Source organism: Pirellula sp. SH-Sr6A, assembly GCF_001610875.1.
Lineage (GTDB): Bacteria > Planctomycetota > Planctomycetia > Pirellulales > Pirellulaceae > JBKCUI01.
In genome coordinates this window covers 2,871,847-2,929,517 of sequence record NZ_CP011272.1, presented here as the reverse complement: position 1 = coordinate 2,929,517, position 57,671 = coordinate 2,871,847, and the positions used below count along the sequence as shown (strand labels likewise).

Here is a 57,671-nt window from a genome sequence, read left to right as displayed (position 1 = left end):
GGATTGATCGCCAACATGTCTCCCACCGCTACAGTGAAGCCGAGGGAATCGCTCTCGACGAATCGGACTCCCAAGTACTTTTCATAGAGCGAGAAGATTTGGCGGACCAAGTCCTTTTGAGGCTCGGTGATCGCGTTGAGTTGGACGCTGCTGTTCGCAGTTCCCAGAGCCGATGCGAAGTTGTAAGGGATTACCGCGATGCCATTTTGATCGATACGTGTGACGTGCTGCTGATAGCGGTTGTCACGATTGCCGGCTTCGTTGTTGGCACCAGGGAAGTCGAGAGGGAACGGGTTCGTGTTTCGGATTTCCGAATCCACAATCACCGCCTTCGATCCACCACCCGCTGCCCAGCCTCCTCCGAGATCGGTCGCCGAGTCAAAGCGGCTGCCTGGATCGGTCGCTGGGTTCACCTGCACAACTCCACCGGCCGCTGGTACTTCGTTGTTGCCAATGCGCAATCGCAACGCGGTGATCGGCAGGACCGCTCCTGTCGTCGGATGGACCAACGCATCCAGATTGCGTTCGAACGTCAACGTGGATCGATTCAGGATCGCATCGTAGTTCACCGCGACTGGCAAGTAGACAAAATCGTCGGCGCCCGAAACCGTGTTGTTGGTGTAAACGAGCTGGTAGTATTCGGGCTTGACCGCCTCGGTTGGATTGAGATCGTCGTTGTTGAAGTAGACATGGACCACATTTCGCAACTGCGACAGGGATCCGTTGGAATTACGGACAACGGGCTGCGGAACAACCGACTGCACCGTAGGTCCAAGATCCAGGTCAAACCGTACGCTGCGGCTCACCCCTCCGTTAAACGGAAGACCGTTGGTGCTTCGCAATGCGAATGGCCCGCTTCCGAGAATATCGATCAAATAGAAGTCATCGGGGAGCGATTCTGCGAAGCGGATAACGATTTCTCGATCGGTTTCACCGAATCCGATGAAGGAAGGCTGAATGGCCACATCGTCGCCACCTACCAACGTCAACGGGGAGTAGGTCGTGGAATTGCCGCCGATGCGGGTGCTTGGAGAGCCGCTAACCAGACGAGCGCGAACCAACTGACTTGCATCGCTCGAACTGTTGATCGCATTGATCAACTCCGAAACGGTCGTCGAGAATCGGAAGTTGCTGTTGACCTCGACTCGCACGACGTTTCCGGAAACGGTGACGACCGGTGCTGCCTCACCACCGAAATCTCGAGAGACGACTTGAACCTGCGTTCCGCCACCGCTCGAGCTGGGGAGAACGGACAAAAATTCCACTTGGAGCGTATTCGAGCCCGAGTTCAAGTTGCTCGATACACGGGCTGCATCCGCTCCGTCCAGCGTCAGAACTTGGCCTGCTGGAACGAAGTCAGAAATGATTTCAAATTCGGAACCCCGCAATCGCTTGACCAGAACCTTGCTGGCGACGGTCGCATCTTCCGTCATCGCGCGGATCAAATCGGAAGCGGTGGTCTTGAAGCCGGGTTGCGTGTTGACCTGAATATTGATGCGGTTGCCCGTTACGCTCAACACAGGCCAGCTCGCAGGCTTGCCCCCAATCCCACTGCTGCGCTGCGTTTGCGTGAAGACCAACTCCAGCCCATTCCCTTGCTGCCCAGGAAGAGATGCGCTGAAGTCGAGGACCACGCGACCATTGGTCCCCAAGTCGGTGCTCAAATAGGCTGACGAGAGAATCCCGTCCGTCCCCGCACGCTTGACCTGAATTCCGGAAAGGGTCGCCGGATCGATCCCCGACGAATCGTCGAATCGCAGGACGATCTCACGAGGGCTCGACGACAGAACCGTCGCCCCCGTATTTCCCGATGTCAACGAAATCAACTCACCCTCGTTCGGCTGCACACCGATCAATTGAGGGCCTACCGCCATCAACTGGCGGCTTTCGAGAGATTCCAACAACGACCTGCGAACCAAATGCTGCTTGCGCTTCTTGGATCTGTCTTTTCGTGGATGATTGCTGGAGAAAGAACCACTTCCGGTACCGACGGTGGTCATTGACGAACCTCTTGAGGAGCCAAAAACAGGGCAATAACGAGTAGGAGCTCTAGGATGAGCCGCATTTTCGAGTCTAATTCGACCCAAGCGCATTGCAACGAATCACTACGACTTGATAACGAGTTCCTGAAATGCAAGTCGTTTTAATTCCTTTACTTGCTACCTCTGAGGCTGCATAATCGTTAGAGGTGTTGCAATCAATGCGACCCTTGGAGGGTAAGATTCCTCCAAAAGTTCCAAATCACCTAAATCAATCATTTCGCCCGCTCAGTTCACCTCACGGAATCAGGATGTTTCAGTCACTACAAGAAGGTCTCCAATCCGCCTTTCAAACTCTCCGTGGAAAAGGAAAACTGACCGAATCGAACATGCGCGAAGGGCTCGCCATGGTCGAAAAGTCGATGATTGAAGCCGACGTGAACGTCGATGTCGTTCACGAGTTCATGGACCGCGTTACCAACGCCGCCATCGGACGCCGCGTTATCCACTCCCTCCGCCCGCACGAAGAACTCGTCAAAATTGTTTACGAACAATTAGTGGAGCTTCTGGGGCCCGTCGACAACGCGATCCCCCTCAAGCGGGGTGCCGCCAATAGCATCATGATGTGCGGGCTCCAAGGAGCCGGGAAAACCACGACATGCGGTAAATTAGCTCAGCTGATCAAAGAGAAGGGGTTCAAGCCCTTCCTGGTGGCCGCGGACTTGCAACGCCCAGCCGCCATCGAACAACTCCACGTCTTGGGCCGCCAGCTAAACGTCGGAACCTTCAGCAAAGCCGGGGCCACCGATCCGGTGGAAGTCTGCCAGGCGGGGATCGCCGCAGCCCGCGAGGCGGGGGCGGACATCATCATCCTCGACACGGCGGGCCGGCTCGCCATCGACGCGGAATTGATGGACCAGCTCAAACGGATCGACAAAGCGGTCCAGCCCCAGCAAGTCTACTTGGTCGTCGACGGTATGACCGGACAGGACGCGGTGAACAGCGCGAAGGCCTTCAACGAAGCGCTTTCGCTCGACGGCGTCATCATGACGAAACTAGATGGTGATGCCCGCGGCGGTGCCTTGCTCAGCGTCAAAGCCGTCACCGAAGTCCCGATCAAATTCATCGGCACCGGTGAACACCTCGATGCCCTCGAGCCCTTCCGACCCGAGGGGATGGCGAGCCGAATCCTCGAGATGGGGGATATTCTCGAAGTCGCCCGCGAAGCGCACCGATTGATCGACGAAAAGGAACGCAAAGCGCTCGAGGAACGGATGTCCAAAGGGGTCTTCACCCTCGGCGATTTCCGCGACATGATGCAGAAACTGCGAAAACCTGGGCTGATGACCAAAATGCTCACCCTGATGCCGGGAATGGGTGAAATCTCGAAGATGATGGCGAACACCGACAGCGAACGAGAAATGCGTCGCTTGACCGGTATCGTCGACGCCATGACGCCCGAAGAACGAAAAAATCCCAAAGTGATCGACTCGTCCCGACGCAATCGAATCGCAAAAGGGTGCGGAGTCCAACCGAACCAAATTAGCGATCTGATCAAACAGTTCGAGATGATCGGACCGATGCTGCAGATGGCTACGTCCGGAAACGTCGGCGACAAAATGAAAATGCTCAATCAAATGCGGGGCATGATGTCGCAGAATCCGTTCAATCCCATGGAAGGAATGAAACTCAAAGGGAGTACCGGCAAACGCTTAACCCCCAAAGAGCGGGATAAACTTCAAAAAGAGCGAGAACGACTGCTCCGAAAGAAAAAGAAAAGCTAGCCGCCCCATCTCCCTTGCTTCTCAAAGAGACGATTTGCTACTGTTCCACCTCCACGTTTTAAGGAGGGCTACTACAGTCCAAGTCCCAGGGAGGGCTGTCGCAGGACAGTATCGCAATGTTTCGTCTCGTTCGCCTGTTCTCGATCACCGCCGCTATCGCGTGGACTTCGACTGCCTGCAACGTCGCCTTCGGACAATCCGCGAGCGAGCAATCCTATGTGATGCTCTTCAACGGCAGTATCTTTCACGGGGTCGTTCGGCCCGTCGGGGAACGCCTCGAGATTCGACTGGGAACCGGTAGCTCGATCCAAATCGAGAGCAAACAAGTCGCATTCGTGGCTCCCTCCAAACGTGCCTTGTACGACCTGCAAGTCGCGTCCACTCGGCAATGGGGAACCGGTGAGCACTGGCACTTGACCGAATGGTGCATCCAACAAGAAATGATCGACGAAGCGATCTTCCATTTCAAACAACTCTCGCAGATCGCAGAACCGACCAACAAGCTCCGGCAATTGGAGCACAAGCTGAAAGAGGCTATCCTCTCTTCGGAGCAAGTTCAGTCGATGCTCGCAAATCAACAGAAGCAACTAGGTGCTGCGCGGGGACGAATCCAAGACGGGTCCAAGACAGAACCAGAACGCTCCGATGCGCCGAACCGAAACCCAGCCGATCCTACGCATTCGGAAGTTGTGCTCGCTTCTGCCACATTGCTCCCCTCGGCCCCCCAAGCATCCGGTGCCAAGGCGATGGATCCCGATCTGGCGATCGGAATTCCAAGCTATGTGAAGAAAGCCTTTCAGTCCAACATTTCCCCGCTGTTGGTGCGGCGGTGTGGGCAAGCAGGTTGCCATGGATTGCCGGGTAAGTCCGTCTTCCACATCCGACAGGCTGCGGGCGAACAAGCATCCGAAATTGCCGCTGAAAACCTGGAAAACGTGCTTCGCTATGTCGATATCCAATCCCCCACCGATAGTGACTTGATTCGATATGCACTCAAAGAGCATGGGGAGCAAAAGCATCCGAGTTTCAACCCATTGAAGCGAGAAGATGAACGGATCCACGTGGAGAGGATCACGCAGTGGATCAAGTCGCTGGAGCTATCGAAAGCTTCGTCGGGGCCCGAAGTGCAGTTGGCATCGGCAGTGGAAAGCTCACCCGTTCGAGCTCTTCCATCGACAAACCCAAGTGCCAGCGCACTGGGGGGAGCAGCTGTCGTTCCTGCAGGATCCGAGTTGAGCCGCATGGAAAAAATCGCGCAGTGGCGCGAAATGAATGAGCAGCAAGACCGCGACGCGAAATTGTCGGGACCCGCTAAAACCGCCGAAGGCCCCGTCGGACTTACCTCAGGGGAAATCAACGATCTCGAGAAGGCGATCGAACAACTGGAACGAAAGCACACGCTGAAATCTCAAAAGGATCCATTCGATCCCAATCTCTTCAACTCCAAGTACTCGACGAAAAAACCATAGCAACCGTCGATGAGTTCTTGAAAGTCTCGTGTTCTCTTTGACGCGAGCGTCTCGGACCTATATGGTGAGTGGCAGATCGACCGGAGTCGCGTAAAGCGATCCGGGCCCTAACCACCTCTCCATTCTTCAAAGGTCTACGTATACGATGATCGGTATTGCTCATCCAATCGTCGCGAAGGGACTGCTCGCCGTCGGCTCGATTCTCTTCGTGGCTTTGTCTCTACCACTCCATGCCGCAGAGCGCCCCAACATAATTTGGATTATGGCGGATGACCTCGGCTATGGTGAACTGGGGTGTTACGGGCAGAAAGTCATCCAGACTCCTCACATCGATCGCATGGCCCAAGAAGGTCTGCTGTTTACCCATTTCTACGCAGGCGCGACGGTCTGCGCACCCTCCCGCAGCGTCTTAATGACTGGCCAACACCACGGTCGAACGCGTGTTCGGGGGAACGCTGGAAAAACAAACCCGATCGCTCAGTCCCTTCGCCCCGACGACATCACGGTCGCAAAAGTGCTTCAACAAGCAGGCTACAGAACAGCGCTTGCTGGCAAATGGGGGCTCGGCGATATCGGCGATGCCGATGCCGGGTTACCTCGCCGCCAAGGCTTCGACCATTTCTTCGGCTACCTCAATCAAGTCCATGCGCACAACCACTATCCCGAATTCCTCTGGCGCAATGAAGAACGTGTCTCACTCCCGAACGAATGCGTTCGAGTGGGTGACCAAGGTGGAGGGTACGCGACCAAAGCGGTTGCTTTCGCCGATGAACGAATCCTCGAGGAAGGGTTGGAGTTTGTGAAGGAGAATGCGAATCGTCCCTTCTTTCTCTACTGGAGTTTGGTGATTCCTCACGCCAATAACGAACGTAATCGGGAACTGAAAGACGGTACCGAGGTTCCGGACTTCGGTGCCTACGCGGACAATGATTGGAAGAAACAGGATAAGGGGCAAGCGGCGATGGTGTCCCTCATGGATGAATACGTCGGACGCATGCTCCAAAGCTTGCGAGAGTTGCAAATCGATGAAAAGACATTGGTCATCTTTACGAGCGACAACGGACCTCATAACGAGGCCAATCACGATTTGACTCGGTTCCAACCCTCCGGACCTTTCACCGGGATCAAACGAAGTCTCACCGATGGAGGGATCCGAGTTCCCTGCATCGCTTGGTGGCCGAAGACGATCGCAGCTGGAACCACGAGCAACCACGTTGCTTACTTCGGCGACTGGATGGCGACCGCCGCCGAACTAGCTCAAACCGAACTCCCCAGCGGCCGGGACTCGATTAGCTTCGTCCCCACGTTGAAGGGAACGGGCAAACAGATAAAACACGAGTTTCTCTATTGGGAGTTTCACGAAGGTGGGTTCCGTCAAGCAGCTCTCTATCAGGGGCGATGGAAAGGAATTCGCGCGAACGGCCCGAACGATCCCATCCGCTTATTCGATACCCATACCGATATTCGTGAACAAAAGAATGTTGCGGACGAACATCCGGAAATTGCGAAGAAGATCGGAGACTTCTTGAGTACGGCGAGAACCGAATCGCCTGATTGGCAGCCTCAGTGGAAAGGGAATCGACCATGATTTCCGTGATACATTGGCGAAACAAACTGACGCTCCTCCTCTTGTCGCTGGCCGCCATGATGGGGAAAGGACTCTCAGCGTCCGATTCCGACGCCCTCTCCGTCACCACGCCGAACATTCTCTTCGTGATCGCGGACGATTGGGGGGCCCATGCGAGCTCCTACGGTACACCTTGGGTTACCACTCCCGCGTTCGACCGCGTGGTCAACGAAGGGCTCCTCTTTCGCCATGCTTACACCCCCAACGCGAAGTGCGCTCCGTCGCGATCGATCCTTCTCACCGGACGCCATTCATGGCAACTGGAAGAAGCCGGGAACCATCTCTCCTTCTTCCCCGCCAAATTCAAAACTTGGCCCGAAGTCTTGCGGGACAACGGCTGGCAAGTTGGCTTGACCGGAAAAGGCTGGGGGCCTGGGGTGGCAAAAAATGCGAAGGGGGAAGACCGGCAAATGATTGGCAAGCCGTTTCAACGCAAGACAGTTCGCCCTATCGCAAAGGGGGTCGCTCCCAATGATTACGCAGCCAACTTTGCAGATTTCTTAGACCAAACGATCGCCGACAAACCATGGTGTTTTTGGGTCGGCTTTCAAGAACCCCATCGCCCTTATGAGCTGGGAGTCGGAGAAGCAAAAGCGCAAAAGAAACTCCAGGATATCGACCGTGTCCCCTCCTATTGGCCCGATGACTCGATAACACGACGCGATATGCTCGATTACGCCATGGAAGTCGAATACCTCGACTCCCACCTCATGCGAATCTTAGACGAATTGGATCGACGGCAACTCGCAGAAAATACCCTCGTCATTGTCACATCCGACCATGGCATGCCCTTTCCTCGTTGCAAGGGCTACGCCTACCACGATTCTAATCACGTCCCCTTAGCCATCCGCTGGCCTCAAGGGATTGGCACGTCCCATCGCGAGATTCATGACTTTGTCGACTTCACCGATGTTGCTCCCACTTTGCTCGATTTGGCTGGTGTGAATTCCAACACCGCAGGCATGGCTCCCATGTCAGGTCGATCCTGGCGCAATATTTTGGAAAGCGAGGGGAGTGGGCAAGTCGACCCCGAGCGAACTTATGCACTGGTCGGCCGCGAACGAAACGATGTGGGACGACCCGGAGACGTCGGTTACCCGATTCGCGGAATCGTCACGGAGAATTACCTCTACTTGCGAAATTTCGAACCTGCACGCTGGCCCGCTGGGAACCCGGAAACCGGTTACCTCGATACCGATGGTAGTCCCACCAAAACAGCTATTCTCCAGAGAGGTCGAGCGAATCGCACCGATCCTTTTTGGCAGTTCTGCTTCGGATTGCGTCCAGCCGAAGAACTCTTTGACCTCCAACAAGACCCCGATTGCGTTCGCAACTTGGCTGCGATTCCCGACGCGCAATCGACTTTGATCGCAATGCGAGAACAGATGGAACAGAAACTGAGTGAGCAAGGGGATCCTCGCATGCGAGGGCAAGGTGACATTTTTGATCGTTACCCCGTCACCAGTGGCGCCGGTTTCTACGAGCAATGGAGTCGGGGCGAAAAGGTTTCTGCAGGTTGGGTCGAGCCGTCCGATTTTGAGCCAACGCGCGAGCGGTGAAAGCGAAGGTATGGTGGGATTTTTCGGTGGATGGCTGCAAGATTCGGAGCAAGGACAAGATGACGTTCATGACAGCGAGTACACAGCGAATGGTTTTCTTTCGCATGGGGATTGCACTGGCCATTGCTTTGATGGGTGTAGGTGCATCGTTTTGTAATGAAGTGCAGCGAAGGCCGAACGTCCTTTTTATATTGACCGATGACCAACGTTGGGATGCATTGGGGCTGGCCGGGCACCCTCATCTAAAGACGCCGAATATCGATCGGCTTGGAAAGGAAGGGATTTACTTTCGCAATGCCTTCTGCACGACGTCTCTCTGTTCACCGAGCCGCGCGAGTATCCTGAGCGGTCAGTACGCGCACAAGCATGGGGTGAAGGACAACTTCACGGATTACCCTGCTAATTTGCAGAGCTTTCCGAAACGGTTGCAGCAATCTGGTTATGCGACGGCTTACATCGGTAAATGGCATATGGGCGAGGAGGATGACTCGCCCCGCCCTGGGTTTGATTGGTTCGTCACCCACAAAGGGCAGGGCAAGTACTTCGACACCGAGTTCAATTTGAACGGTTTGAAGCGAGAGGTCCTCCCAGGCTATTACACCCATGTTGTCACCGACCTGGCGGAGCAATGGCTAGGAAAGCAGGACGGCAGTAAGCCGTGGTGCATGATGATCGGTCACAAAGCTCCACACAGCTTCTACTTCCCTGAAAAGAAGTACGACGGCGCGTTCGCCAACGTCTCCGTTCCCTATCCCGACACCGCTTTTCAATTGTCGAACAAACCGACTTGGATTCGCGAGCGACTTTATACTTGGCACGGCATTTATGGCCCCCTCTTCGACTGGCGGAAGAAGTTTCCTGATGATAGTCCTGCCGCGGTGAAAGACTTTGAAGCCATGACGCGCGCTTACTGGGGCACGCTCCTGTCGGTCGATGACAGCGTCGGGCAACTGCTGCAGACGCTTCAAAAGCGAGGCGATCTGGAAAATACCATTGTCGTGTATATGAGTGACAACGGGATCTTGAACGGTGAGCACGGGATGGTCGACAAGCGAACGCCGCATGAGCCGAGCATTCGCATCGTGCAGCTGGCCAAACTCCCCAAGCGATTCCTTCCAGGCGGACCCAAAACCATCGATCAGCAAGTTCTGACAATCGATTTGGCTCCCAGCCTGCTCGAACTGTGCGAGGCACCGCCCCTGGAGGATATCGATGGCCGTTCATGGGTCCCGTTGCTAAAGCAAGATGATGCACCCTGGAGGAAGTCTTGGCTCTACTACTACAACTACGAAAAGCAGTTCCCCTACACACCGAACGTTCGCGCCGTGCGCACCGACCGATGGAAGTATGCCCGTTACCCTCACGGTGATGGATCCCCCGACAGGCACCTCGCAGAGCTTTACGACTTGAAATCGGATCCAGAAGAAAAGCTAAATCTCGTCGAGTTGCCAGAATATGCCTCCGTTGTTCGAGAAATGAAGTCCGAATTGGCACATGTAATGCAGGACGTTGGTTTGGGCGATGGGATGGATCCCATGCCGATCGATGAAGGAGTGAAGCAGGAGCTTCCTGATCAAAAGATTCGCTAACCTAGGATGAATGGAATGAAGGGATTGTACCCGTCGCTTTTCGCGATAACGGCCTTGGTTGCTGCAGTGATGCGACCATCAGTAGCCGATGCTCAAACCAATCCGTTGAGCGTCCAAGCGATCGCTGGCCAGCCATACGGTGTTGCCCAAGTCGTGATTCCTGCTGGCCAAGTTTCTGAAACGGCTTCGGTGCGTTTGATTGTCACGAACGAAGAATCGCGGGTCTTTTTTCCTGCGATCGATATTGTTACCACGGAGCCACCGCCGGCTCCAACGCCACCACCTCGCATCGCTTCGGAACGCCCTCGACTCGGCGCTTTGGTGCAAAGGATTCGCAATGCGGTGAATTTAGCGAAGGAGCAGATCGATCCACCCGAAGTCGTTCGAGTGCAGTTCCTTTTCACGGGGGAGAGTCCCTTTACGATCCAAATCGCTGGTGATCTCAACACAACGGTGGACGTCCGGCCAATCGCTCCAGGGCAAACCGCGCCCGAGGAAAATGGCAGAGCCCCCCTCACATTGGAGTTGCTCCGCCAATCATGGTGGGATGGTTATGTCGCCCAAGCCAAAACCCAGATCGAGCGAAGCGATTATCCTTCCATTGTGGAGAATTACCTGATTCATATGCTGGGCCGTCGCTTTGGGTACCCCATACCCAACCTTTCTAGAAAGCCGTTCAAGCCCGACGAACCGCAGCAGGATCCGATGCCAACCATCGCCTTGGTCGCAGGGGTCGAATCTCTTCGCTCGGAGTTGCATCGCGAAACCTTGAACCAGTCTTCAGGTTTAGAGCAACCTATGCGTCCAATTCCGGCCCCGCCTCGTTGGACGGAGATCGCATCCCCGGCCGTTCCAGACGATCTTGCTGTCGAACCGATCGCATATCGCATCCCGCCGGAGTGTTTCTACATCCGATTTGGTAGCTTCGCTAACTTTATTTGGTTCAAGCAGTTTGGAGAATCGCGCGGTGGCGACTTGGCGCAACTCGCCGTTCTTCGAGGCTTGAACTATCAAACCAATGATCGCATGGAGAGGATGCTCAATGCGAAGACCACGATGGTGGGCAAGCTCTTTGGAGACTCGATCATTTCGGATATGGCCATTATCGGTCAAGACTTGTATCTGCAAGAAGGACCCACCATGGGGATCCTCTTCGAAGCGAAGAACATGGCCTTGCTAAGGTCTTCGATGGAGGGTGATCGAAAGACGGCCTTGCAGCAATATCGGTCGCGTGGAATCAAGCTTGAAGATGTCGAGTTGGAAGGCAAAAAAATCTCACTGCTAAGCACGCCGGACAATCAAGTCCGATCGTTTATGGTTGAGCGGGATAACTACCTTCTCCTCACAACGAGCCAATCCATTGCGAAGCGGTTTCTCGAAGTTGCAGACGGTGGGCCATCGTTGGCGCACTCCGACGCCTTTCGATTTGCCCGGTTCACGATGCCGCTGAGCAATGAGTACAGTGTGTTCGCCTACCTGTCCTCCGAGTTCTTCCGCAATTTGGTGTCCCCCCAATACCAAATCGAGCTTCGTCGGCGACTCAAAGCGATTGCTTCGATTGAAATCGCGGAGATGGCATCGCGTGTCGCCAACGCGGAAGCGAATGCGTTGGGATCGGAAAAAGGGGGATCGATCGATTCTTTGATGCGACGCGGATATCTGCCTGACACCTTCCAATCCCGGATCGATGGCTCGCAAACACTTTCGTTCAACGGTCAGTGGCACGACTCCTTACGAGGGGCTCGTGGGAGTTTCCTTCCTATCGCAGATGTTCCCCTGCTGGAATGCTCCCAGGAGGAATTCGATGACTATCAGGAACAATCGCACTTCTACGCTACCCGTTGGCAACAGACCGATCCTTTGATGTTCGGAATTCGCCGCTTCGTAGATCAAGACGTTCCCTCGGTGGAGAACTTGGTCGTTGAGGGATATATCGCACCGCTCGGGCGAGACAAGTATGGATGGATTTCACGCCTCTTGGGGGAACCGGTCCAAACGGAGATCGAACTCCCCCGCGATGACATGATCCATGTGCAAGTCCACTTGTCGGGTGAAACACCTCTCGGGCGTCCGTCTCCCAATCACGTACTTTTTGCCGGGGTCAAGGATCTTGACCCACCTATTCCAGGAGAAACGAAAGGCCTGCTAGCAACACTGCGTGTGCTCAAGTCGATTCCGGGTTACTTGGGGACTTGGCCAAGCCCTGGTTATCTCGATCGCCTTCCGTTTGGATTGGGAGGGGGGGGACCCGATGCGTACGGGTTTTCACGAAGCTTGTTTGGGTTGTGGCGTTGGCAAGGAGGAGGGTTCAGTATTGTTTCGTTCGACCGGAGCATTCTCGAACATTGCTTGAACTGGATTCGCCCAGTGCCAGCCGCCGATTTTGCGCAAGGTCGTGTGTTTATTGGGGACCTTAAAAACAGCCGCGTTTCTTCCTTCTTCAACATCCTCTCCTTCCGGCGTGCGGCCCAAACTTCGCGGGGCAATCTCATGCTCTTGGATGCGATGCAGGAGCAGCTTCATATCCCCACCGAGGAAGCGCTCCAAGCTGCCGAGCAGCTTCTCGATGCGAGGTTGCAATGCCCGCTGGGGGGAACGTACGAGCCCGTGAAAAGTGCATCGCAAGAGAGATCGAACTACTGGATTAGCACCGCTTGGGAAGCGAGCGTGGAAAAACCACGCATCGATTCCGGTCGTTCCGATCCCGACTACATCGGATTCGATCCAGAGCACGCGATTCCGGCGCCGACCTATCGCGTTCCTTGGTTGGATTGGTTTCGAGGCGCCCATGCCCATTTGACCCAATTGCCGGAACGGCTCGTTTTGATCAGTCGAATCTCCATGGAACGCCTCCCGGCGACACCGGCCAACTCCGCATCCTCGGAGGAAAGCGAAAAGTTACCCGCGATGAATCTCGATTTGTTCAATCTCCCGTTTCAGTTCTTCAAAGGAGATAAACCGAATGGCAAACCGACGAACAAAGGCGCGCCCGAAGCAATTCCGCCCGTGAAAGCAGAACGAAAGGACTTCTAAACGAGCGCGCCACCCCGGCGTGGTAATTAGGCCTGAGCATTGAGATCGCGCTCACTTCATGTACCATGACGTGGCGAGCGCCGCTTGGTAAACCAGTTTTCTTACGCATCTCAACGCTGGAAGAGGTCGGAATGGCACGATGGCTTTTGTACCTAGCATGGATCTGCCTCCTTGCCCTACCCGCCTGGTCGCAAGAGGCCTCCCCCACTTCCTCCTCGTCTACGTCTCCCTCTTCATCAACCCAGACGAAAGCGACATCTCCTACCCCTGTCGCGGTCAAGTCGGTGTCGGAGATCATTGCAAACTGGAAGCCAGAAAACCAACTCTACACCCGTGGCAACATTGGAGTGGATTCTAAGCGTCTCAACGATTTGGCGAAGTGGCTTCAGCAAAACGCGCCGCATTGGCTAGTCGTCCTCATCGATGACGCGAGCGGCGAAATCTACCGTACTCCCAACCGACCTTTTTCTGGTATCGATGCGGTCGAAGTTCAATTGGGAACCCGACTGAATAACGAAACCGACTTCGGGAAACTGGAGCATCCCCGTACCCGAGAACCCGACGGCGCGGTCCTGGTGTTCATGCTCAAACAGCGAAGAGTTTCGTACTTTGCCTCCGACGCACAAGACTCGAGGAACCTGGGAGAAAGCCACTGGCAAGGGGAATTGGATCAACCGGCACTCCTCGCTATGAAGTCGGGAGGACGTGTTATCGATGCCGTCCAAAACACGATCAAGAATATCAATCAACGCCTAGAGCAGACGATCCAATCCGATGCAGACCGCGAAGCTGCCATCGCATTGGCCAAGCAGCGGGAGCTAAGTTCCTTTCAAGTTGCGTTGGCAGCAACGAAATCCCAAATCGAAGAGGTCGAATCGCATCGCGACCGTTTTAAAAAATCATACCCTGCTGCAACCGGTCCACTCGTATCCCCACCCACCCAGGGGTGGCGACAGCGCATCGAAGCCTTCGAGATGGATGTTGACACAGAAAACGTGAGAACGATCCAGTCTTCCTTCGCTCGAACGAAATCAGAAATGGATCATTACTTGCACAGCTACGCGGAGGTTGAAGGTCTCGATGCCAATTTGGCGAGATACGCCGCTTCGATTCAAAGGCTTACAGCGGCCAACGAGCAAAAGATTGCACCGAACATTGTCGCGATTGAAAAGGCGATCGCGGATGCAAAGAATTCCGCTGGTCAGGGGGAAATGGATGTCGAGCGGCACCTGAGCGAACTGAACACTTTGCTGGAGAAAGCAACCACCGAACTTGATGTCGTCCAGCGAGCCGCTGCGCAAAGGCAGGCAGTTTGGGAATGGACTCGGCGTATCGCCATCGGGATGTTGATCGCCTTGGGTGCAGGGGTCGCACTCTTCTTGCGGTTCCTCTACCAGCGCCGTATACCCATCATGAACAAAGCGATTCGCGAACTGGCCATTCGCGAGGATGCGGTGCAGAAGGAAACGGATCGGACAGGTATCCTCTTTACTCGCACCAACGATTTGCTCGGCTCGAAAGATCGAGTGGAAAAGCGAGGCTATGAAGGAAAGACGAAAGAGCTAGCCCTGCAAATTCTGACGACCATCGACAATCTCTTTATTCTTTCTAAGGAGATGCGGCGAGTCCTCGATTTGGCAAAAAGTACCATCCATCCCACCTCTTGGCGGGATCGATGGAAGAATCGCTTTAGCTCCGAGCTTTACTCCGAGGGAATTTCATACCTAAACGGAAAGACCCTTTCTTTTCAAGAAGCTCATGGTCTCCCACGGATCCTACGACAGCAGACGCGGGAGGAGCATGCTGCCAACGCGAAAGGTGAAGTCGAGATTACCTACGAAACCGCGTTCGCCTTATTCGAGCAGCAAGGCATCGAGGCGACCGCGATGCTCGATCGTTTGGAACTCGCACTAACGAGCGCCCAAGACCAGCTTACGCAATCCCAGAATCAACTTGACGCGACGCTAGAACTGGATCGATCCCTCTCCGAGAACAGCGACGGCCGCGTGCTGTGGGAACTTCCTTCCTTTCTAAACGTTGCCGCACCCAAACTGGCCAACGAACTTCGGCAAATCGAGAGCAAGGCAATGTTCGACGCGGTCAGCGTCGTGGAAGATTGGCTTCCTCCGATTCGCCAAAAAGTTGACTCCGTCCACGCTATTTTCAATCGTGTTAAACAAGGCTGCGAGGTACAGTTCCCCGCCGCAACCGCCGAAGGAAAATCACTCGCGGACCTCGGATACCGCACGGATTGGATTTCACGTGAATTCCAAACGATCGTCCGGGAGTGGGATCAACGTCTAACATCGATCGTTGCTAAACCCTCGAACGTAGCGATCACGTCATCCAATAGTCCGACTACCGCAATCGAAGCCGACCTAGATGGTGCATTCCAGGCTCTGACCCAACGAGTCATCGACTTGAGCACCACAGCAAAGCTCGTCAATACACTGGAGAAGGATCGCGTCCCTATTCTGCAAGAAAAAGTTCACGCAGCACGCGGTTCCATTGCGTTAAAGCTAGGGCTTCCGTTGGAACAAATACACTTTGGGAAACAGTCCACCACCGACAGCAAATTTCAACGCGTGGAAGCTGAACTCCTTACCGCCAAGCAACTCATCGCCAAAGGGGATCAAGCGGCGGCCAACAGTTGCGTCGAGCAAGCGACCGAGCAGTTGTCGAAGATCGAAGGTGCAACACAATCGGCCTTGGAGATCGTCGAGCGATTTCCGGAGCAGTTCGCGACGTTCCGCAAAGAGGTCGCGACCAGTCTAGAGCGATGGACAGAAACCAGAACTCAATTGGAAAAGTGGCAATCGATTTACGACCCAAGCGTTCTTCAAAGCCAACCTTCCAAACCATCGGATGCACCCAAGCAGCGTTCGCGATCGTTGGATGAAGTCCTCGGTGGAGCCCACCAAAGGCTTGAATTTGCCTCCGACATCATCGAGCAGGCTCAAGCCAAATTCAAGTCCGGTCAGGTCGTTCAAGCAGCTGAACATCTCTTGGAATCCCAAGGTGCAATGGCGGAAGCCAAGTGGGGGATCGAATTCGTTGTCGAATTTGGAAAACGACTGGAACAACAGGAAACGCGAAATGAAAAGCACCGTGAAGAGCTAACGCAATGGGTGAAGGTGCTCGAAACGAATCTTGAGGATCCTAAGGCGAGCCATGCTACCATTCAATCGATCCGAACATTGATCCAGTCGGCTCAGGCATCGCTTCTGGAAGACGTGTCGACCGCACGAAAGAATCCGATTGCGATTTCACGACGCTGGCAAGAACTAGAGGAAAGGCTAAATCAACTGCAATCGAAGCTGGTCTCGGATCGCCAGGCGCATGCCGAAGCAGTCCGCGCCGTACGCGGAGCGAAAGAGCAGTGGAATGCCGCTTGGGCGCTGGTTCAGAAATCACAAACCGATGGCATTCCCGATAGCACGGCGACAGTGGAAGCCAATGACCGAATCGGGAAACTGAAAAACGCGGTCAACGCGTTGGAAGGTACGCTCGAGAAGCCACACGGCGACTGGAAGGATATCGACGAGCAAGCCTACCGACTTCACGCTACGATCGACGGCGCCGCAAAAACACTTGCAGGTGAATTGAAAGATGCAGCGCGCGTCTACGAAGTCTTCCGACGTGGCTCCCAAGCGGTATTCGATGCCGAAAATTGGATCGGTAAACGAGGCTCCCGAGTCAATGCACACGACGGGACCGAACTTCTCGAGAAAGCCAGAAAGGCCCTACAGCGCGGTCGGTATCAAGATGTCGTGCACTTCAGCCAGTCCGCCATGGAAGTCGCTACAGCGGCGATTCAAGCAGGGGAACGAAACGAGCAATGGCTGGAAATGCAGCATCGAGCCGAGATGCAAAAAAGACAGCGCCATCGGCGTCGATCCAATTCACCCTTCGACGGAAACGGTCCCTCTGGTGGCGGCGGATCGTTCGGAGGCGGATTCTGGCCGACCGTTATCATTGGAGGTACAGGTTGGCCAAGCTCCTCATCGTCCGATTCCTGGTTTGGGGGCAGCAGCGGTTCCTCGGGTGGAGATGGAGGTCTTTTCGGTGGCGGCGGTGGCTTCGGTAGCGGGGGAGGTATCGATATCGGCGGTGGAGGTTGGGGCGGGTCCAGTGACAATGGTTCCGGTTTCTCCGGTTCCAGCTGGTAAGACCGCACCGCTGATACGTAAACAGTTTTGTCGCTAGAATCAAACGATCGAAGATAAAACTACAAGCTTTCCCCCCCCTCTTCCTTTCCAATATTTTCTACCTATCCAAAAAGTATCCCTATGACTTCCAATCCTCCACGATTCGTTATGATCGGCGGGTTCCTCGGTGCGGGGAAAACAACCACCATCGCGAAACTGGCGAAACACTATCAATCGCAGGGCAAGAAGGTCGGTATTGTCACCAACGATCAAGCGACCGATTTGGTGGATACGAATTTGCTGCGTTCTCAAGGGTTCGATGTCGGCGAAGTTGCTGGCTCTTGCTTCTGCTGCAACTTCAATGCACTCACGGACACGGTCGAACAACTCGGAGCCGGAGACCGTCCCGATGTCATCATCGCGGAGCCCGTAGGTAGCTGCACCGATCTCGTTGCGACCGTTATTCGCCCATTGCAGCAAATCTACGAGCAGCCCTTCGATATCGCCCCCTATGGTGTCATTGTCAAACCAAGCCACGGTCTCAAGATTCTCAAGAAAATCAAACGAGGGGGATTCTCTCCCCAAGCCGAATACATCTTTCGCAAGCAAATCGAAGAGGCGGATTTTGTTCTGCTCAATCGAATCGATGAATTATCCGCTGACCAGGTGTCCGAACTGATCCAGCTGATCGAAGCCGACTTCGCCAACATGCCCTCTATCCGAATCTCAGCGAAAACAGGTGAGGGCTTTGAAGGCCTTACCGAGTATCTTGAACTACGGGGTGAATTTGGAAAACGACTGATGGATGTCGATTACGATGTCTACGCGGAGGGGGAAGCGGAACTGGGATGGCTCAATGCTCAACTCTCCGTGCAGTCCGATCAACCCTTTGAAATCGATCGTTTGCTGGAAGATTTGGTGAATCGAATCCAACAGTCTCTGAACGAGGAGGAGAGCGAAGTTGCCCACTTGAAGGCAATTGGGATGCAAGACGGTCAATTTGCTGTGGTGAATCTGGTAAGCAGCGATTCCCGTTCCGTTCTTTCGGTACCCAGTCGACATTCCGCGAAATCGGCCGAACTGGTCGTCAACGCCCGTGTGGCCACCGATCCAGAACGATTGACCCGACACGTTCAGGACGCTATCGATTCCATATGCCATGAAAAAGGAATCCGCTCTGAGATGCGGGCTCTGCAAAGCTTCAAACCAGGCCGGCCTGTTCCGACACATCGCATTCAGACTTGAACGGTCCCAGATCGGCCCTCATCCACTCTTCGGTGAACCTAAATGTTTTTTGATTTTCAATCGATCCAGGCCGGTCAGCGATACAAATTGATGACAGGGCTTATCGTTCCACGGCCGATCGCTTGGGTGACCACGCTGCACGACAATGGCAAAGTCAATGTCGCGCCTTTTAGCTTCTTCAACGCAATCGGTACGGACCCTGGTTTGATTGTCCTTGGAATTAGCAATCATCCCGATCGGCCAAAGGATACGGCTGCGAACATTGAACGCACCGGTGAGTTCGTTGTGAATTTGGTGCCTAAACAATTCGCGCAGGCGATGAGCGATTCCGCCACAGATTATCCACCGAATATCTCCGAAGTGGACGAACTCGGTTTGACCACACTTCCGTCGACCTTTGTTCTACCTCCTCGTTTGGCCGGTGTTCCGGCCGCATTCGAATGCAAACTGGAACGAAGCTTGATGATCGGTGAGAATCGCGTGATCTTCGGATTGGTCATGGGCGCTTTTGTCGAAGACCACAAAATTCGGGATGCTGAGCGAGGTATTGTCGATACCGAAGCATTGCAACTGGTTGGACGCATGGGAGGGTTAGGCGGCTACACCTATACCGATAGCACATTCCAATTGGAACGGAAAAAATTCCAACCCTCCTAGCTCAAAATGTCCCGAATCACGTGACCATGGACATCGGTCAATCGGAAGTCCCGGCCCGCATACCGATAGGTCAGTTTCTCGTGATCGAATCCTAGCAGGTGCAACATGGTGGCGTGCAAATCGTGCACGCTGGTCGGCTTCTCTACCGCTTTGAATCCAAAGTCATCGGTCGCTCCGTAAGTCGTACCACCCCGAATGCCCCCACCGGCCATCCAAACGGAGAATCCATAATGGTTGTGGTCTCGACCATTTCCACCTTCGGATACAGGGGTTCGACCGAACTCGCCGCCCCATAGGACCAACGTGTCTTTCAACATATCTCGCTGCTTCAAATCGCGAAGGAAGGCTGCGATCGGCTGATCGATCTCCGCCGCATTCTTTCGAAGATTCTTCTCGATGTCGCCATGGTGATCCCAAGGTTGCCCTGCACCATGCCACAACTGAACATACCGAACTCCTTGCTCCAACATCCGCCGAGCGATAAGCGTTTGACGTCCATGAACCGTATCGCCATACGCCTCCAGAACCTCCTTCGGCTCCTTGGATAGATCCAGCACATCCGCAGCCTCCGTCTGCATGCGAAACGCGAGCTCGAAGGACTGAATTCGAGCCTCCAATCGCGGGTCATCGCGATCGAGCGCGTGCCGGGTGTTCAATTTACGAAGCATATCCAGCTGATGCCGTTGCACTTGCTCGGTGGCGTGAGGGCTGCGAATGCTCTCGATCAGTCGGTCGATCTCGCGATGCTGAGGATCGATAAACGTTCCTTGAAATGCGCCAGGTAAGAATCCCGATTGCCAGTTCGCTGTGTCCTTGATCGGATACCCACCCGGACACATCGCGACGAATCCCGGCAAATTTTCATTCTCGGATCCCAATCCATACATCAACCAAGACCCGAAACTTGGCCTCGATTGAATCGAATCCCCGCAGTTCATCAGCATTAAGGAGGGCTCGTGGTTTGGAACCTGCGCATACATCGATCGAATGACGGCGATATCGTCGGCGTGCTCTGCCGTCTTCTCAAACAATTCGCTAATCTCGAGCCCACTCTCTCCGTATCGGGAAAAGCGAAAGGGGGAGGGCAGTGCACCGCCTGTCTTCCTCTCCGTTAAATAGGATTGCGGCAATGGTTTGCCCGCATAAGTCTTCAACATCGGCTTGGGGTCGAAGGTGTCGACATGCGATGGCCCTCCGTTGAGAAAGAAATGGACGACACGCTTCGCCCTGGGCGCAAAATGGGGCTGTTTGGACTGTAGCGGATTGGATCCTGAAGTCGGGACCTCAGCTCGTGAGGTCTGGTCTCCAAGCAAACTCGCCAACCCCAGGATTCCCATTCCCATGCCGGACTGAGTAATAATTTCGCGTCGTGTTCGCATGGTTCAATCCACAAAAAAGGCTTCGTTTGACACCAATAATATCTGAGCCAATTGCTCCAGTGGCGATAAAGGAATCCGCAGCGATCGAGGGAAATCATCCTCGCCATTCCAATTTCGCACGACAGATGCACCCACTGATGCCGAAAGGGGCGTCCACTCTACATCGGGTACCCAATCCAGATCTTCATAGCTCAAGCTCCCATGAAGCTCTGCAATAAAGTCAATCGTGTCCCCTTCTTGAACCGCAAGATTCTCGACGTGGAATGCCTCTTCCCCGTGCGCTACGACTTGTGATTTAAGGATTCCTTGCCGGCTGGATAAGAGGATCCCGCGCACCCCATCCCCCTGCTCATGCACATGCTTCGCAATGGATCGAATCGAAACACTTCCTTCTCCCGGCGCTGTCCAACGACGAACTGCAGAATGCTGCAAATCGTTCCCAGTGTGAATGGTTCTCGCGGTGATATGGACCCAGCCTAGCTTGGCATCCGGCAACCTCTCTCCACCTTGTCGATGAGTAACTGTCTTATAAGGTAACTCTGTGAAGTTGAGCAGTCTTTGGTTCGGTGCATCGACTTGTCCGTAACCGTATGCCCAAGATTGCATTCGCTCTGCTTGCTGCGATTCATCCGCACCCGTTCCGATGTGTTCCGCGTAGGAGAGCCAATCGGTCAGCCCCTTTCTCTCGTCCTCGGTCGGCTTGCGTTGCAGAACTCGTTGAAATATTTCATCCAGTTTCCATGCGAGTTCCTTCGCTGAAAGGCCTTCGGGATGTTGGCGCTGGATTTCAGCGATAACCCCGCGAGCTTGCGCGGCGACAAAGGGGTGATTGAGAGCGAACAATGCCTGTTGCGGAACCGTCGTTTCGTTGCGATCGGGAGCATGCATATCTGGATTCGCAAAATCAAAAACGCTCAGAACCGTGGGTAGATATTGTCGATCGATCGTGCTGTAAACGGTCCGTCTTTTATTGGCAATTCCATCTCCGGCGAAAAGATCTTGTGACTTTCCCCCTCGCGCCGTTTCCAGTCTGCTGCTGGCAACTAGCATGCTATCTCGCAGCACCTCAAACCTGACACGCTTGCGGTTCATCTTCCACAAATAGCGATTCTCGGGATCGAGCCCTTGCGCTGCATTCCGATCCGAAATCGGTTCGGGACCAAGACTCGTTTGTTGGTAGGTATCCGAAGTGAGTATCAATCGATGCAACCAACGGTTGTCCCATCCGTGGGCCATGAATTCGCGCGCGAGATAATCCAGCAACTCGGGGTGACTGGGAGCCGTAGCACGAACTCCGAAATCGCTTGGAGTCGTTACCAATCCTGCACCAAAATACTGCTTCCAGACGCGGTTCACCCAGACGCGCGCCGTAAGGGGATTACGTGGGTCTACCACCGCCTTGGCCAATGCCAAACGGCCGCTGCCAGATGGGATAGGATGCTCCGACTCTAACCCCAGAACTCTGGGAACACCTCGGTGAACATCGGCGCCTTTGGTCGCTGGGTTTCCCCGGCGAAATACACGCGGTTCCAAGATCGACCGATTGTCTTGAAGCACCACCGCGTGGGGATGCTTAAATGGATCCTCCAGCAGCAACCGCTCTACCTCGCTCTGCCTCTTCCAAAGTTCCACGACGGTGCCGTTGTCCCACAACCATTCCATGTTCGCCATGTGCTCGGTGGGGATCACGCAGGGAGATTCACTTTGGGTCAAGAAGCGGACTAGAGATTCCCATGCCTCTTCGCCGAACTCCTCTCGCAAAGTTCTTTCCTTGGGCACATCGTTCCCCTCGGCATCCCCATGGAGTTCCCGCCAGCTTCTCAGCAGAATTTCTTCATAGCGATTTGCGAGGTCATTGACCGATACGGGAACATTGCTGAGCGATTGCAGTAAAGCTGGATGCACCTTGCCTGGGGCCTCTTTCCATTGAGCGATGCGAAGGGTCGACTCCGCCACGAATTGACTATCGTCGAGCATGTTCAGTTCGACCCAAGGAAGGAACAGTGGGTCGCCCACTCGAGCAGCTCGATGAAGATAATTCTCCCATCGATGGACGATCGCAGGGAGCAAGTCTTCTTTGGAGCTCAGTTGACTGAAGCTGACATCTGGATAGTCGCTCAGAGACTTTTGAGCCATCAAGTAATCCGCGATCCGATCCCGAATGCGAGCTTCCGCCTCCACTTTTTGAGTCCTTAGGTAGACGTTGTACGCTTCCTTTTTTTCCTCAAGGCTCTTCGAGTGATCATCGGTTTGCTCCGTTCCATCGGTTAGTGCAACGAGTTGTTCGTGCGAATTCTGAAAGATGCCGAAAAGAGAGTAATACTCCGCAGTGGAAATGGGGTCGTACTTGTGATCATGGCATCGAGCACAGCCCACTGTCAGACCTAACATCCCTCGACTCACGACGTCGATGCGATCATCGATAATGTCTGCCTCGACACCGAGAAAGCGTCTCCCAAGTGTGAGGAATCCCAGGGCTATCCAGTCCTTCTTCTCGCTGTCAGGTAGAATATCCGCTGCGATCTGCAGTTCGAGGAATCGATCGAATCGCATTCCCTGATTCCACGCCTGGATCACCCAATCGCGATACAAAGGAGCATGGACATAGAAACGCTCCTCGCGTGCATAGACATATCCTTTGGTGTCGGAATACCTAGCGATATCGAGCCAGAACCTGCCCCAATGTTCACCAAACGCTGGGTCGGAGAGAAGAGTATCGATCGTCTTCTCCCAGGACTCCGTCGAGAAATGGCTAGCCAGTGACTCCACCGCAGCGAACGAGGGAGGCAGACCTGTGATGTCATAGGAGGCGCGGCGCAAAAGGGTGCGAGGATCGGCCTGGGGTGATTTAGGTAATCCTAATTCTCTTCGCTTGGCATCGACAAACGCATCGATCGGATTCTTGTGCTCGGGCTCCCCGGTCGGAGAGATCAGCTCTCGCGGAGGTTCTGCTTTTGATAACGACTGAAACGCCCAGTGAGTTCGCAGGAGCTCCTCCGGGGAAGCTCGCTTCATTTCGTGGGATTCGGGCCACGCCGCTCCCTGCTCAATCCATTCCCGAAACCATGCGACCTGTTGCTCGGTCAAGGCTGGTCCAGACTCCTCGGGCGGCATGCGAATGTCCGCATCCGACTCGATGATCCGCCGATACAGCTCGCTATCATTCGGTTTGCCTGCAACGAGCACTGGACCGCTTTCCCCTCCACGCATGGCGCTTTGGGCGTGATCCAGTCGCAGTTCTGCCCACTGCTTCTCGACACCATGGCACGACACACAGCGATCTACCAAGATGGGGCGAATGCGAGTTTCAAAAAACTCCTCCGCTCCCCTTGGTCGATTGTCGTTCGGTTCCTGGGAGTGCGACGAACAAGCCAATGCACCGATCAAGATCAAACCGACCGATCCTGATATGAGCCGACGAATAAATCTGTACCGGTCGTTCGACATCGAACTGGAAATGCCTGGGTGGGAGGTGGCGGGGGGAAAGGGAGGGCGTGGGGGAGAAAAGGAGGGGGCTAGCTATCGAGGCTAACGGTGACGGTCTTGGATTCGGTGTAGGCCTTCAAGCCTTCTTCGCCTAGTTCGCGACCTTGTCCGCTCATCTTGAAGCCACCGAAGGGCGCGGCTGCGTCGAAGACGTCGTAGCAATTCACCCACACAGTACCTGCCCGTACTTTTCGCGCAAAGTCATGAGCCTTCGCGATATCCCGGGTCCACACTGCCGCTGCTAGTCCATAGAAAGTTTGGTTCGCGCGACGAATCAAGTCGTCCCAATCGTCGAACGTCAGCACGGACATTACCGGTCCGAAGATCTCTTCCTTCGCAATAGCCATGTCGTCGGTCACGCGATCAAAGACGGTGGGTTGCACAAAGTATCCTCGATCATGCGCTCGAGCGCCCCCGGCGATACATTCCGCTCCTTCTTGGGTTCCCTTCTCGATGTAGCTCATGATCTTGTCGAACTGAGCCTGATCGATCTGAGGTCCCTGCTCGGTCTCGGGCGCAAAAGGATCACCAACACGGCGATTTTTGGCAAGCTCTTGGACGCGGCCGACAAATTCAGTGTGAACGTCTTTGTGGACGAAGACGCGAGAACCCGCGCAGCAACACTGGCCTTGATTGAGAAACAACCCGATATAGGCCCCTCGGGCAGCGCGATCGAGATCGGCATCGGGAAGGACCACGTTGGGACTCTTTCCTCCCAATTCGAACGTCAGCCGCTTCAGTGTTTCGGCAGCGTCTCGCATGATGATCTGAGCCGTGCGGTGTTCGCCAGTGAAGGCGATTTTGTCGACGCCGGGGTGACGAACAACCGACGCTCCCGCCGTAGGTCCAAACCCAGGAACGACATTGATGACCCCATCGGGGATTCCCGCTTCCTTAGCGAGCTGAGCCATTCGCAAACAGCTTAAGGGTGTTTGCTCAGCGGGCTTCATCACGATCGTGCAGCCAGCGGCGAGAGCAGGCCCCCACTTCCAAGCGACCATGAGCATGGGGAAATTCCATGGAATGATCTGTCCGGCTACCCCAACCGGTTCGCGACGGGTGTAGGTGAAGTAGTTCCCGCGGACCGGTATCGTCGAGCCATGTATCTTGTCTGCGTAGCCCGCGTAATATCGCAAGCAATCGATGACGAGGGGCAAGTCCGCATTGCGCGATTCGCGAATCGGTTTGCCATTGTCGAGCGTTTCCAATGCAGCAAGCTCGTCGATCTGGCTTTCGATCAAGTCCGCGAGCCGGTAAAGACATCGCCCGCGATCGCGGGCATCCATGCGGCTCCAAGGCCCGCTTTCCAGCGCGTGACGGGCAGCCTTTACAGCCGCATCGACGTCGGCCCAATCCCCCTCTGCTACCTCGCAAATCACTTCCTCCGTTGCAGGATTCAACGTGGTGAAGGTTTTGCCGGAAATCGCGGGTCGCCATTTCCCGTCGATGAAACATTCACTGTGCTGGACTTTGGGATGGCGAATCGATTCCGTCATGGTGGCCATGGCATTCTCCGGAGAGAGTGAGAGGTGAAGGTCAGTACCTCGATTATAGCATCGATCGACCTTCGAAACGCAAAACGATTTCCTAGCGAACTCGCGATCCTATTCCTGGGCTGCTAGACTCATGTGCGATCCGTTTCCCATCGCCATCCCTCCTGAACTCGATTCCTTCCTCGCACGACGGACTCCACGATGTTCGATCGCATAATGTTCGCCCACACGATTTGGACCGTTGGTCTGATAAGAAGCTCGGTACTCTTTTGCTGGATGGCCGCGACGTCGACAGGGCCAATCACGCAAGCCCAGGCGCAGGACGCATCCGATGGCAAGATGCGCCCGAATATCGTTTTCATGCTGATCGATGATATGGGAGTCATGGATACGTCCGTTCCGTTCTTGACCGATCGGGAAGGTCGACCGGTCAAACATCCGCTCAATAGGTATTACCGGACTCCATGCATGGAGCGAATGGCTGAGCAGGGAATCCGATTCAATCAATTTTGTGCAATGAGCGTTTGCTCTCCGACCCGGGTATCCATCCTAACGGGGCAGAACGCAGCGAGACATCGCACCACGAATTGGATCCAGTGGAAGAACAACAATGGAGGGCCTCGAGCTCCCAAGGATTGGAACTGGCTTGGACTAGGAGCGACCGATATTTCTCTGCCACGCATCTTGCAAAGCCATGGTTATCGCACGATCCATGTTGGCAAAGGGCACTTGGCACCTCGAAGTGGGTCCGGTTCGAATCCTCTTCAATTGGGATTCGATATCAACGTCGGTGGAGAATCGATCGGTCAGCCCGCTAGCTACTACGGTGCAAAGGACTTCTCGGGAGAAGGGAATCGAGCGGATACGTCCGTCCCAGGATTGGAGGCTTATCACGGCCAAGACATTTTCTTGACGGAAGCCTTGACGCTGGAGGCCAATCGCCATGTTGCGGAATCCGTTGCTGCGAGCAAACCATTCTTTCTTTATTTTGCACACTACGCTGTCCACGCTCCATTTCAGTCCGATGCCCGATTCGCCGAACATTACCGCGAAAGTGGTCAACCAGCTCCGGCGCAAGCCTTTGCAACGCTTGTCGAGGGAGTCGATCGCTCGTTAGGAATGGTGATGCAGAAACTCGAGTCGCTGGGCGTGGCGGAGAACACGCTGGTTATTTTCCTCGGTGACAATGGGACCGACGCACCGTTGGGCGGACCCCATGAAGTAGCCTGTGCGGCTCCTTTGCGAGGAAAGAAAGGGTCGCATTACGAAGGGGGGATGCGAGTGCCATTTATTGCATCGTGGGGCAGACCGAACGCTAACGAACCTGCCCAGAAAAAGCTCCCGATCCGAGCTGGGGTGATTCAATCGCAGATTGCATCGGTGGCCGATCTCTTCCCCACGATCCTTGAGTTGGTCGGCGCCCGTATTCCCGAGGAACATGTCGTGGACGGGCAATCCCTCTCTGTGCTCTTCTCAGGGAAGCGGGATACGAATCGGCGCGAGTCCTTCTTGATGCACTATCCGCACGCACCGCATCGCAGCGACTATTGGTCCAGCTTGCGAGAAGGTCCTTGGAAGGTCGTGTACCATTACTTCCCTACCGAAGTGTCAGGTGGGTCCCATTACCAACTTTTTCACTTGGATAACGACCCCTATGAGCAGAAGGATTTATCGCGATCCCAACCGGAGGAGTTGAAGCGGTTGACTGCGAAGCTGGCAGAAGAGCTGGCGCGTCATCATGCACTTTTTCCGACCGACGAAAAAGGAAAAGATCTGGCGGTTCTTGTGCCGGAATGAATGATTTGCGTTTCCTCCAGACCGTTGCCCCGTCGATACAATCCAGTCCCTTCGGTGCCTGATCAGTCGAAGGTGAAAAAATTTACTCAACATTTCCTGTCGTAATTCGCTTATGCCGCAGTTCAATTCCAGCAGTCTGAACGAACAAGCCCTTGGGATATGCCGCTCTGCTTTGGGGCATACGCAGAGTTGGAGGATTGCGTCGCACGCGCTGGCTAGCGGCACGACTGTGTTGGATTTCGGCATACAAGTCACAGGTGGGATTCTTGCAGGTCAGAACTTGGCGCGGATTTGCATGTCGGATCGTTGCAAGGTCACGGTGCATCCTGCCGAAAGCTCCATCGGGCCTTGGCCGCAAATCCAAGTTTACACCGAGGATCCTGTGCACGCGTGCATGGCCTCGCAGTATGCAGGTTGGCCCGTGAAGGGGGATGGGTTTTTCGCGATGGGATCGGGCCCGATGCGCGTGAAGCGGGGGCAAGAACCTGTCCTCAAATCGCTAGGCGTTTCCGATGAATCGGAATGGGCTGTTGGAGTGTTGGAGTGCGATACTATTCCATCGGACGATATCGCCGTTTCGATCGCGACGGAGTGCAAAGTCGCGGCCGACAAACTTATGCTTTGCGTTGCGCCAACTCGATCCCTCGCAGGGACACTCCAAGTGGTTGCGAGGTCGGTCGAGACGTGCATGCACAAACTTTTCGAGCTCGGTTTCCCACTGGATCAAGTCGTAGGAGGGCATGGGGCCGCACCCCTTCCTCCCCCAGCCGTCGACTTCGTCGGTGGAATCGGTCGGACGAACGACGCCATCCTCTACGGTGGGCATGTGACGTTGTGGGTTCACGCGGAGGACCAACAGCTCTGCGAATTGGGGCCGAAGATCCCAAGCTGTCATTCCAAGGACTTCGGAAAGCCCTTTGCAGAGACCTTCCAAGCCTACGAGTTCGATTTTTACAAGGTGGATCCGGGGCTGTTTAGCCCTGCGATGATCACGCTCGTCAACCTGAAAACGGGGCGGTCGTGGCGATGGGGCAAACTTCGGCCCGACATTCTTGCCTCGTCGTTCGGCGAATCGCTTGGTTAGGCCTTGGTCACGCTGTCTCAATTGGCTTTGCATCGCTACAATCGGAGCTTTCACCAGCCCTCCATTCAACGAATCTCATGACGAATAAACCTTCCGAGGAACGCCCTACTCCATCCCCTTCGCCAGCCCAGCCACGGCGCGGCCAAGGTGCTTGGCTGATCGGTTTGGTGTTGGTGGCGACGTTGGGATTGATGTTTTTTTTCAACGGGTTGGCAACCTCCCGAATCGATTACGGCTTTTTCTTGGAGCAAATCGATGCCGAGAATCTGCAAAAGGTAACCGTCTACGATTCCTACGTCCAAGGAACGTTCAAGACGCCGCCGGAAAAGCCGGTCACGATGGACAGCCAGGGGAAGATCAAACGCCCCGTCACGGCCAACGGGGATGCAGAGCGATACAACAAAGACTTCGAGGTGTTTATCCCTGGAGATACCAACACCCGCGCTCAATTGTTCGAGAAGCTTTACGCGTTGCAGGCCAAATCTCGCAAACAGACCGAAACCCCGGACGTCAACGATCCCAATACGGTAGCTAGCCAGGATGTGATACCCCTGGAGATCCAAGTCATTCCTGGCAATGCTCTCAATTCGCTGCTGACCCTTATCTCGTTCGGCGTATTGATCGCGACCATTATCGTCATCGTCCTGTTCTTTCGACGCAGTCGCGAAGGAGGCATGATGGGAGGCGGGTTCTTGTCCAGTTTTACGAGATCCACCGCGAAGCGATATGAACCCTCCGATCAGCATATCACCTTTGACGATGTTGCCGGGTTGGAAGGAGTCAAAGCGGACTTGCAGGAGATTGTCGAGTTTCTCAAAGCGCCCGAGAAGTTTCAGAAGTTGGGGGGGCGAGTCCCGAAAGGTGTGCTCCTGAATGGCCCCCCAGGGACCGGAAAGACACTTCTCGCACGGGCTGTCGCCGGCGAAGCAGGCGTGTCATTCTTTTCGGTGAACGGTAGTGAATTCATCCAAATGTTCGTCGGCGTAGGCGCGTCCCGAGTACGTGATTTGTTTGCGACCGCTAAGGAACATTCTCCGGCGATCGTTTTCATCGACGAAATCGATGCGGTCGGGCGTCAGCGCGGAGCAGGTTTGGGAGGTGGTCATGACGAGCGCGAGCAGACACTAAACCAGATCCTTGGCGAAATGGACGGTTTCTCGCCCAATGATTCGGTGATCATCATGGCTGCGACCAATCGCCCGGATGTTCTCGATCCGGCCTTGCTGAGACCCGGGCGTTTCGATCGTCACATCACCGTAGGAAGACCGACGTTGAAGGGGCGAGAAGAGATTTTCAAGGTCCACGTTCGCGACGTGCCGTTGGACAAAGACGTCGATCTACATCGCTTGGCAGAAGCGACCGTTGGATTGACGGGTGCTGATATTCGCAACGTCGTGAACGAAGCAGCGCTGTGGGCAGCGAGGCAGGACAAAGCGCGGGTAAGCATGGCCGATTTTGACTACGCGCGAGACAAGGTGCTTATGGGGGCCAAACGGGAGGAAGTGATGCTCCCGAGTGAGAAGGAAAAGACCGCATATCACGAGGCCGGTCATACGTTGGCGGCATGGTTTCTGCCGGGTGCACAGCGAGTTCACAAAGTGACGGTGATCCCGCGTGGGATGTCGCTCGGGAGCACGCAGATCTTGCCATCGGAAGACCGGATGAACATGTCCGAGAGTGAAATCCGTGATCAGCTCGTCGTCCTGTTGGCCGGACGTGCTGCAGAAAAGATCATTTACGACGAGACATCGGTCGGTGCCGAAAACGACTTGGAACGAGCCACGTCGCTTGCCCGTCGCATGATATCCCATTGGGGAATGAGTCATAAACTCGGCCCGGTGTCTTACAAGCTTTCGGATAGTGATCCATTCTTGGGGCGAGAAATCCATCAGCAGAGGCAGTTCAGCGAGCGAACACAGGAGACAATTGATTCCGAGATCGGAGACACGTTGCGCGCTGCGGATCGACGAGCTACGGACATTCTGCATCAACGACGCGAAGAGCTCGAGCGTTTGAAAGATGCCTTGATCGAGAGAGAGGAGCTCGATGAGAAAGAGCTCACGGAGCTCATCGGACCGAGCATCCATTCGAAAGAAACTCCTGCGGTAGACGCGATAAGCGTTTGATTCGGGAGAATATGGCTCGCAAGAAAAGCAATAAGATACGAATCGAGTTTCGCAAGAAGCACCAATCTCAGGTGCGCGACGCCGATCTTACGAGCCAATACGAAGCAAATCTGGACGAGATCGATACCATTTCGTCCGAGCGCGTAAGCGGAAAAGGAGAGCTGACGCGCCACCGCACGGTGAAAGGAAGCATAGAAGACACATCGCGTGAGACGCTCGGCAATGTGGAGTTAGAGGTAGATCGAGGAACCATCTCAGGGCTTGTGCTGCGAGTCCACGGCTTGGAATCGATCGTGAAAGGTGGGGATGGCAAGATTTACCGATGCTCGCTTCGCCGAGTGTTGAAGAACTTGGCGACGGACCAACGACATGTCCTGGTTGCTGGCGATCAAGTTCGAATTCAGCGAGAGGGGGGCGAGCAAGCCTGGATCGTTCGTATTGAACCCCGTCGAAGCACATTGAGTAGAACGAGCAAGCAGCGAAGGCACATCATCGCTTCCAATGTCGATCAACTGCTCATTGTCACCAGCGCGTCGCAACCAGCCATCAAGCCCAATCTTATCGATCGGCTTCTCGCGACCGCAGAGCAGAACCATCTCGAAGCCTGCATCTGTATCAATAAATGCGATTTGATCGACGTTTCCAAGCTTCAGCCCTTGATCGGATGCTATGCGCAAATGGGCTATCAAATCGCTCTGCTCAGTGCAGCGAAGGGTTGGGGAATCAGTGCCCTGCGAACGATTACCAAGGACCGGTGCAGCGTCGTAGTCGGGCAGAGCGGCGTCGGGAAATCCTCTATCCTCAACGCGATCGAACCCGGACTGAAACAACGCGTACAAGCGGTCAGTCAAGAGAATGAAAAAGGAAAACACACCACCACCACCGCGGAGGTCTTTCCGCTTTCCTATGGCGGGTCACTCATCGATACTCCGGGGGTCCGTCAGTTTCAACTTTGGGACATTGTTGCGAGCGAGTTAACGGGGCTCTTTCGCGACATACGCCCCTTTGCGTCGAAATGTCGTTACCCCGATTGCAGCCATATCCACGAAAATGGTTGCGCCGTGAAAGATGCCGTAGCGGATGGCAGGCTCGATGCGAGACGCTACGACAGTTATTGTCAGATTATCGATTCGCCTTATGAAGGTGATCGAGACGAGTTGGACGGTTTGGAATAGCAGTCAAATGCCTGGCTAGTAATTGTCGGCAGCTAGCCTTCCGGCTAAACTTCACCACTGATTTACCCCACCCCTTTTGGAAGCTGTCCGAGCCACATGGACAGCGGAGAGTTCAATGAGCGCAACCACCGGACCGAAAATTGATAGTTCCAAAGCTCGCCTCATCGTTGGTGACAAGGAACTGGAGATGCCCGTATTGGTGGGGACGGAGAACGATCGAGCGATCGACATTTCGAAGCTCTTGAAGGAAACCGGCCATATCACGATCGACGAAGGGTATGCGAACACGGGTTCGGCGGCGAGTGCGATAACCTTTCTGGATGGGGAAACGGGCGTTTTGCGGCACCGCGGCTATCCGATCGAACAACTGGCTGAGCATTGTAGTTTTCTCGAGACCAGCTACTTGCTCATTTATGGGGAACTTCCAACGCGTGAGCAGCTCGAGCAGTTTGCCGATTCCATCGAAAAGCACACGATGCTTCACGAGGATATGCGATCGTTTTACAACGGTTTTCCTCGCGACGCGCACCCCATGGCGATTCTTTCCAGCGTTGTTGGTGCCCTGTCCACGTTTTATCAGGACTCGCTCGATCCGCACGATCCCGAGCAAGTCGAAGTTTCGATCCATCGTTTGATTGCCAAGTTGCCCACGATTGCGGCATACAGTTACAAGAAGTCGTTCGGTCAGCCATTCATTTATCCCGACAACAGTCTGGATTATTGCGAGAACTTTCTCAGCATGATGTTTGCGTTGCCGAGTGAGAAGTACCAACCGGACCCGGATTTTGTTCGCGCTTTGAATCTTTTGTTTATTGTCCACGCCGACCACGAACAAAATTGCAGCACATCGACCGTACGCTTGGTAGGATCATCGAATGCAAACCTATTTGCCTCAATCTCTGCGGGGATATGTGCGTTGTGGGGGCCTTTGCACGGCGGAGCCAACGAGGCTTGCGTGAACATGCTCAAACGCATCGCAGACGATGGCGGCAACGTCAAGAAGTATGTCGACATGGCGAAGGACAAAGCCAGCAACTTCCGTTTGATGGGCTTCGGCCACCGCGTGTACAAGAACTACGACCCACGTGCGAAGATCATCAAGGCTGCTTGCGATGTTCTACTCAAGAAGCTGAACCTCAACGATCCACTCTTCGAAGTCGCACAAGAACTGGAAGAAGTTGCATTGAAGGATCCGTATTTTGTCGAACGCAAACTTTATCCGAACGTCGACTTCTACTCGGGTGTGATCTATCGGGCGATGGGGATCCCTGTCCAGATGTTCACTGTGTTGTTCGCCATCGGGCGGTTACCCGGCTGGATAGCCCACTGGGTTGAGATGCATCACTCCAGTGGAACACGCATTGGACGCCCCCGACAAGTCTACACCGGTTATACCAAACGCGACGTCATCCCCATCGAGAATCGTTAAGTCGAAAGGCTTGGACTATCCATGAACGCCCGGTCTTTCCGTTGGTCTCGGATGCAGCCTCGAAAACCCGAAGCGAGCACACCGGCGGAGATGGTCTTGACCCTCAAGCTTGACAAGCCCATTTCCGATTTGACATGGATCCAAAAGTCGCTGTTGTTTGCCGAACTTTCGAGGCTATCCTACGCATCCCCTGAGGCTGTCGCGAAGATCGCCTACCACGCAGGGTTCGATCGCTGCGATGATGTGGAGCACGATGGCGCAGAAGGCTACGTGCTGGGCAATCGGCATGATTGCATCATTGTGTGCAGGGGAACCGAACCTAACCAATGGAACGACATCCGCGCTGATGCCAATGCCTGGACCATCGCGTCGGAAGTAGGTCGAGTGCACAGCGGATTCTATACGGAGGTAAACGATCTTTGGCCAAAGTTAGAGAATAAGATCAAGGAGAATCAGCTCCCTCTCTGGTTTGCCGGCCATTCTCTGGGTGGAGCTATGGCAGGCATCTGCGCCGTGCGCTGCAAGCTGGCGCCTATACCATCCGATCCCAAAGCTATCTTTACTTACGGTGCACCACGCATCGGAGATCGCAAATACGCTTCATTTCTCAAGATCAAACATTACCGGTGGGTGAATAACAACGATGTTGTTCCCCGGGTTCCACCCATTTGGCTTGGCTACCATCACATGGGGCAGGAAATCTATCTCAACAGGTATGGCCGAATCAGCTCGATCAAATCCTGGCTTCGAGTCCACGACCGCTTCCGCGGACTTCTTACATCCCTGCGGCTATGGAAACTCGACTACTTAAGCGACCATTCCATGGTGGAGTATATTTCCCATATTCGAGCTCTATTCGAGCAAGAATTATCGGGAAGAAAATTGCGAAAGCCTCGTCACGTCCCGTCGCAATAACGCCCCATCAACTCCACTCCATTACTCAAGCAATCCCCACAAGTGTCCCCGACCTCGTGAGTGTCCCCGACCTCGTGAGTGTCCCCGACCTCGTGAGTGTCCCCCGACCTCGTGAGTGTCCCCCGACCTCGTGAGTGTCCCCCGACCTCGTGAGTGTCCCCCGACCTCGTGAGTGTCCCCCGTCCTCGTGAGTGTCCCCCGTCCTCGTGAGTGTCCCCAGTACGCGTGAGTGTCCCCAGTACGCGTGAGTGTCCCCAGTACGCGTGAGTGTCCCCAGTACGCGTGAGTGTCCCCAGTTCCGGTGTCCTGAAAAATCTTTTTGGCGCCCCCTTCCCCACTCTTGTATCTGGGGTCTCGAGACGCTCCAATCACTTCTATGCACAGGATCGTGCCCGGCAACCCGAACGAATCGCCCCTTGTTTTGCCGATGTTTTCCCTTTCGCCCAAGGAATTCAGATCATGCGCAGCGCCCGCGCCGATATCTACCGTCCCGACGAAGTCGCTACGGTCCACACCATCGCCACCATTGTTCGCAAGTACTTCTTGCTCGGCGATGATGCTCTCACCCGCAAAGATCACAGCCATCGCGGTCTCTGGATCACCAAGCAGATCGAGGAGCAAGCCCAGTACTTTGGCATCGACGTCCTAGGTCATGCCATCATGAGCAACCACTTCCACTCGGTCTTGCGGTCTCGCCCCGACATTGTCCAAGAGTGGGACGATACCGAAGTGGCCAGGCGCTGGATGTTGATGTGTCCCAAGAGGAAGAACAAAGACAAGACTCCAGCGGAGCCCAACGAAAAGGAGCTCGATGCGATTCGCACCAAGCCCGAGAAGTTGAAAGAGATCCGATTGCGGCTCAGCGATATCTCTTGGTGGATGCGCATCCTTTGCCAGCGAGTCGCCAAGCGCGCCAACCTGGAGCTCCAAGAGACGGGCCGTCTCTTCAATGGCCGGTTCAAGGCGGTGCGGTTGCTCGATGACGAAGCCATCTTGGCCTGCGTGAGCTATGTGGATTTGAATCCCATCCGCGCCCAGGTAGCCCAGACGCTCGAGGCATCCCAGTACACGTCGGTAGCCCAGCGGTTCGCAGCCCTGAAGCAGGAGCTCGCCAAGTCAGAACCGCCCCCGGAGGGGACTCAAACGCAATCGCCGCAGTTCCCAGCGCCCAGCGAAGATCCTGCCTTGCCACAGCGTCTGTTACCAGACGCGTATTTAGCCCCGATAGAGCTGATCGATGAGAGAGGAAGCCAGGGGAGCAAACCGAGCAAGACGAAGAAGCGTTGCAGTGACAAGGGCGTGGTACCGTTGTCATCGATGAACTATATCCAGCTATTGGATGCGACGGCGAGGATTATCCGGGAAGGCAAGAAAGGGTTTACACCCGAGGAGGTGCCTCCGGTGTTGGAGCGGTTGGGATTGGATCCCGAGCGTTGGATCGACTACACGACCCATTTCAGTCGAATGTTCTCATTGGCGGCTGGAAGTGTGCGCAGTATGAAGGAGGCTCGAACGCTGGTCACCCAGCGGCAGATCTACTGTCCGCGATTCCAGCGACCTTCTTAAGAGCTTGTAGCCTTCCAGGCAGCGAGCATCTTCTTCTTTGAGAGTGACCCTTGGAGCGGCACTGGGTTCGCCGCTCCGCGCCTCGAGAGTCAAACGGTCCAAAAACCCGTCATTGACCGCCCCTCGGCCCCCATTCCCCTCGAACCACCCCCTCTCGCCCCCACCTTCGGGGGGCCACTCCCCACCTCCCCCCCCCTCCCCACCCCTGGTGAGTGTCCCTAGTGTCTTTGGGTCAAAAAATGGTGAGTGTCCCCAGTTGGTGGTGAGTGTCCCTGGTATTTGGGGGGAGTGCTCGCCGGAACGGCTAGGCGTGGTGAAGGCGTGGTGATGGGGGATTGAGAGGAACGACAGGAAGCTACTGCGGAGGGGCAGTGGCTACCTAGGAGAATCAAAGGCCATTTGCTGGAGAGGATACTAGCTGATTCGTGGGCTTCGGCGAGGGAATGCGATACTTGGCCAAGACGTTCTGCGCGTTTTCTCGAAAGGTAAGAAGCGACGGATCGCTCATTAGATATCCCTTGTTGGCCCGAACCACAGCCAATGCCAGAGACTGTTTGGATTGCCAATGTGCGAGCTTGTACCCGCGAATATCTTGGTAGGGATTTTCAAGCTTGGCTGTAATCTTGGGAATAAGATGGATTCCGTCGTCGGCGTGTAAAAGCGTGTAGTGCATCGCCACATAAAGAGCAACGATACCAACCAATACTCCGGATCCAAAGCTTCCTAATCGACTCATTCGCATCCTCGCTTCTTGACGTTCTCGTGAAACGGGGATGTACCAGAAACAATCCATGGAAATCTAGTCAGAATCTCTCAAGTTTCGGGGGTCGCGTTTGAAGCGGGGATGCTCTCCACCCCGGGGACGCGATCCGAAATCGGGACTCGCCGAAGCAACTGAACAGATACGTCGTTATGAATTCCAGGGATGCGAAATTACAGCCCACATCTAGCTTGGACTGAACGGGCTGTTGGTAATCCATGCCGGATTGCTAGCGTTGTTGAACATCCCCTCTATTTCTCGCTTGACCCATCAAAAGCGGAAACGCTACTTTCTGTGTGGTTCCAATCCATTATCTTTCGTTCGACTTTTGGGGGCGTGATTATGTCGAAGGCTGCAGGGAAGCAAGCCAGTGTTCCGTTACTGGATGTCAACCGTGGCAACCGGGAGCTTCATGAAGAAATCATGGAAGCGATCGAGTCTGTCGTATTGAGCGGTCGATTCCTGCACGGCCCCGATGTGGGCGAACTGGAGTGTGCCATCGCGGGTACTTGCCAAACTAAACATGCAATTGGGGTGGCTTCAGGGAGCGATGCACTGCTCCTAGCGTTGATGGCTCTCGATCTGCAACCCGGGGATGAAGTAATCGTTCCCAGCTTTACCTTCTTTGCAACAGCCTCGGCGGTATCGCGACTTGGAGGGATCCCCGTCTTTGTCGATATCGATCCCCATACCTTCAACATCGATCCGTCGCTCGTTGAAGCGAATATCTCGTCCCGTACACGAGCTATCATTCCTGTTCATTTGTTCGGGCAGTGCGCCGCCATGGATCGCATCGGTGCAGTCGCTCGTTCTCATCGCATCCCTGTAATCGAAGACGCCGCGCAAGCAATTGGCGCTTCCTATTTGGGTAAACCGGCGGGCGCTTGGGGGGATATGGGGTGTCTCAGCTTCTATCCGACTAAGAATCTTGGCGGTATGGGGGATGGTGGTATGATGGTTTGCCAAGACGACGATCTTGCGGCGAAGTTGCGATTGCTCGCGTCGCATGGTATGTCGCCGCGGTACTACCACAAAGTACTCGGCATCAATAGCAGACTCGATACCCTTCAAGCCGCCGTATTGCGAATCAAACACCGAAAGCTTGACGAATACAGTCGTGCCCGTCAGAAGAATGCCAGCCGATACCACGAAATGTTTCAAGCTCGTGGCCTGACGAATTGGATCGAACTCCCATACCAAGCTCCCGAGGCGCATCATGTATGGAATCAGTATGGGGTTCGGGTTCGGGACGGCCTCCGAGATAGCATGCGCAAGCACTTGGGCGAATTGGGTATCGGAAACGAAGTCTACTACCCGGTTCCTTTGCATCAACAGGAATGTTTCCGCGAACTTGGTTACTGCGACGGCAGTTTGCCCCATACCGAACAAGCGGCAGCGGAGATTCTTCACTTGCCCATCTATCCAGAGTTGACGGAAGCAGAGCAAGATTCCGTTATCATGGGAATTGAACAATTCTACCAATCTGCTTCGCTTCGGCGCGCGGCATAACTACTCAAGTCTCTGGCAACCTAGAAATAAAGAGATCGATGACAAAGGTTTTGGTTTTGGGAGCCCATCCCGATGATGCGGAATACTTCGCAGGCGGACTCTTGGCTCGACATGCTCACGCAGGGTCCGAAATACGGATCGTGAGTGTCACCAATGGTCAATCGGGACACCAGTCTATTCCTTCTTCTGAGCTCATTGCGATTCGTCGACAAGAGGCAGCGAGTTCCGGGGCTGTGATAGGAGCCACCTATGTCACAGGAGAATTTCCAGACGGCTATCTACAACCAACGCTGGAACTGCGAGAGTTTATTATCCGAGAGATACGTCAGTTTGCCCCTGATTTGGTTCTCACCCATCGCCCGTTTGATTACCACCCGGATCACCGAGCGGTTGGGCAAGCGGTGCAGGACGCCTCGTACATGGTGCTGGTGCCAAAAGTCGTACCAGATTGCCCGCCCCCCATGCACGAACCCCTCGTCGCCTACATGAATGATTTGTTCACACGTCCTGCACCGTTTCGTGCAGACGTGGTGCTGGATGTAACGCCGCAACTCGATTCTATCTTGGCGATGATCGCGTGCCATCGCTCGCAATTCTTCGACTGGATGCCCTGGATCGACCGCATCTCCGACCAAGTCCCTAAGACCGTGCCGGAACAGCTTGTCTGGCTCCGTCGCTGGTATCTCGAGCGAATGGGAGCTCGCACAGAACGTTTCTGGAAAGGTGCAGGTAACCCCCTCATCGTGGAAGCGTTTGAGTTTTCGGAGTATGCGGGTCGCCCCAATGCAACACTTTTATCCAAACTCTTCCCTCCCGATCGGTAAAGCAGACGATCGCCACCGCATCGTCTCGATATCGCGACAGCTTGGCATCGCATCTGCTCGTCATCGAATCACGAAGGCAATCCGTCGATCGCTTGAAGTAACTTCTCCGCGCCGTGCCGGACGACGTCATCGGTTGGGAGACCCGTTTCCGCTTCGGTCTTGTCGATTTCATAACGAACTTCGGCGTCGCTTAAACCGTGCGTGTTGAGCGCGATACAAGCCACTCGGGTTGGTGCAAAAGTCCCACCTGCATGCGCGACGGTTTCATACATGTGAATCACGTCGTTCAAGTGTGGGATCTTGGCCCACTCCGTAAATCGGATGTGTGTCCTATATGACTTGTGGACCAGGACCATATGGGTCGCTTGCGATCCACGAAGCAATGGAAGTGTTGCGGTAGAGGCTGGATTCAAAAACGAACCTTGCCCTTCGATCCAGATAACATCGTGCCCCTTTGCGCACTCGATCACTTCCTGTTGGACTGCACCTCCGGCAAAATCGATTCGGACCGCATCGAGGGGGATTCCATCGCCCGCTAGCATGATTCCAGTTTGCCCCGTCGCCATGAACTTGGATCGAATTCCGCGAGCCTTTGCGGCTCGGTCAAAGGCAATTGCTGCCGACATCTTACCAATCGACATGTCGGTTCCCACAAAGAGAACGCGTTGGCAAGGGAGGAGCCTCGCGGATCCATTGGCGACCCCTAACCCATCGGGTTCCTGTCGAATGTCCCAGATCCACTGATTCGGCTTAAGATTGCTCGACAAACGTGCGTCTTCGTTCAGCTTTACGTGAAGCCCGTTCAGTACATTCATACCCCCTGCTACCGCATCTTCGATATCGCAAAACCACTCTTCGGGCAATCGCCCTCCTCCCGGCGCAATTCCGATCGCCATCGTCGATGGTTTGAATGCAAGAGATTCTTTACCCGAAGCGACGATTGGAATCGGTTGGTCGAGCGGTATTCCCGTGATTTCTCGCAGATCGCCACCAGCATGCTTTTTGTCGATGACGACTACCACTCGTTCCGGTGCAAATCGAAGCATCGCCAAGCCCGTTTTGCCTCGATCCGAGGTCAAACCATCGTGCATGAGCAGAGCGAGTTGGTCGTCGGCGCGGTATAGCGGGTGCCTAGGCATACTGGATCCCTAATCCTGGAGTGTCTTGATTTACCAAGAAGCCGTTCTCGAACGGTTGACCCAGCGTCGGGTCGTTGCTGATGTTCAAATGACTGTCGAGGTCGATGTAGTCAATAAGGGAAGCCAGTTGATGTGCAGCACCATTCCCTAAGGCGATATTGCCGTAGCAGCCAGCCATCGTTTGCAATCCCATCGCCTTGGCGATCGCAATCATGCGCAAGGCTTCGGAAAGCCCACCCACTTTTGTGATTTTGATATTGATTCCGTCGACATAAGGTCCCCAAGTGAGGACATCTTTTGCAGACCTGCAGCTCTCGTCGATAAAGAGAGGCAGCGCGCAGCGACCATGCAGGTCTCGTAGCATTTCCACTTGATCGACCGGCAGTGGCTGTTCGATATGGACTACACCTCGATCTCGCAGCCAGCGCGACATTTCTATGGTCGTCGCCACATCCCAGCCTCCATTGGCATCGATTCCGATGTAAGCCTCCGAAGGTGCGATCTCTTTGATCGCCTCCAACATCGCTTTGTCTGCTTCTATGCCGGCCGGGGATCCGAGCTTGACTTTGATACCTCGAATGACGCCTAGCTCTTGCCACTTCCGCAATCGTTCTTGCGCGCCCTGAGGTGTGTTGATACCGATGGTCACAGAGGTGGGGCCCGTGGCGGATTTTTCCAAACCCAACATTTTCCAAACCGGAAGCCCGACCGATTTCCCCATCCAATCGTACAAGGCCATGTCGATGGCAGCGCGAACCGACGCACCAACTCCTTCGCTGCGCAATCGGGTTTCCACTGCCCAGCGTTGCGTCGCGTGCATCGACCCAAGCCATTGGGCGGCACTCGCAAGGTCTCGCTCGATCTGCTCGATCGATTCGCCATAGCCTGGGATTTCGAACTCAGCCGCTTCGCCAAGCCCGATGATACCATCGCATTCGATCTCGACGACGCAACTGGACGAGCCCGCCGAACTGCTGCGGCTAATCATCAACGCCACCCGTTTGGTCAACTCGTAGCGGCGAAAGCGAAGTGTAATCGACATATCTTGAAATGCACGATCGAACGAAGGAAACCAAACCCCAAAAGCAGGCTAAAGCTTACCGAACCGCGTGGAAATAGCCTAGCTACCCCCTCTGCAGAATCCTTGTTAGCAGAATCCTTAACGCCCGATCTTCATCGCGATCCATTCCTTGAACCAAAGGTGCAAATCTCGCACAGCACCTTGGTTAGGAATGAAGTCCAGCACGGTCAATGGTTCCCCCAGCGTTGCGGACTGGTAATCGCTCGCGATTCCGTCTGCAACAATCCCTCTCGCTTTCGCCAACTGAAGCGCTCGGGGAAGGTGTAGGGCGCTGGTCAGGATCGCGCACCGTTTCTCTCGCCACCACTCCGGGTGCGCCTTCAGTTCATCCATCTCGGATGATGTGTTTTGACCTCCGATGGACATTATCCTTTCTTCGGGCACTCCTAACTCCTTCCAGAGTTGGATCGTTTGCGAAGTTGGCTTGTCGTCGTCTTCAAACCTTCCCGCAAAGGTAGACTTCATCGTCAAGACATCGCCCGTCGTCACCAAGAATTCGACCAATCCACGATGGAACAATCGGGCTGCCGTCGCGACTCTGTCGCCTGCATCTCCCAATTGGGCATTTCCGTCAGGTCGCTTCGCCGTCCCACCCCCCAGCACAATGATATAGTCATAGGATGGAATTTCTTCCCAAGCGCGAGCATCTCCACGCGACTCCCACTCTCGAAGGATCGTATCCTTTGTGTAGTTGCACGACACAACCCACACGAAGATGGCCAAACCCCTTGCGATCCGTGAAGCTCCTTTCTGCCCCCGTTTGGCCATCACGCTACCGATCCAAAGCAGGCCGAATAGGGTGATATAAATGGGCTGAGTGAAAGCTGTCAGGACTTTTTCAACCACCGACTTTCCGCCTAAGCTCGCGGCGATGATCAGTGGAATCGCGACGAGCAAGCTGCTGATTCGAATAAAGCTGCCCATCCAATCGACGAGCGACGAGTGGGGTGGGGTGGCGCGAGCGCGAGCGGACTGCGTTTCGATGCGTTGATTCATTCCATCCGGTTTCTGTTTTTGTTTGAGTCTTCCTGTGTCTTGGTCTCGCTTTATTTTTCCGGCAGCTTGATGACTCCTTGCCAATCCGCGGGGGGAGTTCGACCATGCTGAGCGATGAAGACCGTTAAAAAGTCTTTCACCCGATCCTCCGCAGGAACTCCATGGAGCAATCGGAAAGCTTCGTTCCAATCTCCCGATTGCAGTCGGTCCAAGGCTTCCTCGTAAATCGCAATGTGCTCGTTTTTCAAAACAAGGTCCCGGTCTTCTGGCGGAAGCAATTCGCTCACGGTTAGGGGTGAATTGCTACCGACTGGCAACACTCTCGCAACGCGTCGAACGCGTGCGAAGGATTGGTAGTCGAGCCGATAAAGGTGCGCGGCTGTTGTTTCATCGATAAGGATCGGTGCACGCAGTTGTTTCGTCATGCTCTCCAGGCGGGAGGCTAAGTTGACGACCGGTCCAAAAACGGTCACCTTGACTTGATCCACCGTCCCGATCCTCCCCGCAACCGCTCGCCCGGTTGCGATTCCGATCCCCGCTCGAAAACCAGCTAACGGATGCGACTTGATCGCCGATGCAGCTTCGAACTCGGTACGGATCGCAAGGGCCGCCTGCGCAGCGCTCAATACACTGTCTTTTTGAGGAAGGGGCCAACCCCAGAACCCCATGGCCGCGTCCCCATGAAAGTCTCCCACAACACCATTGCTGGCGAGGATATGGTGGGTCATGACCCCCAGCGCGTCGCTGACGCGCTGCAGAAGCTCCAGAAGCCGATCGCTCGACTCCTCGCTCTGCCGCGTAAAACCCCGCAAGTCGCAGAAGAGAACGGAGACATCGACCTCTTTAGGGGCCAGTACATCATCGGGATGTTGGGCTGCCAGAGCCTGTTGGACCACCGGTGCAAAGAACGGGCGCAACGAATCCTGTCGGCGTTGAAGCAGTCGCATTTGACGCAGCGAACTGAGTGTCGTCGCCGTCAGTTCTGCAAACTTCAAGTCATCCTGCAGATCAATCTCAAAGGCTGCCGTAGCATCCCGCAACGGTTTATGGGGAAGCAGTGTGGTAAAGTCCCCCGCAACATAAATCGCCCAACCCGGGCATGCTTCACTGAGGATTGGGGTGCAGAACGCCCAGTCGACGTTCTCGCTCTGCGTATAACTGGCAGCGTGCGATGTGGATGCCCCGTGCGCTTCCGCAGAGCGGCTCCAAATGTGCAAGGTGCTTTGCTTGGTTCGAATCGCTTGCTCGATCAATCGCGCCGACGGAGAGAATTGGGCTCCTTGGGTGCTCCTCGCATCCCAGTGCAGGAGTCGGACCCCTGCCTCGGTCAGTTCACCAAAATGGCGGCTCGCCGAGTCGAAGTTCGCGTTGCGAGAGCGGAGGGATGCACCCGATTCCGATCCGCCGGTCGATGCAGGTGCCGTCGGGAGCGAACGTGTGTCAGCGATCAATGCGACCAACGCGGCTTGCGGGATGCCTTGCATCAGAACATTCACGACCCGCACGCATAATTCCTCATCGGTGCTACTGCCCGAGATGATTTCTGGCAGCCGGCTCAAAACGTCGATCCGACGATCCGCGTCTCGGTATCGCGTCTGCCGCAAGAGGGCAGGAGCGTAGCTCAGCTCGGTAAGGGCAGGTGGTTCGTCGGATTGCGACATGACACGGATGCGTTGATCCACCAGGCTGAATGTCGTCAGTCCGATCACGAAATGCTCACCGATGCCAATATCGAATTCGTCTTTCCGAAGACCTCGGTAAAAGATTGGATTTCGCGAATCGATCAGTCTGGAAATTTCAAGCCGCTTTCCGTTCCATATCAATTTCGCATGGTTGCGAGAAATGCGATCATCCCAAGGAACGGACCAACCGACGGCGGTCCGCCCAAGAATGATCACGTTTCCGGTCCCTTCCGTTTTGGGAAGGGTTCGACGCCAACGGTCTGTAGGAGCAGGGCCTTGAGCGATCAAATCTGGCATCGCAACTTCACCATCCAACTGTTTTCGGTTCTTCAACCAACCGGAATTCATTCACTTCGAGAAGTGGTCTATCATAAGGTAGCTCTGACCGAAGACCTAGCCATTCCCTGCAGTTAATGAATACCCGCAGTGAACAAAGGCCTCGATGACCTTTCCCTCACCAGAACACTGAATCCTGCAACCATGGAAAGTGAGTTTGCGAACCAACAGATCGCTTGGATGCACCAGCTCGACCAATGCTTAAGTCACGTATGGATGGTGAGAGCGTTCCTCAAACACTCCGAGGAAGCGGCAGAGGATGAGGAGCTCGCGGAGGTGCATCGCGAACTTTACGACTACATGCTCGCCCTTGGCCCTTCGCTCGACCAAGGCGACGCCTCGAAATACTTGCGAATCGCCCAAAAGAAATTCTCCAAGCTTCGAAAGAGCATGGAATGGTTTGTGGAATTCCAACCCGAGATCTCGGGGCACATGAATTTTCGAATGGCCGCCAAATCGCTGCAATTAACTGTCGGCCAGATCGAACGGATTCTTCGCGAGGTGGAAGTATTCCAGTCTGCCCAGGTGACCGGCCCCTCCACGCCTACGGACACTCGCGAGGACGACCATCCCGACGGTGGGGACGATTTTACGCTTTCGTATTCCGATCCTCGCGACGATCGATAGTACATTGCCCGATACAATTTGCCCTAGCGATTCCGCGCGATCGCCGCTGCCATCCGTTTTAACTGATTCCAGTCATCCATAAATTCCAGTCATCTATAAACAAGTGCCACAGTGAAGTCCGATCCGAACAAAACCGACACAGGACCTAGCAAGCTGGAGTTCGAGGCGATCGGCCCCTACAAAGTCCTCGGCCTTCTCGGGCAAGGGGGAATGGGGACGGTCTACCATGCGATGCATGTCAAGTCTGGGGAACAAGTCGCTGTCAAGGTGATCGCGTCGGCGATGGCGCAGCATCAGCGATTTCGCCGACGATTCGACGCCGAAATCCAAACCTTGGTCAAACTGAAACATCCCGGAATCGTGCAGCTCATCGGTTTCGGCGAAGAGAAAGGTCTCCTCTTCTATTCGATGGAATACGTCGAAGGAGAGAACTTGCAGCAGTTGCTCCGCCGGGAGAAATCCCTTCCTTGGGAACGTGTCATCGATATGGCAATCGAGGTTTGTTCCGCCCTTAAGCACGCTCATGACTTCGGAATCATCCACCGCGACCTGAAACCCGCGAACTTGATGATCACCACAAAAGGTTCCGTTAAGCTTACCGACTTTGGCATTGCGAAGCTCTTTGGCGCATCCGAGGCAACCGTAGAAGGATCGGTCTTGGGCACGGCGGACTTCATGTCGCCCGAGCAAGCGGAAGGAAAGCCGGTCAGCGTTCGAAGCGATTTGTATGCGCTCGGCAGCGTCTGCTATGCCTCCCTCACCGGCCGCGCTCCGTATCAGGGGAAAAGTATCCCGGAAGTTCTTTTTAATGTTCGCTACGGAACCTTCCCCAAAATCCAAGAACTGGTACCCAAAGCGCCCGCCGAGCTTTGCAAATTGATCGAGGAACTCCTGGAACGAGAGCCTTCGAAGCGCCCTCCTACAGGACTGGTCGTCGGAAATCGATTCCAGTCCCTCCGTGTCGGCTTGAAGCAACGTACGCAGTCCGCCTCGGATGCTTCGAAGGAGGGAGTCGATGCAGGAAAACTCAAGGAACTCACCAGCATCGATTTGGATGAAAGCTCATCCCTCCTCGGAGGTATCAAGGGATTAGTAGACCAAACCGTCATACGCGATCCTTATCAACCCGATGCAAAACAAGTCGAATCCCCCGAGTTTTCCAGTGACAATCTCCCCAAAGGAACGAGGGAGGCGTCCCATGTGGTCGGCCCGCATGACAAAACAATTGTCCAGCCGTCGATGCCGCAGAGTCCTTCGCACGCAGGAATACCTGAACGACCCAGCGGTATCGACTTCATCGGAAAAACCTCGTTTACCGAAGTCAACGATGACGATCGAAGACGGTCGGCCACGACCTTTCAAGCCCCTGTGGAAGAAAAGTCACCTTGGGGGCATTGGGTGGCGATCGGTACGCTCGCAGCCGCGTTGATTGGGTGCATCGGATTGTTGATATACATGCTGCAGGCTCCCAGCGCCGACACACTTTACAAACCAGTTGCGATCGCCATCCAGCAGGATGAGGAAGAGTTGTGGCTGGATGCCGAGGACTTTGCGATTCGGTTTCGGGAGCTTTATCCAAACGATGAGCGGATCGGGGACATCGAAGGAGCGATCCAAGAAGCCGAATCGATCCGTAGTATTCGTCAGCTGCAGCGCAAGGCGCGCCGTGGGATCACGGACCAGCTCAGCGCGATCGAGCAAGCGTATTTGGAGTGCGTGAAGGCTCAGGGGCTCGGGTCGCAAGAGGCGGGAGCCAAACTAGAAGCTTTCCTCGTCCTATTCGGCGCCGATACATCGCTAAGTCCACGAGAACAGACCCTCGTCACGCACGCCAAAAAGTCGTTGGACGAACTTCGGGCCTCCCAAAAGGTGACGGCGAACGAAGCCTACACGGCGCTGAAAGAAAAGATGGATTGGGCGGACACGCACCTCACTGCGGTAGCAAAAGCCAAGTGGTTACAGTCGATGACGGAACTCTTTGGCGACAAAGCTTGGGCGAAAGAGCTACTCCGGCGCGCGAAGGATGAGTTGACGCGGACCGAAACTAATCCGTCGGACCAACCGTCCAACGAGCCCTAATTCAGCTGTAAGTACGCCGCTCGAATCCACTTCAACCGAGAAAGTTCGAAAATCCCATGGGGATCGTTAGTGTCCAGCAGTTAGGGAAGCGGTACGGTGAATTTTGGGCGCTGCAAGACTGTTCGCTAGAAATACCCGAGGGGTCCGTGTTTGGATTGTTGGGGCCCAACGGCGCAGGGAAGACGACCCTCATCCGCTGTATGCTGGGGTTCATTCGTCCCAGTCGGGGAAAGGCCTTCGTGGAGGGTTTTGACTGCGAGACCCAGTCGTTGCCCGTGCGCGAGCGGGTGAGCTACTTGCCTGCGGAAACCAAGCTGTTCCGAACCATGAAGGGCGAGGAATGCTTGGAGTTTTTTGCCAGCATCCATCCCCGCGGCGACTTGGGGCGTGCGAAATCGATCGCGGACCGGTTGGGGCTCAACCTGAACCGTCGCGTCGCGTTCATGTCGACTGGGATGCGACAGAAGCTTGCGATTGCATGTGTCCTGAGCTGCCGAAGTCGCGTGATCATTTTAGATGAGCCGACCGCCAATTTGGACCCTACCACGCGCCAGACCGTTCTCGAACTGACCTCGGAAGCGAACCAGCAGTTCGGCGCCACCGTTGTTTTCTGTTCCCACGTGATGTCGGAGATTCAAGAGATTTGCCAATACGCGGCATTTCTGAAATCGGGGACGGTCGTGGAAGCGGTCCGTCTCGACGCGATCGAGCCAGTCCATCGTGTCCGCTTCAAGTCCTCTGCCCCCGATTCGGCATCTGTACTCTTCCCGGGTAACAAGTTTTCGGTGGTGGGTTCCACGGTCACTCTCGAGCTGCGCGGAGAAATCACTCCTTTTCTTCCCTCGCTTCAGTCTTCGGAAATACGAGACCTGACCATCGATCTCGCATCAGTGCAAGTGATTTATGATCGTGTTCATAACCTGGGTTGATGGCGCAGGAGACCGAGAGGGGCGAAACGGTCTCTGCAGAAGGTTTGCAAACCTGATAAATCGTTGGGCGTCCACTCCGCATGGAATAAAATATCCCGCCTCGGAACTTCTTGAGTCAAACTCTCTCTAAAGTTGGGATTTCCGGAAAAATCGTTACGGATGGCGCATCTTGCGGAGCGCATGAGACGACTGGTTAATTTGGGCGGTCTAGGCAAGATCGCGATTGAAAACCGGTCGGACGCCAAGTAACCTCACAATACGGGAGTTTAGAGGGATGTTCCGTATCTATCTAATTTTCCCGCCTTGCCATTCCTTTCTAGTCAACGGTGGAAGAATCAATGACTGTTTCGCCAAAGCGTCGCCTTCGCGGTTCTAAGGATTTTAAGCGTACCGACAATGCCCTCGATCGCAGCTGGCTTGTGCGTTCCCTTAGGATGGAGTGGCTTGAAAAGCGAGAGTTGATGGCCGCCGACGTCGCCATGTTCCAGAATCCGTTGATCGCGTACGACGTGGACGGAGACTTCGCTGTGTCTCCGTTAGACGCGTTGACGGTGATCAACCGGATCAACGAGGACGGGACCGGGTCGCTTCAAGGGCAGGCGCCTGGCGATAGCGACGGTTTCATCGATGTGGATGGAGACAACTCTCTTTCCCCGCTCGATGTGTTAGGTGTGATCAACTACATCAACCGAGGGGAAGGCGAGAACGGCCCCACGAAGTTGGCGGCGGTTCGCTATGAATTTTACCGTGTTAACGCGGATGGGTCGCTGGGCGCTTTGATCCCTGATGCGAATCCTGCGACGACAGAGCCCGATGCGGTCATTGGAACCGGCGAGCGGGTCGTGGTTCGAACCACCATGGCGGACCTTCGATCTCCCGCGACGACGTCGACGACAGCTCGAGGCGTATTTAGCGCCTATCACGACTTGAATTTCACGAATGCCGACCAGTCGACTGCCGAGCGTCTCCAGCTCCAGTGGAGCGACTATTACCGCATTTCGTTTAGCCCCCTCGTCTTTGGCGGTAGCGTGACGTTCCGATGGGGCGATAAAACCGCGACCGTGACGCCGACCCTCTCGGGTGGGGCGATCAGCGCGAGTGGAACTTTGGAAGCGGTCCGCACGGCGATGAACAGTCTGTTCGGTGCTGAGAATGTGCGTGTGAACCCAACCGACCCTTTCACACCGGGTGTCTCCGTCATCAACCCCATTTACGAAGTTCACTTCCGAGGTAGTTTGGCACGGCAGGACTTGTCTCCCAATTTGGTGATCGACAGCAGTTCTCTCAATGCACCGAACGGAGTGACTCCGATTACTTTGGCAGGGGCACCCAGTCTCGATCCAGAATTGGAAGTCATCACACGTGCTGCTTTAAATCACAATATCGACAACGGATCTATCGTTAGCGCGGGAGTTCCTTCTCCGATCGTTCGATATACAAACGGTCCCGCTGGCGCACTGCTTGATTCCACCGGCGCCACACGTACCGTAAACCGCTTGGGAGGTTTCGCAAATGTGACGTCTCCTCAGGACCCTGAGGTCGCTCAGCGATACTTGGGTGTGGTCGATGCGATGTTTTTGGGAGCGGGCCAAGGCACGATCCTTTTGAACGGATCGATTACTCCAATTGCTACCGGTGCATCGGGTAACAATCTCGGGATTGCACTTTTCGGTAATGCTGGAGATCGGGCTGAGTACTTGACCGCCGACCAAGTCGTTTTGCCGACCGGAACGATCACGATCATCGACCGCTTGAGTGCGGTCGCCGACACCTACACCTTCCAAGAAGACTTGGGAGGAATCACCCCGCCTACTATTATTCTCAACAGTCCCGGGGTTCTCGATAACGACATCAGCCGCAATGAGGCGGGAGCTTTTGTTCCTGCGTTGCAGGTCGGCACTGTGATTACGTCCGTAGAAGCCATCGTCGGTGGAACGGCAACCTTGGTATCTAACGACACGCAGATACGATTCGCGCCGACTGCTGACTTCAACGGTCAGGCGATCCTGCGTTACAACATCCGCAATCGACTTGGTGATACAGCCACAGGTACCGTCACCATCAATCTCACACCGGTGAACGATGCGCCTCGCGTGATTGGAAGTTCTTTCAGCACGACGGAAGATATCCCAACTCCCGGTTTGGTTTTGACCCCATCGCAAGTCTTCGTGGCCGGTCCTGCCGATGAAGTTGCAGCACCGAACTCTCAGACCGTTTCGTTCACTGCGGTCAGGACCACCGCGGCAACCAATGGTTCCGTTTCGCTGACCGGCGGCAACGTTCAGTATATTCCTGCTGCAGATTTCTTTGGTACTGCGACGTTCGTCGTCGATGGCCAAGATAGCGCCGGAGCGATGACGACCAATATTACGGTCACTGTTACTGTTTCTCCTGTAAACGATGCTCCTGCTGTGGTGACGACGACTTACACCGTCGCAGAAGACAGCGCTGTGACGATCAATTCGTCGCAGATCTTTACTCCTGGACCTTCCAACGAATCCTCGCAAGCTGTCACTTTGTCGATCGTGACTCCTCCGGTCGCCGCGACCGGAACGGCGACGATCAATGCTCAGGGGCAGTTGGTGGTTACTCCTGCTCCGAACTACTTCGGAGTGATGAGCATTCGTGTTCGAGGAACCGACAATGGAACAAATCCAAATAACCAAAGCACAGAAACCGATCTGACCATCAACGTGACGTCCGTCAATGACGCGCCGATCGCAGTGGACGATACCGGGGCAGCTCGCTTTACGGTTTTGGCCCTTGGAACAGCGACCGAACTCAATGTTCGCCAGAATGACCTAGCTGGTCCTCCGCCCGAGAGCGAAGCGATCACGGTGACCGCCGTGACCACACCCAACATTGGTTCGGTATCGGTGCAAAATGGCAGCGTATTCTTCACCGCTCCGACCGATCCTGCGGTGTTCGGCCAAACCGCACGATTCAGTTACACCCTCCGTGATGTAGCTGGGCTCACCGATACTGCAGACGTGGAAGTCTTGATTCTTCCTCCTGCATCTCCTTACGCACTCGATGATGACTACCGTGCGAATGCCGCACTCCAGATCAACGAGAACGATAATGGCGACGAGTTTACTTTCGACGTGCTCGCCAACGACTTCTCGAGTCTTCCCGCCACGCGAGCCCTCACGGCAGACCCTGTCCTGGTGAGTGGTGAAGGCGTATTGGGACGGTCTGGAAACCTCATTACCTACCGTCCGCCAGCGAATTTCTTTGGTGAAGTCGTATTCACTTACGAGATGACCGACGGTGATACCGTTGTCGAGCCGAACGAGCGACGCATCGCGACGGCTACCATCAACGTGGTACCTGTGAATGATGCACCGATCGCAGAGGCACGTACCGTTGCGGGTATCGAAGATACAGCGCAAACCATCACGGCTGCCTCGCTGAACCTTAGCTCTGGTCCTCGCGAATCGGACACGCTTCGATTTACTACTGCCGCCATGGTGGACCCCACCAACGGAACGGTGACGCTGGAAAATGGTAATATCCGGTTCACTCCAGCCTTGGACTTCGTCGGACCAGCCGTCATTCGCTATGTGGTGACCGACAATGGCACACCGAATCTCCCTTCGGCAGAGAGCTTTATCACCATCAACGTAGCACCTGTGAATGATGTACCGGTCGCCGTTGCTGACAGTGTTTCCACGGCGGAAGACACCAGTTTAACGATCACCATCAGCAGTCTGCTAAGCAACGATCGACCTGGACCAGCTAACGAAGGAAGCCAGACACTCACGTTTGCTCCCGTGGTAGGAACCGTGAACACAACCCATGGAACTATCCGTCAGTCCTCGGTGGGTGGCGAAGATGTATTGATTTACACTCCGAACGCAGACTTCAATGGATCGGATAGTTTCACCTATCAAATCAACGACGGACAATTGGAGAATTCGACTGCTTCAGGAACCGTGAGCATTCGAATCACCGAAGTCAACGACGCTCCGACTGCCAACACCATTACGAAGAGTGTCTTCGCGGGTGTGGCGACGGTATTCGATCTGACACCCGAGTTGGCGGCGATGTTCAAAGGTGCGGCGAACGAGAGCAATCAAACCTTGCGAATCGTGAGCGTCACACAAGGAAGCAGTCCGCTAGGCACATTGGTCCTGAACGCAAACGGAACTTTGACCTACACCGCACCTCTCGGAACCGAAGGTCGCGAGACGTTTAGCTTTGTCATCGAAGATAACGGTACCACCAACGGCGTTGCAGATCCCAAACGAGCGACTGGTTCGTTCAATGTCGATATTCTCCCCTTCATCCCCAGCAGTTTCCGCGGATTCGTCTACGTGGACGATAATACCAACGGAGTTTTAGATGAAAACGAATTGCGCATCAGTGGAGCGGATGTAACTCTGACGATCGCGGCAGATCCGAATATCCCTGGTTCGACCGCAGTCCAGCGCAAGGCGGTTACCGAGGCAGATGGCAGCTACAGCTTCGATCTCCTACCACCCGGTGCCTATTCGGTTTCGTATGTCGTCCCCATCATGACGGTAGACGCTGCGGGGGCCAACTCGGTGACACGATCGATCGTCGCCCCCGGTGACGTTAACGAAGTTGTCAACTTTGGAGTTCTCGGTGTCACGGCACGCTACTCCCATATCCTAGAAAACCTTTCGAACAACTATTATCTCCGCGATGGTGAATTGCGAACGAAGGGGATTTATGCAGCGATCGGAGCCGATGGCAATTCGGAATGGACGATTGCTCGCGGAGGATTTGAAGGAGACTCGTTCCACGAAGTCGTCCTTAGCGACGATGGCACCAAGGCGTATCTCACGGCAGTTCGCGGACCTAACCATGAGGTCTTTACCGCGACCCTTTCCAAGAGTCAGTTCGTTCAAACGATGGACACCGATACCGGCAACCGTATTGTGCGCGTCCTGGCACGCAGCTCCGATTTGAGCTGGCAGCGTGTCGACTTGGCCGCCCCGCCGGCGACCGTGACGGCTCGAAAATACCTCGATGCCGTGGATGAACTGTTCGCAACCGAAGGTTGGTAATCCCGCGGGGGAGGCCGATCAGAGCGTTGAAGATTCGAAAAAGCGAGGTGATGAGCCTCGCTTTTTCTATTCCCTATAACCCGCACACTCCGCCAAATCGTTGCAAGTATTGGGGTTTTCCGAATCGATGCAGTTGGGAGAGACCGCTCTGGAACCGAACCCGGTGCATGATGGAGAAGCCCTAAACAAGCCTTTTCCGGAGTCTTACGACTGTGAGTGTAGGTTCTCTCGCCAAGCCCGATTCCGACTTGAGCACAATCGATCCTAGAAGCACGCCGACCCAACTCGCCCAAGACTCACTCGCATCCGGCCTTGCGTTTATGCTCGTTGCCAATGTCGGACAGCGGGCAATCGGTTTCTTTCGCAATCTTAGCTTCTGCAGATTTCTTGATGATGGCGGCCTTGGACTCTGGGCGCTCGCCAGCAGTTTTCTACTTCTCGCAGCCCCTCTCGCTGTTCTCGGATTGCCCGGCACGTTTGGCAAATTGATCGAAAGCTATCGACTTCGCGGTCAATTGCGCACCTTCTTGCTGAGAGTGATTGTGGTAAGTGCGATGGGTGTCGCATTCGTTTCGACATTGCTCTTGGTAGCGAACCCATCAACTGGCAATTGGATCTTCGGCGCTGAGACAGGCCTGAGTGCGATGAGCATCTTAGTGATCGCATTGCTCAGCGTGGTGTTATTCAACTCCACCACCGAGTTGCTGAATGGCCTTCGAAAGGGGCGCGTCGTCTCCGCGATGCACACCGTTAACTCGCTGAGCTTTACAATGTTCAGCGTCTTAGGTCTATGGTTCTGGCCGGATTGGCGAACCATTCTCATTGCATTCGCAGCCGCTTCGCTTTGCGGTTTGCTTCCTTCCTTGGGGAGCTTGGTATGTGTTTGGAGAGAGACTGGAGGTACATCTCAACCGTTATCGAATCGTGCGATGTGGAATCGAGTGGTCCCTTTTGCGCTGAGCATCTGGGCAATGAATCTTCTATCGAATTTATTTGATGTCGTCGATCGATACATGCTTTTGTATCTGGCACCTTCGCAGGAAATCGGTGCAGCCTTGGTCGGCCAGTTTCACAGTGCGAGGATCTTGCCGCTTCTACTAACGAGCCTGACGATGATGTTAAGTTCGCTTCTTCTCCCCTACTTGGCGGCGGACTGGGAGAGCGGCAACAAACATCGAGTGAAAGAGGCGCTCCAACTCACGTCGAAACTTTCCATGGGGTTCTTTTTCCTGCTATCGATCCTTTCGTTGGTCATCGCTCCTCCATTATTTCATCATTTTCTCGAAGGTCGCTTTAGCGAGGGATTGGCGATCATGCCTCTTGCGTTAGCCCACTGCTGTCTCTTGGCCACGGCGACGTTGCTACAGAATTACTTCTGGTGCATTGAGAAAGGACGAGTAGTCGGGTTCATTCTCGCGTTGGGGCTTTTGGTCAACCTTGGTCTCAACGCTTGGTGGGTTCCAATTTATGGTCTTGAAGGAGCGATGGCGGCGACTGCGTTGGCGGGCGCGTTCATTCTCCTTATGACTTGGTGGTCCCTGTCTTGCCATGATGTTGGATTGGATCGAACCAGCGTTGTCTTAAGTCTCCTGCCGGTGGTGCTTCTGTTGGGTGCCTTACCTTCGATGTGCGTCGCAGCGGTGGTGATTGTTTTGACCAGTCGTACTTCGATCATTCTTGGACGAGAAGAAAAAAAACGTATCGACGAAGCGATCCTTCCCCAACTCCGTCGAATCGGGTTACCCATCCGAACTTTATGGCACATCGGTTAGAATCCTTTATTCATTATCCAACTCTTACCCCATCATCAAGATTTCATGGCATCGCATTTCACTGAACCACCACGAATCTGTTGCATCGGTGCAGGGTATGTAGGCGGACCCACGATGGCGATGATCGCCAAGCAATGTCCCGATATACCCGTTCATGTCGTAGACTTGAACTCTGCTCGTGTCCAAAAATGGAACTCCGATGATTTACCGGTGTACGAGCCGGGACTGGATTCGATTGTGAGAGAGGCGCGAGGCCGAAACCTTCGCTTCTCGACGAACGTCGAGCAAGCGATCCAGGAATCGAACATCATCTTTATGGCCGTCAATACACCGACCAAATCCTTCGGCGTGGGAGCTGGGCGCGCGGCCAATTTGGAGTTTGTTGAAAAGTGCGCGCGGACTATCGCAGAACATTCGACGGGCCATAAGGTCGTCGTGGAGAAATCGACACTCCCTGTTCGAACCGCCGAAGCCATCAAACGAATCCTGCAGAATTCCGTCAGCGGAGCCACCTTCGATGTGCTCAGCAATCCGGAGTTTCTCGCGGAAGGAACCGCAGTTCAAGACTTGCTCAACCCCGATCGAGTTCTCATCGGTGGCGAATCGCCCGCCGCCATCGAAAGGCTCGCGTCGATCTACGGTCGGTGGGTAGCACGTGAAAAAATCTTAACCACCAATCTTTGGAGTAGCGAGCTTTCCAAACTTACGGCGAACGCATTTCTCGCTCAACGCGTCTCTTCGATCAATGCCATTTCCGCTCTGTGTGAAGCGACAGGTGCCGATGTGGATGAGGTGTCTCGAGCAATCGGTACCGACTCTCGAATTGGCCCCAAGTTTTTGAAGGCATCTGTTGGGTTTGGGGGCTCCTGCTTCCAAAAGGATATTTTGAACCTGGTTTACCTATGTGAGCATTTCGGATTGCGTGAAGTCGCGAAGTATTGGGAGCAAGTCGTGACGATGAACGACTACCAAAAGCGTCGCTTTTCCGAGCGAATTGTCCGCACGATGTTCAACTCCGTATCCAATAAGCGCATCGCGATCCTAGGTTTCGCGTTTAAAAAAGACACCAACGACACACGTGAATCGGCCGCAATTTACGTCTGTCGCGACTTGCTCGAGGAACGCGCTCAATTGGCGATCTATGATCCTCAAGTGAGCGAAGAGCAAATTCGGCACGACTTGTACAAGGCATTTGAGAACTCGCTCGGTGGACTTTCCGATCTCCATCGCGAACTGATCGAACGCAATGTAACCGTGTGCGAAACACTCTACGAAGCGGCGGACAAAGCGCACGCACTGACGGTACTAACCGAATGGGATGAGTTCAAAACCCTAGACGCGGCCAAAGTACTACGATCGATGCACCGCCCAGCGTTCGTCTTCGACGGACGAAACATCGTGGATCGTACGAGCTTGGTGCAACTTGGATTCGAAGTGCATAGCATCGGCAGATCGCCCGATATGGCTTAGTCGCGGCTGCTCTGAATTGATTCACCCTGAGAGAGCTCGGTTTCGCTGCATTTTGTTTTCCCGTCTTTGAAAACATCTCTTAGACATCCCGCGGTTAATACCAACGCGCAAAACATAAAAATGAGATTACTGGGGGTGCGAGCCGTCCACTCCTCCCAAGGTAAAGGGTAGCGAAAGAATCCAAAATTTAGCCCAAAGTAAACCCAAGTCGCTGTGAGCAATGCTCTCGACGCAAATTTGCTGGCTCGTTCTCTTTCGGCGTTGCGTGACGAGTACCAAGCGATTGCTGTCATGAGGCAAATCGGCAAAGCCCCGTAAATGATCCACGCGAGAATCAGCGGAACCTGAGGTTCTAGGTATCCCAATTGGCGGATCGTTTTGCCGGCGATAGGAATCAAGACGATCGGTAACAATATAAAGTAGGGAGCTGCGAACCCGCGGCATATCAGGACGATGGGCAGGAAAAGGAGGGAGAGGCCGTCATCGTAGAGATGGCTGAGAATGGGCATACCGGACGTGAACTCGGCCAACGCAAGGAGAATCGCATGTAGCGATAGAAGGCTGTACTCCCAAGCCCCTCGTCCCATCGCTTCGTCAACCGGGTTTGCTCTCGGACGAATCTCATTGCGATGCAGGTAAAGTCCGATCGCTAACGTTGCCGCCATGATCGCGCCGAATGCAATCTCCATCATGTTCCACCAATTGATCTTTGCAGTCCAAGCTAGCGTGTGGAACCACTCCCGGTTCCATCCATAAAACGCTTGGAGGGACTGCCCGGCTGGGAAGCCGACAGCGCCCCCCAATGCGCCCCATAACCCGAGCTTCAGAGCGAGACGGTCAACGCGAAACCAACCGAGATAGAACAAAAGAGTGCTATAGCAGAATAGAATGCCTCCCCAAACCTCAGGACGGGGCTTCCATTCGTGATCGGGGGACCACCGCCAGTCGCTCGAAAAGTAGATCCACGGGAGCCGATGGTTTTCAGGATCGAACGGGCAATTGATAACCACAACTCCTATCCACTGCGCACCGTAGAGCAGCGCGAGTACAAAAACCCATTCCCACCAGCGATAGTGAACTCCGCTTAATCCAGCGCCCAAAAAAGTTGCCGCGATTCCAATCCAAAGTCCGCCTTTGATCCCAAGGCCAAGCATCCCCCAGAGCAGCGCACCCCAATTCCCTACCAGTTTAGGGTCGTGTGTCAGTCCAGTCGTTTGACCATACGTCATCGAACCTCCTACCCCGATGGCAACCGCGAACATCGCTGCAGCGCGCGCACCTGAAAGAGATCGAGCGTTGGGTGTGAAGCGAAGCAATATCGCTAGTCCCACAAGGACTCCCGCAATCATTGCACCCGTCTCGTGTCCGTATTGCCCTCGGATCCCCCAGCCCATCCCCCCAGCAGCTGCGCACATACCGATATCCCCCAGAACAGAATTCCGGGAGTCGTTGCTCGTGGATTGGAATGCAGAGGAATCACCGTCCATATCGGAGCTGTTGCTCATTGGCCACCTCGTCCCATCAAACGATCAAAGCGGGGGTTAGATAAATCGTCTAGGAAAAATGAATCCGTACATCGGCGAGTGTCGCTGCTTCTTCGTCGCTGTGGGTGACATGAAGAACGGTCATTCCTGATTGAAGATGGATCTCTTTCAGCAATGCCTGTAATTCAAGGCGAGTCGCTTCGTCTAGGGAACGGAGCGGTTCATCCAGCAACAGGACTTCAGGGTGAAACGCGAGGGCTCGTCCCCAAGCGACCCGCTGGGATTCCCCTCCGCTAAGAGCTTGTGGATAGTGATGCAGGAGGGAAGCGATTCCAAGTTTCTCGGCTATTTCGGGAACCCGTTTACGAATCCTCTCTTGACTCCAAGGCTTCACTCGCAGGGGAAATGCG

General features: G+C 54.7%; 35 protein-coding genes (2 of these 35 only partly in view). 24 read left to right on the top strand and 11 right to left on the bottom strand.

From position 1 onward, the window contains the following. On the bottom strand, window positions 1–2,000 hold the 5' portion of the coding sequence (locus VN12_RS11460) for a GEVED domain-containing protein (protein WP_146676963.1). The gene continues 13,045 nt to the left of window position 1, outside the view; only the first 2,000 of its 15,045 coding nucleotides appear in the window; the start codon lies at window positions 1,998–2,000; the stop codon falls past the left edge of the window. Window positions 2,001–2,290: 290 nt separating this feature from the next. On the opposite strand from VN12_RS11460, the gene ffh reads away from it, so the two are divergent. The 9 genes from ffh (at window position 2,291) to VN12_RS11415 (ending at window position 19,090) form a co-directional block, all read left to right on the top strand. Beyond that, on the top strand, window positions 2,291–3,763 hold the full coding sequence (gene ffh / locus VN12_RS11455) for a signal recognition particle protein (RefSeq protein ID WP_146676962.1): 1,473 nt from the start codon (window positions 2,291–2,293) through the stop codon (window positions 3,761–3,763). A 116-nt stretch (window positions 3,764–3,879) separates the two neighbouring features. Next, window positions 3,880–5,232: a hypothetical protein gene (locus VN12_RS11450; protein ID WP_146676961.1), complete on the top strand. Its 1,353-nt coding sequence runs from the start codon at window positions 3,880–3,882 to the stop codon at window positions 5,230–5,232. Window positions 5,233–5,377: 145 nt separating this feature from the next. Next, window positions 5,378–6,820, top strand: a complete 1,443-nt coding sequence (locus VN12_RS11445; protein ID WP_146676960.1) for an arylsulfatase — start codon at window positions 5,378–5,380, stop codon at window positions 6,818–6,820. After that, the gene (locus tag VN12_RS11440; protein ID WP_146676959.1) at window positions 6,817–8,418 is read left to right on the top strand and encodes a sulfatase; all 1,602 of its coding nucleotides are present in this window, start codon (window positions 6,817–6,819) and stop codon (window positions 8,416–8,418) included. The genes VN12_RS11445 and VN12_RS11440 overlap by 4 nt, the downstream gene beginning before the upstream one ends. A gap of 68 nt (window positions 8,419–8,486) precedes the next feature. Further along, window positions 8,487–10,007, top strand: coding sequence for a sulfatase (locus tag VN12_RS11435; RefSeq protein WP_240491399.1), 1,521 nt, complete (start codon window positions 8,487–8,489; stop codon window positions 10,005–10,007). Window positions 10,008–10,022: 15 nt separating this feature from the next. After that, window positions 10,023–13,040 (top strand): hypothetical protein, encoded by a 3,018-nt coding sequence (locus VN12_RS11430; RefSeq protein WP_146676958.1) that lies wholly within the window; start codon window positions 10,023–10,025, stop codon window positions 13,038–13,040. A 131-nt stretch (window positions 13,041–13,171) separates the two neighbouring features. Next, complete coding sequence (locus tag VN12_RS11425) at window positions 13,172–17,209, top strand: hypothetical protein (RefSeq protein WP_146676957.1); 4,038 nt, start codon at window positions 13,172–13,174, stop codon at window positions 17,207–17,209. A 120-nt stretch (window positions 17,210–17,329) separates the two neighbouring features. Next, a complete protein-coding gene (locus VN12_RS11420; RefSeq protein ID WP_146676956.1) occupies window positions 17,330–18,433 on the top strand; it encodes a GTP-binding protein in 1,104 nt (367 codons plus the stop codon). Window positions 18,434–18,475: 42 nt separating this feature from the next. Continuing rightward, on the top strand, window positions 18,476–19,090 hold the full coding sequence (locus VN12_RS11415; RefSeq protein ID WP_146676955.1) for a flavin reductase family protein: 615 nt from the start codon (window positions 18,476–18,478) through the stop codon (window positions 19,088–19,090). Here the strand turns inward: VN12_RS11415 and VN12_RS11410 are convergent. From VN12_RS11410 to VN12_RS11400, 3 genes are all read right to left on the bottom strand, one after another. Next, window positions 19,087–20,469, bottom strand: coding sequence for a DUF1501 domain-containing protein (locus tag VN12_RS11410; RefSeq protein WP_146676954.1), 1,383 nt, complete (start codon window positions 20,467–20,469; stop codon window positions 19,087–19,089). The genes VN12_RS11415 and VN12_RS11410 overlap by 4 nt on opposite strands. 3 nt (window positions 20,470–20,472) lie before the next feature. Beyond that, on the bottom strand, window positions 20,473–23,916 hold the full coding sequence (locus VN12_RS11405) for a PSD1 and planctomycete cytochrome C domain-containing protein (protein ID WP_146676953.1): 3,444 nt from the start codon (window positions 23,914–23,916) through the stop codon (window positions 20,473–20,475). Between the two features lie 68 nt (window positions 23,917–23,984). Continuing rightward, window positions 23,985–25,460 carry an aldehyde dehydrogenase family protein gene (locus VN12_RS11400; RefSeq protein ID WP_146676952.1) on the bottom strand — a complete coding sequence of 492 codons (1,476 nt, stop codon included), beginning with the start codon at window positions 25,458–25,460 and terminating at the stop codon, window positions 23,985–23,987. Between the two features lie 189 nt (window positions 25,461–25,649). Between VN12_RS11400 and VN12_RS11395 the strand changes: the two genes are divergently transcribed. The 7 genes from VN12_RS11395 to VN12_RS11365 all read left to right on the top strand — a co-directional run bounded on the left by VN12_RS11395 (window position 25,650) and on the right by VN12_RS11365 (window position 35,540). After that, entirely contained in the window at window positions 25,650–27,245 is a 1,596-nt protein-coding gene (locus VN12_RS11395) for a sulfatase (protein WP_240491398.1), read from the top strand. 112 nt (window positions 27,246–27,357) lie between these two features. Beyond that, window positions 27,358–28,329 (top strand): methenyltetrahydromethanopterin cyclohydrolase, encoded by a 972-nt coding sequence (gene mch / locus VN12_RS11390; RefSeq protein ID WP_146676951.1) that lies wholly within the window; start codon window positions 27,358–27,360, stop codon window positions 28,327–28,329. A gap of 77 nt (window positions 28,330–28,406) precedes the next feature. Continuing rightward, the gene (gene ftsH, locus VN12_RS11385; protein ID WP_146676950.1) at window positions 28,407–30,455 is read left to right on the top strand and encodes an ATP-dependent zinc metalloprotease FtsH; all 2,049 of its coding nucleotides are present in this window, start codon (window positions 28,407–28,409) and stop codon (window positions 30,453–30,455) included. A gap of 11 nt (window positions 30,456–30,466) precedes the next feature. Further along, the gene (gene rsgA / locus VN12_RS11380; RefSeq protein WP_146676949.1) at window positions 30,467–31,630 is read left to right on the top strand and encodes a ribosome small subunit-dependent GTPase A; all 1,164 of its coding nucleotides are present in this window, start codon (window positions 30,467–30,469) and stop codon (window positions 31,628–31,630) included. 115 nt (window positions 31,631–31,745) lie between these two features. Continuing rightward, entirely contained in the window at window positions 31,746–33,059 is a 1,314-nt protein-coding gene (locus tag VN12_RS11375; RefSeq protein WP_146676948.1) for a citrate synthase, read from the top strand. A gap of 21 nt (window positions 33,060–33,080) precedes the next feature. Further along, on the top strand, window positions 33,081–33,974 hold the full coding sequence (locus VN12_RS11370; RefSeq protein WP_146676947.1) for a lipase family protein: 894 nt from the start codon (window positions 33,081–33,083) through the stop codon (window positions 33,972–33,974). 459 nt (window positions 33,975–34,433) lie between these two features. Further along, window positions 34,434–35,540 carry a hypothetical protein gene (locus VN12_RS11365; protein WP_146676946.1) on the top strand — a complete coding sequence of 369 codons (1,107 nt, stop codon included), beginning with the start codon at window positions 34,434–34,436 and terminating at the stop codon, window positions 35,538–35,540. 388 nt (window positions 35,541–35,928) lie between these two features. Here VN12_RS11365 and VN12_RS11360 read toward each other — a convergent pair whose 3' ends face one another. Further along, window positions 35,929–36,276: a hypothetical protein gene (locus VN12_RS11360; protein WP_146676945.1), complete on the bottom strand. Its 348-nt coding sequence runs from the start codon at window positions 36,274–36,276 to the stop codon at window positions 35,929–35,931. Between the two features lie 366 nt (window positions 36,277–36,642). On the opposite strand from VN12_RS11360, the gene VN12_RS11355 reads away from it, so the two are divergent. Then, complete coding sequence (locus VN12_RS11355) at window positions 36,643–37,809, top strand: DegT/DnrJ/EryC1/StrS family aminotransferase (protein WP_146676944.1); 1,167 nt, start codon at window positions 36,643–36,645, stop codon at window positions 37,807–37,809. A 38-nt stretch (window positions 37,810–37,847) separates the two neighbouring features. Next, complete coding sequence (locus VN12_RS11350) at window positions 37,848–38,633, top strand: PIG-L deacetylase family protein (RefSeq protein ID WP_146676943.1); 786 nt, start codon at window positions 37,848–37,850, stop codon at window positions 38,631–38,633. Window positions 38,634–38,701: 68 nt separating this feature from the next. Here VN12_RS11350 and VN12_RS11345 read toward each other — a convergent pair whose 3' ends face one another. The 4 genes from VN12_RS11345 to VN12_RS11330 all read right to left on the bottom strand — a co-directional run bounded on the left by VN12_RS11345 (window position 38,702) and on the right by VN12_RS11330 (window position 43,879). Further along, the gene (locus VN12_RS11345) at window positions 38,702–39,772 is read right to left on the bottom strand and encodes a DUF1611 domain-containing protein (RefSeq protein WP_146676942.1); all 1,071 of its coding nucleotides are present in this window, start codon (window positions 39,770–39,772) and stop codon (window positions 38,702–38,704) included. Continuing rightward, window positions 39,765–40,814 carry a dipeptide epimerase gene (locus VN12_RS11340; RefSeq protein ID WP_146676941.1) on the bottom strand — a complete coding sequence of 350 codons (1,050 nt, stop codon included), beginning with the start codon at window positions 40,812–40,814 and terminating at the stop codon, window positions 39,765–39,767. The genes VN12_RS11345 and VN12_RS11340 overlap by 8 nt, the downstream gene beginning before the upstream one ends. A gap of 117 nt (window positions 40,815–40,931) precedes the next feature. Next, on the bottom strand, window positions 40,932–41,849 hold the full coding sequence (locus VN12_RS11335) for a YdcF family protein (protein WP_146676940.1): 918 nt from the start codon (window positions 41,847–41,849) through the stop codon (window positions 40,932–40,934). A 50-nt stretch (window positions 41,850–41,899) separates the two neighbouring features. Then, window positions 41,900–43,879, bottom strand: coding sequence for an adenylate/guanylate cyclase domain-containing protein (locus VN12_RS11330; RefSeq protein ID WP_146676939.1), 1,980 nt, complete (start codon window positions 43,877–43,879; stop codon window positions 41,900–41,902). A gap of 132 nt (window positions 43,880–44,011) precedes the next feature. Here VN12_RS11330 and VN12_RS11325 point away from each other — a divergent pair, with 132 nt between their 5' ends. The 6 genes from VN12_RS11325 to VN12_RS11300 all read left to right on the top strand — a co-directional run bounded on the left by VN12_RS11325 (window position 44,012) and on the right by VN12_RS11300 (window position 55,777). Beyond that, complete coding sequence (locus VN12_RS11325) at window positions 44,012–44,494, top strand: amidohydrolase (protein WP_205855251.1); 483 nt, start codon at window positions 44,012–44,014, stop codon at window positions 44,492–44,494. 111 nt (window positions 44,495–44,605) lie between these two features. Beyond that, complete coding sequence (locus VN12_RS11320; protein ID WP_146676938.1) at window positions 44,606–46,573, top strand: serine/threonine-protein kinase; 1,968 nt, start codon at window positions 44,606–44,608, stop codon at window positions 46,571–46,573. A gap of 56 nt (window positions 46,574–46,629) precedes the next feature. Further along, complete coding sequence (locus tag VN12_RS11315) at window positions 46,630–47,502, top strand: ABC transporter ATP-binding protein (protein ID WP_146676937.1); 873 nt, start codon at window positions 46,630–46,632, stop codon at window positions 47,500–47,502. A gap of 338 nt (window positions 47,503–47,840) precedes the next feature. Then, on the top strand, window positions 47,841–52,535 hold the full coding sequence (locus tag VN12_RS11310) for a tandem-95 repeat protein (protein ID WP_146676936.1): 4,695 nt from the start codon (window positions 47,841–47,843) through the stop codon (window positions 52,533–52,535). A gap of 212 nt (window positions 52,536–52,747) precedes the next feature. Beyond that, window positions 52,748–54,307, top strand: a complete 1,560-nt coding sequence (locus tag VN12_RS11305; protein WP_146676935.1) for a lipopolysaccharide biosynthesis protein — start codon at window positions 52,748–52,750, stop codon at window positions 54,305–54,307. A 45-nt stretch (window positions 54,308–54,352) separates the two neighbouring features. Beyond that, complete coding sequence (locus VN12_RS11300) at window positions 54,353–55,777, top strand: UDP-glucose 6-dehydrogenase (RefSeq protein ID WP_146676934.1); 1,425 nt, start codon at window positions 54,353–54,355, stop codon at window positions 55,775–55,777. On the opposite strand, the gene VN12_RS11295 is transcribed toward VN12_RS11300, so the two are convergent. Together VN12_RS11295 and modA are read right to left on the bottom strand one after the other, a co-directional pair. Then, window positions 55,774–57,282: a hypothetical protein gene (locus VN12_RS11295; protein ID WP_146676933.1), complete on the bottom strand. Its 1,509-nt coding sequence runs from the start codon at window positions 57,280–57,282 to the stop codon at window positions 55,774–55,776. The genes VN12_RS11300 and VN12_RS11295 overlap by 4 nt on opposite strands. Window positions 57,283–57,331: 49 nt before the next feature. Beyond that, window positions 57,332–57,671, bottom strand: partial view of a molybdate ABC transporter substrate-binding protein gene (gene modA / locus VN12_RS11290; protein ID WP_168164340.1) — the end only. The gene runs 917 nt beyond the window's last position; only the last 340 of its 1,257 coding nucleotides appear in the window; its start codon lies beyond the right edge, outside the window; it ends in the stop codon at window positions 57,332–57,334.

Coding starts and splice junctions, on each gene's coding strand:
- ffh (WP_146676962.1), top strand. CDS start 2,291: ATGTTTCAGTCACTACAAGAAGGTCTCCAATCCGCCTTTCAAACTCTC.
- VN12_RS11450 (WP_146676961.1), top strand. CDS start 3,880: ATGTTTCGTCTCGTTCGCCTGTTCTCGATCACCGCCGCTATCGCGTGG.
- VN12_RS11445 (WP_146676960.1), top strand. CDS start 5,378: ATGATCGGTATTGCTCATCCAATCGTCGCGAAGGGACTGCTCGCCGTC.
- VN12_RS11440 (WP_146676959.1), top strand. CDS start 6,817: ATGATTTCCGTGATACATTGGCGAAACAAACTGACGCTCCTCCTCTTG.
- VN12_RS11435 (WP_240491399.1), top strand. CDS start 8,487: ATGACAGCGAGTACACAGCGAATGGTTTTCTTTCGCATGGGGATTGCA.
- VN12_RS11430 (WP_146676958.1), top strand. CDS start 10,023: ATGAAGGGATTGTACCCGTCGCTTTTCGCGATAACGGCCTTGGTTGCT.
- VN12_RS11425 (WP_146676957.1), top strand. CDS start 13,172: ATGGCACGATGGCTTTTGTACCTAGCATGGATCTGCCTCCTTGCCCTA.
- VN12_RS11420 (WP_146676956.1), top strand. CDS start 17,330: ATGACTTCCAATCCTCCACGATTCGTTATGATCGGCGGGTTCCTCGGT.
- VN12_RS11415 (WP_146676955.1), top strand. CDS start 18,476: ATGTTTTTTGATTTTCAATCGATCCAGGCCGGTCAGCGATACAAATTG.
- VN12_RS11410 (WP_146676954.1), bottom strand. CDS start 20,469: ATGCGAACACGACGCGAAATTATTACTCAGTCCGGCATGGGAATGGGA.
- VN12_RS11405 (WP_146676953.1), bottom strand. CDS start 23,916: ATGTCGAACGACCGGTACAGATTTATTCGTCGGCTCATATCAGGATCG.
- VN12_RS11400 (WP_146676952.1), bottom strand. CDS start 25,460: ATGGCCACCATGACGGAATCGATTCGCCATCCCAAAGTCCAGCACAGT.
- VN12_RS11395 (WP_240491398.1), top strand. CDS start 25,650: ATGTTCGATCGCATAATGTTCGCCCACACGATTTGGACCGTTGGTCTG.
- mch (WP_146676951.1), top strand. CDS start 27,358: ATGCCGCAGTTCAATTCCAGCAGTCTGAACGAACAAGCCCTTGGGATA.
- ftsH (WP_146676950.1), top strand. CDS start 28,407: ATGACGAATAAACCTTCCGAGGAACGCCCTACTCCATCCCCTTCGCCA.
- rsgA (WP_146676949.1), top strand. CDS start 30,467: ATGGCTCGCAAGAAAAGCAATAAGATACGAATCGAGTTTCGCAAGAAG.
- VN12_RS11375 (WP_146676948.1), top strand. CDS start 31,746: ATGAGCGCAACCACCGGACCGAAAATTGATAGTTCCAAAGCTCGCCTC.
- VN12_RS11370 (WP_146676947.1), top strand. CDS start 33,081: ATGAACGCCCGGTCTTTCCGTTGGTCTCGGATGCAGCCTCGAAAACCC.
- VN12_RS11365 (WP_146676946.1), top strand. CDS start 34,434: ATGCGCAGCGCCCGCGCCGATATCTACCGTCCCGACGAAGTCGCTACG.
- VN12_RS11360 (WP_146676945.1), bottom strand. CDS start 36,276: ATGAGTCGATTAGGAAGCTTTGGATCCGGAGTATTGGTTGGTATCGTT.
- VN12_RS11355 (WP_146676944.1), top strand. CDS start 36,643: ATGTCGAAGGCTGCAGGGAAGCAAGCCAGTGTTCCGTTACTGGATGTC.
- VN12_RS11350 (WP_146676943.1), top strand. CDS start 37,848: ATGACAAAGGTTTTGGTTTTGGGAGCCCATCCCGATGATGCGGAATAC.
- VN12_RS11345 (WP_146676942.1), bottom strand. CDS start 39,772: ATGCCTAGGCACCCGCTATACCGCGCCGACGACCAACTCGCTCTGCTC.
- VN12_RS11340 (WP_146676941.1), bottom strand. CDS start 40,814: ATGTCGATTACACTTCGCTTTCGCCGCTACGAGTTGACCAAACGGGTG.
- VN12_RS11335 (WP_146676940.1), bottom strand. CDS start 41,849: ATGAATCAACGCATCGAAACGCAGTCCGCTCGCGCTCGCGCCACCCCA.
- VN12_RS11330 (WP_146676939.1), bottom strand. CDS start 43,879: ATGAATTCCGGTTGGTTGAAGAACCGAAAACAGTTGGATGGTGAAGTT.
- VN12_RS11325 (WP_205855251.1), top strand. CDS start 44,012: ATGGAAAGTGAGTTTGCGAACCAACAGATCGCTTGGATGCACCAGCTC.
- VN12_RS11315 (WP_146676937.1), top strand. CDS start 46,630: ATGGGGATCGTTAGTGTCCAGCAGTTAGGGAAGCGGTACGGTGAATTT.
- VN12_RS11310 (WP_146676936.1), top strand. CDS start 47,841: ATGACTGTTTCGCCAAAGCGTCGCCTTCGCGGTTCTAAGGATTTTAAG.
- VN12_RS11300 (WP_146676934.1), top strand. CDS start 54,353: ATGGCATCGCATTTCACTGAACCACCACGAATCTGTTGCATCGGTGCA.
- VN12_RS11295 (WP_146676933.1), bottom strand. CDS start 57,282: ATGAGCAACAGCTCCGATATGGACGGTGATTCCTCTGCATTCCAATCC.